At 68.2% G+C, this 54010-nt stretch carries 64 protein-coding genes and 3 tRNA genes (1 of these 67 cut by a window edge); 47 read left to right on the top strand and 20 right to left on the bottom strand.

What is annotated here, in order from left to right; translation table 11 throughout:
• From C458_RS08520 to C458_RS08510, 3 genes are all read left to right on the top strand, one after another.
• Positions 1-272, top strand: partial view of an ATP-binding protein gene (locus C458_RS08520; protein WP_008574865.1) — the final stretch only. The gene continues 1153 nt to the left of window position 1, outside the view; 272 of the gene's 1425 nt are visible here — the last part of the coding sequence; its start codon lies off the left edge, out of view; its stop codon occupies positions 270-272.
• 66 nt (positions 273-338) lie between these two features.
• Positions 339-1163, top strand: coding sequence for an MBL fold metallo-hydrolase (locus C458_RS08515; protein ID WP_008574864.1), 825 nt, complete (start codon positions 339-341; stop codon positions 1161-1163).
• On the top strand, positions 1160-1372 hold the full coding sequence (locus tag C458_RS08510) for a hypothetical protein (protein ID WP_008574863.1): 213 nt from the start codon (positions 1160-1162) through the stop codon (positions 1370-1372). Before C458_RS08515 ends, C458_RS08510 begins: the two co-directional genes overlap by 4 nt.
• Positions 1373-1376: 4 nt before the next feature.
• Here the strand turns inward: C458_RS08510 and C458_RS08505 are convergent, their stop codons facing one another.
• Positions 1377-2360, bottom strand: a complete 984-nt coding sequence (locus C458_RS08505; protein ID WP_008574862.1) for a DUF5787 family protein — start codon at positions 2358-2360, stop codon at positions 1377-1379.
• Positions 2361-2585: 225 nt separating this feature from the next.
• On the opposite strand from C458_RS08505, the gene C458_RS08500 reads away from it, so the two are divergent.
• The 12 genes from C458_RS08500 (at position 2586) to C458_RS18430 (ending at position 10570) form a co-directional block, all read left to right on the top strand.
• A complete protein-coding gene (locus C458_RS08500) occupies positions 2586-3293 on the top strand; it encodes a hypothetical protein (RefSeq protein WP_008574860.1) in 708 nt (235 codons plus the stop codon).
• A gap of 237 nt (positions 3294-3530) precedes the next feature.
• Complete coding sequence (locus C458_RS08495; RefSeq protein ID WP_008574858.1) at positions 3531-4766, top strand: translation initiation factor IF-2 subunit gamma; 1236 nt, start codon at positions 3531-3533, stop codon at positions 4764-4766.
• Between the two features lie 22 nt (positions 4767-4788).
• Positions 4789-5157: a hypothetical protein gene (locus tag C458_RS08490; RefSeq protein ID WP_004062994.1), complete on the top strand. Its 369-nt coding sequence runs from the start codon at positions 4789-4791 to the stop codon at positions 5155-5157.
• 7 nt (positions 5158-5164) lie between these two features.
• On the top strand, positions 5165-5737 hold the full coding sequence (locus C458_RS08485) for a DNA-directed RNA polymerase (RefSeq protein ID WP_004041780.1): 573 nt from the start codon (positions 5165-5167) through the stop codon (positions 5735-5737).
• Positions 5737-5934 (top strand): transcription elongation factor subunit Spt4, encoded by a 198-nt coding sequence (gene spt4, locus C458_RS08480; protein ID WP_004041779.1) that lies wholly within the window; start codon positions 5737-5739, stop codon positions 5932-5934. Before C458_RS08485 ends, spt4 begins: the two co-directional genes overlap by 1 nt.
• 2 nt (positions 5935-5936) lie before the next feature.
• Positions 5937-6476, top strand: a complete 540-nt coding sequence (locus C458_RS08475) for a GTP-dependent dephospho-CoA kinase family protein (RefSeq protein WP_008574855.1) — start codon at positions 5937-5939, stop codon at positions 6474-6476.
• Positions 6477-6544: 68 nt separating this feature from the next.
• On the top strand, positions 6545-6850 hold the full coding sequence (locus C458_RS08470; protein ID WP_008574853.1) for a 30S ribosomal protein S24e: 306 nt from the start codon (positions 6545-6547) through the stop codon (positions 6848-6850).
• Positions 6851-6883: 33 nt separating this feature from the next.
• The gene (locus C458_RS08465) at positions 6884-8542 is read left to right on the top strand and encodes a bifunctional N(6)-L-threonylcarbamoyladenine synthase/serine/threonine protein kinase (RefSeq protein WP_008574852.1); all 1659 of its coding nucleotides are present in this window, start codon (positions 6884-6886) and stop codon (positions 8540-8542) included.
• Between the two features lie 62 nt (positions 8543-8604).
• Positions 8605-8883: a DUF5808 domain-containing protein gene (locus C458_RS08460; protein WP_004041775.1), complete on the top strand. Its 279-nt coding sequence runs from the start codon at positions 8605-8607 to the stop codon at positions 8881-8883.
• A gap of 54 nt (positions 8884-8937) precedes the next feature.
• A complete protein-coding gene (locus tag C458_RS08455; protein ID WP_008574849.1) occupies positions 8938-9576 on the top strand; it encodes a non-canonical purine NTP pyrophosphatase in 639 nt (212 codons plus the stop codon).
• A gap of 107 nt (positions 9577-9683) precedes the next feature.
• The gene (locus tag C458_RS08450; protein ID WP_008574848.1) at positions 9684-10091 is read left to right on the top strand and encodes an ACT domain-containing protein; all 408 of its coding nucleotides are present in this window, start codon (positions 9684-9686) and stop codon (positions 10089-10091) included.
• Between the two features lie 305 nt (positions 10092-10396).
• Positions 10397-10570: a hypothetical protein gene (locus C458_RS18430; RefSeq protein ID WP_008574845.1), complete on the top strand. Its 174-nt coding sequence runs from the start codon at positions 10397-10399 to the stop codon at positions 10568-10570.
• A gap of 59 nt (positions 10571-10629) precedes the next feature.
• Here the strand turns inward: C458_RS18430 and C458_RS08440 are convergent, their stop codons facing one another.
• Entirely contained in the window at positions 10630-11106 is a 477-nt protein-coding gene (locus C458_RS08440; RefSeq protein ID WP_008574842.1) for a PIN domain-containing protein, read from the bottom strand.
• Positions 11107-11337: 231 nt separating this feature from the next.
• Between C458_RS08440 and C458_RS08435 the strand changes: the two genes are divergently transcribed.
• The 3 genes from C458_RS08435 to C458_RS08425 are packed head-to-tail and all read left to right on the top strand — an operon-like array spanning position 11338 to position 13952.
• Positions 11338-12366: a substrate-binding domain-containing protein gene (locus tag C458_RS08435; RefSeq protein ID WP_008574839.1), complete on the top strand. Its 1029-nt coding sequence runs from the start codon at positions 11338-11340 to the stop codon at positions 12364-12366.
• Positions 12367-12390: 24 nt separating this feature from the next.
• Positions 12391-13089, top strand: coding sequence for an ABC transporter permease (locus tag C458_RS08430; RefSeq protein ID WP_008574837.1), 699 nt, complete (start codon positions 12391-12393; stop codon positions 13087-13089).
• Positions 13086-13952 carry a phosphate ABC transporter ATP-binding protein gene (locus C458_RS08425; RefSeq protein WP_008574835.1) on the top strand — a complete coding sequence of 289 codons (867 nt, stop codon included), beginning with the start codon at positions 13086-13088 and terminating at the stop codon, positions 13950-13952. The genes C458_RS08430 and C458_RS08425 overlap by 4 nt, the downstream gene beginning before the upstream one ends.
• A 309-nt stretch (positions 13953-14261) precedes the next feature.
• Here the strand turns inward: C458_RS08425 and C458_RS08420 are convergent, their stop codons facing one another.
• Positions 14262-14915 carry a TrkA family potassium uptake protein gene (locus tag C458_RS08420; protein ID WP_008574833.1) on the bottom strand — a complete coding sequence of 218 codons (654 nt, stop codon included), beginning with the start codon at positions 14913-14915 and terminating at the stop codon, positions 14262-14264.
• Between the two features lie 40 nt (positions 14916-14955).
• Entirely contained in the window at positions 14956-15573 is a 618-nt protein-coding gene (locus C458_RS08415; RefSeq protein ID WP_008574832.1) for a hypothetical protein, read from the bottom strand.
• 173 nt (positions 15574-15746) lie between these two features.
• On the opposite strand from C458_RS08415, the gene C458_RS08410 reads away from it, so the two are divergent.
• Positions 15747-16373 carry a hypothetical protein gene (locus tag C458_RS08410; RefSeq protein ID WP_049908237.1) on the top strand — a complete coding sequence of 209 codons (627 nt, stop codon included), beginning with the start codon at positions 15747-15749 and terminating at the stop codon, positions 16371-16373.
• A 244-nt stretch (positions 16374-16617) separates the two neighbouring features.
• A complete protein-coding gene (locus C458_RS08405; RefSeq protein ID WP_049896665.1) occupies positions 16618-17667 on the top strand; it encodes a pectinesterase family protein in 1050 nt (349 codons plus the stop codon).
• Between the two features lie 185 nt (positions 17668-17852).
• On the opposite strand, the gene C458_RS08400 is transcribed toward C458_RS08405, so the two are convergent.
• A tRNA-Thr gene (locus C458_RS08400) sits at positions 17853-17924 on the bottom strand.
• Between the two features lie 78 nt (positions 17925-18002).
• Positions 18003-18680 carry a hypothetical protein gene (locus C458_RS08395; protein ID WP_008574826.1) on the bottom strand — a complete coding sequence of 226 codons (678 nt, stop codon included), beginning with the start codon at positions 18678-18680 and terminating at the stop codon, positions 18003-18005.
• 60 nt (positions 18681-18740) lie between these two features.
• On the opposite strand from C458_RS08395, the gene C458_RS08390 reads away from it, so the two are divergent.
• Positions 18741-19436 (top strand): enoyl-CoA hydratase/isomerase family protein, encoded by a 696-nt coding sequence (locus C458_RS08390; RefSeq protein WP_008574824.1) that lies wholly within the window; start codon positions 18741-18743, stop codon positions 19434-19436.
• Between the two features lie 41 nt (positions 19437-19477).
• On the opposite strand, the gene C458_RS08385 is transcribed toward C458_RS08390, so the two are convergent.
• Positions 19478-20308: an NAD+ synthase gene (locus tag C458_RS08385; RefSeq protein WP_008574823.1), complete on the bottom strand. Its 831-nt coding sequence runs from the start codon at positions 20306-20308 to the stop codon at positions 19478-19480.
• A 324-nt stretch (positions 20309-20632) separates the two neighbouring features.
• Here C458_RS08385 and C458_RS08380 point away from each other — a divergent pair.
• A tRNA-Gly gene (locus C458_RS08380) sits at positions 20633-20703 on the top strand.
• Positions 20704-21056: 353 nt separating this feature from the next.
• On the opposite strand, the gene C458_RS08375 is transcribed toward C458_RS08380, so the two are convergent.
• From C458_RS08375 to C458_RS08365, 3 genes are all read right to left on the bottom strand, one after another.
• On the bottom strand, positions 21057-21236 hold the full coding sequence (locus C458_RS08375) for a hypothetical protein (RefSeq protein ID WP_004041759.1): 180 nt from the start codon (positions 21234-21236) through the stop codon (positions 21057-21059).
• A 50-nt stretch (positions 21237-21286) separates the two neighbouring features.
• A complete protein-coding gene (locus C458_RS08370; protein WP_008574820.1) occupies positions 21287-21583 on the bottom strand; it encodes a hypothetical protein in 297 nt (98 codons plus the stop codon).
• A gap of 115 nt (positions 21584-21698) precedes the next feature.
• Positions 21699-22616: an acyltransferase gene (locus C458_RS08365; RefSeq protein ID WP_008574818.1), complete on the bottom strand. Its 918-nt coding sequence runs from the start codon at positions 22614-22616 to the stop codon at positions 21699-21701.
• A gap of 189 nt (positions 22617-22805) precedes the next feature.
• On the opposite strand from C458_RS08365, the gene C458_RS08360 reads away from it, so the two are divergent.
• The 3 genes from C458_RS08360 (at position 22806) to C458_RS08355 (ending at position 24581) form a co-directional block, all read left to right on the top strand.
• Entirely contained in the window at positions 22806-23879 is a 1074-nt protein-coding gene (locus C458_RS08360; protein WP_008574815.1) for an aldo/keto reductase, read from the top strand.
• The gene (locus tag C458_RS18425; protein WP_008574813.1) at positions 23879-24049 is read left to right on the top strand and encodes a hypothetical protein; all 171 of its coding nucleotides are present in this window, start codon (positions 23879-23881) and stop codon (positions 24047-24049) included. Before C458_RS08360 ends, C458_RS18425 begins: the two co-directional genes overlap by 1 nt.
• Before the next feature lie 283 nt (positions 24050-24332).
• Entirely contained in the window at positions 24333-24581 is a 249-nt protein-coding gene (locus tag C458_RS08355) for a hypothetical protein (protein ID WP_008574811.1), read from the top strand.
• Positions 24582-24614: 33 nt separating this feature from the next.
• On the opposite strand, the gene C458_RS08350 is transcribed toward C458_RS08355, so the two are convergent.
• The 3 genes from C458_RS08350 to C458_RS08340 all read right to left on the bottom strand — a co-directional run bounded on the left by C458_RS08350 (position 24615) and on the right by C458_RS08340 (position 28717).
• Positions 24615-26165: a heme-binding protein gene (locus tag C458_RS08350; protein WP_008574810.1), complete on the bottom strand. Its 1551-nt coding sequence runs from the start codon at positions 26163-26165 to the stop codon at positions 24615-24617.
• Positions 26166-26292: 127 nt separating this feature from the next.
• Entirely contained in the window at positions 26293-28077 is a 1785-nt protein-coding gene (locus C458_RS08345) for a site-2 protease family protein (protein ID WP_008574809.1), read from the bottom strand.
• A 148-nt stretch (positions 28078-28225) separates the two neighbouring features.
• Positions 28226-28717 (bottom strand): hypothetical protein, encoded by a 492-nt coding sequence (locus C458_RS08340; protein ID WP_008574807.1) that lies wholly within the window; start codon positions 28715-28717, stop codon positions 28226-28228.
• A gap of 130 nt (positions 28718-28847) precedes the next feature.
• Here C458_RS08340 and C458_RS08335 point away from each other — a divergent pair, with 130 nt between their 5' ends.
• Positions 28848-29387: a hypothetical protein gene (locus tag C458_RS08335; protein WP_008574805.1), complete on the top strand. Its 540-nt coding sequence runs from the start codon at positions 28848-28850 to the stop codon at positions 29385-29387.
• A gap of 63 nt (positions 29388-29450) precedes the next feature.
• On the opposite strand, the gene lysS is transcribed toward C458_RS08335, so the two are convergent.
• Positions 29451-31130 carry a lysine--tRNA ligase gene (lysS, locus tag C458_RS08330; RefSeq protein ID WP_008574804.1) on the bottom strand — a complete coding sequence of 560 codons (1680 nt, stop codon included), beginning with the start codon at positions 31128-31130 and terminating at the stop codon, positions 29451-29453.
• A gap of 1 nt (position 31131) precedes the next feature.
• Positions 31132-31845 carry a UMP kinase gene (pyrH, locus tag C458_RS08325; RefSeq protein WP_004041748.1) on the bottom strand — a complete coding sequence of 238 codons (714 nt, stop codon included), beginning with the start codon at positions 31843-31845 and terminating at the stop codon, positions 31132-31134.
• Between the two features lie 93 nt (positions 31846-31938).
• Here pyrH and C458_RS08320 point away from each other — a divergent pair, with 93 nt between their 5' ends.
• The 5 genes from C458_RS08320 (at position 31939) to C458_RS08300 (ending at position 35585) form a co-directional block, all read left to right on the top strand.
• Entirely contained in the window at positions 31939-32283 is a 345-nt protein-coding gene (locus C458_RS08320) for a hypothetical protein (protein ID WP_008574801.1), read from the top strand.
• 24 nt (positions 32284-32307) lie between these two features.
• Positions 32308-33093 (top strand): molybdopterin synthase, encoded by a 786-nt coding sequence (locus tag C458_RS08315; RefSeq protein ID WP_008574799.1) that lies wholly within the window; start codon positions 32308-32310, stop codon positions 33091-33093.
• A 306-nt stretch (positions 33094-33399) separates the two neighbouring features.
• Complete coding sequence (locus tag C458_RS08310) at positions 33400-33645, top strand: hypothetical protein (protein ID WP_008574797.1); 246 nt, start codon at positions 33400-33402, stop codon at positions 33643-33645.
• Positions 33646-34144: 499 nt separating this feature from the next.
• Positions 34145-35284, top strand: coding sequence for a site-2 protease family protein (locus C458_RS08305; protein WP_008574795.1), 1140 nt, complete (start codon positions 34145-34147; stop codon positions 35282-35284).
• A gap of 106 nt (positions 35285-35390) precedes the next feature.
• Entirely contained in the window at positions 35391-35585 is a 195-nt protein-coding gene (locus tag C458_RS08300; protein WP_008574793.1) for a hypothetical protein, read from the top strand.
• Positions 35586-35640: 55 nt separating this feature from the next.
• Here the strand turns inward: C458_RS08300 and thiL are convergent, their stop codons facing one another.
• Positions 35641-36537: a thiamine-phosphate kinase gene (thiL, locus tag C458_RS08295; protein WP_008574785.1), complete on the bottom strand. Its 897-nt coding sequence runs from the start codon at positions 36535-36537 to the stop codon at positions 35641-35643.
• 151 nt (positions 36538-36688) lie between these two features.
• On the opposite strand from thiL, the gene C458_RS08290 reads away from it, so the two are divergent.
• From C458_RS08290 to C458_RS08245, 10 genes are all read left to right on the top strand, one after another.
• Positions 36689-37717 (top strand): lysylphosphatidylglycerol synthase transmembrane domain-containing protein, encoded by a 1029-nt coding sequence (locus tag C458_RS08290; RefSeq protein WP_008574783.1) that lies wholly within the window; start codon positions 36689-36691, stop codon positions 37715-37717.
• Between the two features lie 114 nt (positions 37718-37831).
• Complete coding sequence (locus C458_RS08285; protein ID WP_004041740.1) at positions 37832-38287, top strand: 30S ribosomal protein S19e; 456 nt, start codon at positions 37832-37834, stop codon at positions 38285-38287.
• A 105-nt stretch (positions 38288-38392) separates the two neighbouring features.
• Positions 38393-38755, top strand: a complete 363-nt coding sequence (locus tag C458_RS08280; protein WP_004041739.1) for a DNA-binding protein — start codon at positions 38393-38395, stop codon at positions 38753-38755.
• A gap of 3 nt (positions 38756-38758) precedes the next feature.
• Positions 38759-39349: a hypothetical protein gene (locus tag C458_RS08275; RefSeq protein ID WP_004063031.1), complete on the top strand. Its 591-nt coding sequence runs from the start codon at positions 38759-38761 to the stop codon at positions 39347-39349.
• Between the two features lie 102 nt (positions 39350-39451).
• Entirely contained in the window at positions 39452-40357 is a 906-nt protein-coding gene (locus C458_RS08270) for an EamA family transporter (RefSeq protein WP_008574778.1), read from the top strand.
• Between the two features lie 54 nt (positions 40358-40411).
• Entirely contained in the window at positions 40412-41707 is a 1296-nt protein-coding gene (hisS, locus tag C458_RS08265) for a histidine--tRNA ligase (protein WP_008574776.1), read from the top strand.
• Between the two features lie 108 nt (positions 41708-41815).
• Positions 41816-42262, top strand: coding sequence for a universal stress protein (locus C458_RS08260; protein WP_008574775.1), 447 nt, complete (start codon positions 41816-41818; stop codon positions 42260-42262).
• Positions 42263-42335: 73 nt separating this feature from the next.
• Complete coding sequence (gene truA / locus C458_RS08255; protein WP_008574772.1) at positions 42336-43187, top strand: tRNA pseudouridine(38-40) synthase TruA; 852 nt, start codon at positions 42336-42338, stop codon at positions 43185-43187.
• Between the two features lie 87 nt (positions 43188-43274).
• Positions 43275-43922 carry an HAD family hydrolase gene (locus C458_RS08250; protein WP_008574768.1) on the top strand — a complete coding sequence of 216 codons (648 nt, stop codon included), beginning with the start codon at positions 43275-43277 and terminating at the stop codon, positions 43920-43922.
• A 108-nt stretch (positions 43923-44030) separates the two neighbouring features.
• Positions 44031-44327 (top strand): hypothetical protein, encoded by a 297-nt coding sequence (locus tag C458_RS08245; protein ID WP_008574766.1) that lies wholly within the window; start codon positions 44031-44033, stop codon positions 44325-44327.
• Positions 44328-44333: 6 nt separating this feature from the next.
• On the opposite strand, the gene C458_RS08240 is transcribed toward C458_RS08245, so the two are convergent.
• Entirely contained in the window at positions 44334-45671 is a 1338-nt protein-coding gene (locus C458_RS08240) for a M28 family metallopeptidase (protein WP_008574765.1), read from the bottom strand.
• 392 nt (positions 45672-46063) lie between these two features.
• Between C458_RS08240 and pepF the strand changes: the two genes are divergently transcribed.
• Entirely contained in the window at positions 46064-47863 is a 1800-nt protein-coding gene (gene pepF / locus C458_RS08235) for an oligoendopeptidase F (protein WP_008574762.1), read from the top strand.
• Positions 47864-48137: 274 nt separating this feature from the next.
• On the opposite strand, the gene C458_RS08230 is transcribed toward pepF, so the two are convergent.
• A tRNA-Lys gene (locus tag C458_RS08230) sits at positions 48138-48211 on the bottom strand.
• Between the two features lie 86 nt (positions 48212-48297).
• Here C458_RS08230 and C458_RS08225 point away from each other — a divergent pair.
• Positions 48298-49542 (top strand): M20/M25/M40 family metallo-hydrolase, encoded by a 1245-nt coding sequence (locus C458_RS08225; RefSeq protein ID WP_008574761.1) that lies wholly within the window; start codon positions 48298-48300, stop codon positions 49540-49542.
• Here C458_RS08225 and C458_RS08220 read toward each other — a convergent pair.
• Both C458_RS08220 and C458_RS18420 read right to left on the bottom strand, forming a co-directional pair.
• Complete coding sequence (locus C458_RS08220) at positions 49530-50204, bottom strand: hypothetical protein (RefSeq protein WP_004063041.1); 675 nt, start codon at positions 50202-50204, stop codon at positions 49530-49532. The two genes, C458_RS08225 and C458_RS08220, sit on opposite strands and share 13 nt — an antisense overlap.
• Before the next feature lie 115 nt (positions 50205-50319).
• Positions 50320-50496, bottom strand: coding sequence for a hypothetical protein (locus C458_RS18420; protein ID WP_008574760.1), 177 nt, complete (start codon positions 50494-50496; stop codon positions 50320-50322).
• 305 nt (positions 50497-50801) lie between these two features.
• Here C458_RS18420 and C458_RS08215 point away from each other — a divergent pair, with 305 nt between their 5' ends.
• The 4 genes from C458_RS08215 to C458_RS08200 form a co-directional block, all read left to right on the top strand.
• Positions 50802-51125, top strand: coding sequence for a hypothetical protein (locus tag C458_RS08215; RefSeq protein ID WP_008574759.1), 324 nt, complete (start codon positions 50802-50804; stop codon positions 51123-51125).
• An 88-nt stretch (positions 51126-51213) separates the two neighbouring features.
• The gene (locus tag C458_RS08210) at positions 51214-52992 is read left to right on the top strand and encodes a nitrite/sulfite reductase (protein WP_008574758.1); all 1779 of its coding nucleotides are present in this window, start codon (positions 51214-51216) and stop codon (positions 52990-52992) included.
• Between the two features lie 66 nt (positions 52993-53058).
• On the top strand, positions 53059-53343 hold the full coding sequence (locus C458_RS08205) for a DUF6360 family protein (protein ID WP_008574757.1): 285 nt from the start codon (positions 53059-53061) through the stop codon (positions 53341-53343).
• A 317-nt stretch (positions 53344-53660) separates the two neighbouring features.
• Positions 53661-54010 (top strand): EamA family transporter (locus C458_RS08200; RefSeq protein WP_008574756.1); only part of this gene is annotated, 350 nt, incomplete at its 3' end.

The raw sequence follows: 54010 nt of genomic DNA, 5'->3' as shown, positions 1-54010 counted from the left end.
CCGGCTCCGACCTCCGACTCGTCCTCCGCGAGGCCGTCCTCGAAGCGCTCACCGAAGAGCGGATGGAACTCACGCAAGACGACCTGCTCGAGGCCGTCGCGGACTTCGAAGAGCGCGACAACCTGAAGAACCTCGACATGATGTCCGACTCGTCGGAACTCGTCGCGGGGTCGGCGTCCGGAGACGGTCACGACCACAGTCACGACCACGACCACGACCACGCGGACGAACACGAAGGCGAGACGCAGAAAGACGCCGGCGCGGCGCAGTAGGCGAGCGTCTGGAGAACTCGCCGCCGTCGGCCACGTTTATACCTCGCCGTCCCCGTGGTTGAATCAATGCGCGTGACCCTCCTCGGGACCGGCGACACGACCGGGACGCCCACCGTCGGCTGCGACTGCGAGACCTGCCTCGCGGCCCGCGAGCGAGGCATCGAGCGGACGCGTTTTTCGGTCCACGTCGAAAACGAGCGGACCGGCGAGTCGCTCCTCGTGGACTTCAGTCCCGACTTCCGCCACCAGTTTCTCACGCAGGACGTGCCGCTCCCCGACGAGGCCTTAGTAACTCACATCCACTTCGACCACCTCGACGGCCTCGGGAACGTCTACCGCCTGCTCGACGACCTCTCGGTCCACGCCGCCGACGAGGTCGACCCGGTCACGGGCGAGAGCGTCGCCGACGCGATTCGCTCGAAGTTCGACTACCTCGACCGCATCTCGGTCGAAGACCGGACGCCGTTCGAGTCGTTCCGCGCCTGCGGCCTCGACGTGACGTTCGTACCGGTCGTCCACCCGCCGCTGGTCTGTTACGGCGTCGCCATCGAGGACCCCGAGACGGGTGCGAAGCTCTCGCTTTCGGGAGATACGACCTACGCGATTCCCGAGGCGTCCCGCGACGTACTCCGGAATCCAGACCTGCTTCTCGCCGAGGCCATCGTCCCCGCGTCGGTCTGCGAGTACCACCCCATCGGCGGCGACGACTACGACGAAAACGGGGTCGCGCGGACCTTCGGCACGAAACACATGACCCGCGAGGGGGCCATCGCGCTCGGCGGAGAACTCGACGCCGACGAGACCCGCCTCGTCCACGTCGCCCACTACTATCCCGCCGACGAGGCGTTCGAGGAGCCGCTGGCGGTCGACGGCGAGGTGTACGAACTGTGAAGCTGCGAGCCGTCGTCGAGGACACGGCGTTCAGATATCTCATGGTCGCCGGCGTCGTCGCGGCCGCGGGAAACTTCGTCCTGACCTACGTCGACGCGGGTCGGCTGGACCTCGTCGGCGTCGTCGTCCAAGTCGTCTTCGTCGCCGTCATCGGCGTCGCGCTCGTCGCCTACTGGAACTACATGGAGCGGCGGGCGGACGCGGAGTGAGGCGTCAGCGATACCGGTCGAGTCCCGACTGTCTGCGGACCGCGCCGGGCGGGTCAGCGACCCAGTCCGTCCGCGACTCGCGGAGGCCGTCGCGGTCCAGTTCGGGCGGGTCGGCCGCCTCGAACGCCGGACAGTCCGTGCCGCACTCCGAACCGGGGTCGACGACGTGGTCGAAGTGGTCGCAGACCGGGCGGCCGTCGGCGTCGACGCGGGCGCGGGCACAGCCCGGCAGGTCGTAGGCGCGCCATCCCTTGCCGTAGGCGCGCTCGGCGAGCCGGAGGCGTGCGGTTCGCTTTTCTGCGGGCGAGACGAGCGCCACGTCGGTGTGCAGCGAGTGGTACTCGACGGGTTCGACGCCGGTCGAGTCGGGCGAAAGCGGGCGGGGCTCGCGGACCACCTCGCGGTCGCCGGTGTCGGGGTCGAAGCGCCAGACGCCGACTTCCTCTGGAATGCGGTTGAGGTGCGCGCCGGTAACATAGCTCTCAGTCGTGAGAATCACTTCGTCGAAGACCGCGAGGCTCACGTCGAGGCGAAGCTGTCTGAGCAGGTCGCCGGGGCTTCCGAGGTCGGGTTTGTTCTCGATGCCGACGAGCCGGGCGAACCAGTCGTCTGGATAGCGGGCGGCGCGGCGGACGTACTCCCTGCTCCGGCGGCGCTCGGACTCGAAGAAGCCAATCTCGACGGCGCGGTCGGTGGCGCGCCGGGCGCGGCCGGGGTGGCAGTCGAAGCCGTCACGCCAGAAGACGGCGCTGCCGGCTCCCACGTCGCTCTCGATGGCCGCCGCGGGAATCGCGCGGTCGGTGATGCGGGCGCGCTCGTCGAATCCCGGCCCGGGAACCACGGCGCACACGTCGATGATGCGGCTCCCCGGCGAGGCGACCGACGCGCCGAGTTGGCGCCCGGGGAGCCAGTCCGTCGTCTGTTCGAGGTGGGCGCAAAGCGCCAGTTCGAAGGCGAACTCCGAGGGCGACGACGCCGGAACGGGCACGTGACACGCTCGGTGGCGGAGCGGCAAAAAGGTCGCTCCCGCGGGCGTCGGGTCGCGTCGGTGTTCTCGTATCTGATTTTCGGGGGGGTATCTATTTGAGACAGAGCGCGGCAGTACTGACCGATGAAGGGGGAAAACAACGAAACCCACAGTATCAGGCGGAGAGCGTACCTCGGAATCGCGGCCAGCGCGGGACTCGCAGGTCTCGCCGGTTGTAGTTCCGGAATGACCGCGAGCGCCGCGCGGGCACCGCCGCAGGTTCCCGAGGCGGCGCTCGAAGCCGGCGGCTGGGAGTACATCGGGGGACACTCCTTAGACCCGGCCTTCGAGCAGTCGGTCGGCCCGGCGAGCGTCTCTGCCGCGTTCGAGACGCTCGTCTACGAGGACATGGACCTCTCGGAGACGCTGAAGGAGAAGACGCTCGGGCAGGCCGAGGGGCAGTTCTCGCTGTTCTTCGCGACGCGCGTGACGCTCGACCCGAGCCTGTCGAACCTCCCGAAAGCGGCCCGCGGGACGGTCGTCGACTTGGTCGAAGAACACGCGCGGGCGAACTACGAGGGGCAGTTAGCGGACGTGGATGTCACGGACATCGAACAGACGGGCACGCGGTCGACGACGGTCGACACCGGCGAGTCGGCGCGCGCGACCGAGTACGAAGCCACGATTGCCTTCGACGAGATTACGTTCCCGTTCACCGAGGAAAAGGAGTTCACCATCGAGGGACAGGAGTTCGACGTCAACGGGATGCTGGCCGTCTGGGAGCACGACGGGACGATTCTCGTCGCCGGCGGCGCACACCCCGGTGAGAACATCGAACTCAGCGTGACCAAGGAACCGACCGAGGCTATCGAGGTCGCCGTCGATATCGACCTCGGCCTCACGCCCGACGCCTACCGCGAGGAGCTTCAGTCGCTCGTCGCGGGCGTCGAATAACCGGCAACGCCCGGAGCCGACAGCGATTCGAGGGGTTACTCGAATCGGTTCGCGAACCGTCGTGCCGGGGGGCGCGACCACCCATTTTTCGAGCCGTCGCCGGGACCGGGAGACGCCGCTGAGTCGCCGCGCGCGGTGTGTGACCGCCCGACGCGGCCACAGCGTCGCCGCTCCGAGAACAGCACCTTTATCAGTCGTTCGGAGCCAAGTTCACGCAAGATTACTCTCAGGAGGTCAATGGTGACGAAAAACCCACAACAACCGGAGGTGAACATCGGACTCGTCGGTCACGTCGACCACGGAAAGACGACGCTCGTCCAAGCGTTGTCCGGCTCGTGGACGGACCAGCACTCGGAGGAGATGAAGCGCGGTATCTCCATCCGACTCGGGTACGCCGACGCGACGTTCCGTCAGATTCCCGGCGTCGACGCGCCGGAGTGTTACACGGTCGAAGAGGAGACGGAAGACGGCGAGGAGACGGACGTACTCCGCACCGTCTCGTTCGTCGACGCGCCCGGCCACGAGACGCTCATGGCGACCATGCTCTCTGGTGCCGCCATCATGGACGGCGCCATCCTGCTCGTGAGCGCGACCGAGGACGTGCCGCAGGCCCAGACGGCCGAGCATCTGATGGCGCTCGACATCATCGGCATCGAGAACATCGTCATCGCGCAGAACAAGGTCGACCTCGTCGACCGCGAGCGCGCCGTCGACAACTACGAACAGATCAAGGAGTTCGTGGAGGGTACGGTGGCCGAAGACGCGCCCATCGTCCCTATCAGCGCCCAGCAGGAGGTCAATCTCGACCTCCTCATCGAGGCCATCGAGGAGGAGATTCCGACGCCCGACCGCGACGAGACCGAAGACAGCCAGATGTACGTCGCACGCAGCTTCGACATCAACCGCCCGGGGACGACCTGGGACGGCCTCGCGGGCGGCGTCATCGGCGGCAGCGTCGTCGCCGGCAAGCTCGAAGCGGGCGACGAACTCGAACTCCGCCCCGGCCGCGAGGTCGACGAGGAGGGCCAGACCGAGTGGCGCTCCATCACGACCGAAATCCGCTCGCTCCAGGCGGGCGGCAACATGGTCGACGAGGTCCGCCCCGGCGGGCTCTGCGGCGTCGGGACCGGTCTCGACCCGAGCTTCACGAAGGGCGACGCGCTCGCGGGACAGGTCGCCGGCGAGCCCGGCACGCTCCCGCCGACGCGCGAGCAGTTCACCATGGACGTGGAGCTGCTCGACCGCGTCGTCGGCGCCGAAGAAGACGAGGGTATCGACGAGATATCCACCGGCGAGCCCCTGATGCTCACCGTCGGCACCGCGACCACGGTCGGCGCGGTGACGAGCGCGCGAAGCGGCGAGGCGGAAGTCTCGCTCAAGCGCCCCGTCTGCGCCGAGGAGGGCGCGAAGATAGCCATCAACCGCCGCGTGGGCGCTCGCTGGCGGCTCATCGGTATCGGGACGCTCAAGTGACGTGACCGCCACCGTAGTCGTCATGGACACGAACGCGCTCATGATGCCGGTCGAGCTCGATGTCCGCGTGTTCGACGAGCTCGACCGGCTGCTCGCGGCTGACGCGGACCTCGTGGTCCCCACGGCCGTCCTCGACGAGCTGGAGAAGCTCTCGTCGGGCGGCGGGACCGAAGGGGTCGCGGCGAGCGTGGGCGCGGACCTGGCGACCCGGTGCCGGGCGGTCGAAACCGAGGAATCGTACGCCGACGACGCGGTCGTCGAACTCGCTGAATCGGGCGAGGTCGACTACGTCGTCACGAACGACAAGCCCCTCCGTGACCGGGTGCTCGACTGCGGGATTCCCGTCGTCGGCATCCGGGGGCACGCCACGCTGGCAATCACGGAACCTTAACGAAACTATGTACAAACGGGTACGACTCAAAGATACAGTCGAAGTCCCACCCCGACACCTGGGCGACGTGACGCCCGAGCGGGTCAAGCGACTGTTGCAGGACAAGTTGGAAGGACGGATGGACGAGGACGTGGGGAGCGTCGTGAGCGTCGTGAACGTCAACGACATCGGCGAGGGCACCGTGCTGCCCAACCGCCCCGGCGTCTACTACGAGGCCGACTTCGACGCCATCACCTACGACCCAGACATGCAGGAGGTCGTCGACGGCATCGTGGTCGAAGTCGTCGAGTTCGGTGCCTTCGTCGGCATCGGACCGGTCGACGGGCTGCTACACGTCTCGCAGATATCCGACGAATACCTCGCCTACGACGGCGAGAACCAACAGCTCGCGTCGACCGAGTCCAACCAGACGCTCGCCGTCGACGACGAGGTTCGCGCCCGCATCGTCACCAAGAGCATCGACGAGCGCAACCCGCGCGACTCGAAGATCGGCCTCACGGCCAAACAGCCGGGGCTCGGCAAGCACGGCTGGCTCGAATCGAAGCGCCAGCAGAGCGAGGCCTCGGCGGAGGGTAACTGATGGCGAAGCCCCGTCTCGCCTGCCGCGAGTGTCACTTCGTCAACGACCCGGACAAACAGACCTGCGAGAACTGCGGGTCGAGCAGTCTCACCGAGGACTGGGCGGGCTACGTCGTCATCACCCACCCCGAAGACAGCGAAATCGCCACCGAGATGAACGTCACCGAACCCGGCGGCTACGCGCTGAAGGTCCGCTGAGGATGCTCACCCTGCCGACGGCGCTTCGGGCGGCGTTCAAGGAGCCGTTCGGCCCGGTGTACGCCGAGGCCGACGACCTGCTGGCAGACGCATCCAGCGAGGACGCGGGCGCGCCGCTCGTCGCCGTCGGCGACGTCGTCACCTTCCACCTCCGCCGCGCCGGTCGCCCGCCGGACGTGGCCGTCGTCGACGGCAAGACGAAACGCGAGGCCGTCGGCGAGGAGATTCGGCAGGCGGTCGAGACCGGCCGCCTCGTCGAGGTCGAAAACGAACCGGGCACCGTCTCCGTCGCCCTCGTCGAGGCGCTCGTGGCCGCGCTCGACGACCCCGAACCGACGACGCTCCTCGTCGAGGGCGAAGAGGACCTCGCCACGCTCCCGGCGGTGCTCGCCGCGCCCGTCGGTTCGACCGTCGTCTACGGCCAACCCGACGAGGGAATGGTCCGCGTCGCCGTCACCGACGCGGCCAAACGCGAGATGCGGGACCTCCTCGCGCGGTTCGACGGCGACTTCGACGCCGTCGTCGCGCCCATCGACGCCTGAGACGCGGGCGCGCTCGTCCCTTCGAAATCCTTTTACTTGCTTCGGGGGGAATTACTGGTAACTGAACCATGGATATCGAAATCATCTCCGAGGAGGAGAACCCCATGTTGCACCGGACGGACGTTCGATTCGAGATCGTCCACGAGGAAGCGACGCCGTCCCGCCTGTCGGTCCGCGACTCGCTGGCGGCCAAGCTGAACAAGGACTCCGACGAGGTCGTCGTCCACGAACTCGACACGAAGTTCGGCATGCGCAAGACCGCGGGCTACGCGAAGGTCTACGAGAGCCCCGAGTTCGCGCGCGACGTCGAGCAGGACCACATGCTCGACCGGAACAAGATTACCGACGCCGAAGTCGAAGCCGAAGAGGCGTAGTCCCGGCTTCGGACCGCCGTTTCTTCACACTCGATGCGCATTCTCGGAATCGAAGGTACAGCGTGGGCCGCGAGCGCCGCGGTTTTCGAAACCGACAACCCCGACGCGCTCCGCTCCGGTACCGGGCGGACGCCCGACCCCGCGGCCGACCACGTCTTCATCGAATCTGACCCGTACCAGCCCGACAGCGGCGGCATCCACCCGCGCGAGGCCGCAGAGCACATGGGGACCGCCATCCCCGAGGTCGTCGAGACCGCGCTCGAACACGCCGCGGCGCGACACGACGGCGACGGCCCCGTCGTCGACGGCGTCGCCTTCTCTCGCGGCCCCGGTCTGGGGCCGTGTCTCCGCATCGTCGGCACCGCGGCCCGCTCGGTCGCCCAGACGCTCGACGTGCCGTTGCTGGGCGTCAACCACATGGTCGCGCACCTCGAAATCGGCCGCTACCAATCGGGGTTCGACTCGCCGGTGTGTCTGAACGCCTCGGGCGCGAACGCCCACCTCTTGGGCTATCACAACGGCCGCTACCGCGTCCTCGGCGAGACGATGGACACCGGCGTCGGCAACGCCCTCGACAAGTTCACCCGCCACGTCGGCTGGACCCACCCCGGCGGCCCGAAGGTCGAGGCGGCCGCGGAGGACGGCGACTACGTCGAACTGCCGTACGTCGTCAAAGGGATGGACTTCTCGTTTTCCGGCATCATGAGCGCCGCGAAGGACGAGGCGGACGCGGGCACGCCCGTCCCCGACATCTGCGCCGGTCTCCAAGAGACCGTCTTCGCCATGCTCACCGAGGTTGCCGAGCGCGCGCTGTCGCTGACGGGGACGGACGAACTCGTCCTCGGCGGCGGCGTGGGCCAGAACGCCCGCCTACGCGAGATGCTCGCGGAGATGTGCGACCAGCGCGGCGCGAAGTTCCACGCGCCCGAACCGCGGTTCCTCCGCGACAACGCCGGCATGATAGCCGCCCTCGGCGCGCGGATGCTCGCCGCGGGCGACACGCTCGCGGTCGAAGACTCGACGGTCGACCCGAACTTCCGGCCCGACCAGGTCGACGTGACGTGGCGCGGCGCGGACGAGTCGGTCGCACGCGCCTACACCGACGACGGCGCGATTCGCGGGGCCGAGGCGACCGTCGACATCGGTACCGGGGAGGTCGTCAAGCGGCGCGTCCCGAAGACGTACCGCCACCCGGAACTGGACGACAGGCTCCGCCGCGAGCGAACCAAAGCCGAGGCGCGGCTGACGAGCGACGCCCGGCGCGCCGGCGTTCGGACGCCCGTCGTCCGCGACGTGGACCCCGTCGACGGCGTCATCGCGTTCCAGCGGGTCGGTGACGCCGACCTCGCGGAACGGCTCGACCCCGAGGCCGTCCGCGTCGTCGGCGAGTACCTCGCGCGACTCCACGAGGCCGGTATCGTCCACGGCGACCCGACGACGCGGAACGTCCGGGTCGGGACCGGACCGGACGGGGAACCGCGCGTGTCTCTCATCGACTTCGGTCTCGGCTTCCACACGGGTCACGTCGAGGACCACGCGATGGACCTCCACGTGTTCGCCCAGAGCGTCCAGGGGACCGCCGCCGACGCCGACCCTCTCATCGACGCGCTCGAAGCGGGCTACGAGGCCGTCGGTTCGGCCGAGGTCATCGCCCGGTTGCGCGAGGTCGAGTCCCGCGGTCGGTACCGGTAGGCCGCCGCCGAGCTCGTCGGAAGGCCAAAACGATTTATCCCGAGCCGGCGTATCCGTCACACATGGCAGACAAACCGCAGCGCGGAACGCTTTTCGGCATCCCGTACAACTTCGAGCGCCCGAGCGCCGGCCGACTGCTCTCGTCGTACTGGCAGCCCGGCAAGGGCATGCTGGTCGAAAAGCCGTTCGGCATCGGCTACACGCTGAACCTCGCGAGCTGGCGGTCGTGGGTCGTCCTCCTCGTCGCCGGCGGCCTCCTCTGGAACGAGCGCCAGAAGGCCGAAGAGACGGAAGACGAGGCCGAGGCCGACGACGGCCCCGTCGAAGTCATCGTCGACTGAGGCGAAGCGACCGACACCGACGACTTTTCCACGTCCGCCCGCGGAGGGTCGGACATGCTCCGATACGTCACCACGAACGCGGGGAAGGTCCGCGAGGCGCTCTCGTACCTCGACGACGACGTGACCCAACTCGACTTCGACTACACCGAGGTACAGGCGTCCGACCTCGGCCCCATCGCGGCCCACGGCGCGCGCGAGGCCTACCGCTACGCCGACGACCCGGTGCTCGTGGACGACGCCGGGCTCTTCATCGACGGCTTCGAGGGCTTCCCCGGCCCGTACTCCTCGTACGTCGAAGACACCCTCGGCGTCGAGGCGGTCCACCGGCTGGCCGCGGCCGAACTCGACGAGCCCCGCCGGGCCTCGTTCCGCTGCGTCCTCGCGTACTGCGACGGCGAGCCGTTCGAGGCGAGTCCGGACCCGATAGACCGCGACGACCGGACCGTGGCGGCCGCACGCGGCGCGGAACAGGACGCGGAGGAGACGGAAGCGCTCCCGGTGAAGCTCTTTACGGGGAGCGTCAACGGTCGCATCGTCCCGCCGCGCGGCGAGGGCGGCTTCGGCTACGACCCCATCTTCGAACACGACGGCGCGACGTTCGCGGAGATGAGCGCCGAAGAGAAAAACGGCATCTCCCACCGCGGGCGGGCGTTAGCGAAGTTCGCGACGTGGTTTGCTGAGCGAACGGAGTGAGCGAGGCGTCCATCGAAAGTCACTGATTGTCGGCCAGACGCTGAACGAGAGTCGTCGACCGCGTCGCCAGCCGCTACGCTTACCTCGCCGGAGCGACCCCGAGACGCATGGACTCCAGCGACTTCTTCGAGGGCGGGACCGTGACCGTCTCGGCGGCGACCTACGCGGTCGTCAAGACCGAACGGGGTGACCCGGACGCCTTCGCGACGATTCGAGACGGAAACGAGACGACGGTCGTCGTCGAGGAGGGACGCGTCGACGAGACGAGCGCCGTCGAGGTCGAGCGGGGCTGGAAGCGACTCACCTTCGAGATGGTCCTGCCGTTCGAACTCGTCGGCTTTCTGGCCGAGGTCGCGGCCGCGCTCGCCGAGGAGGATATCTCGATATTCGCGCTGTCGGCGTACTCGACGGACCACGTGCTCGTCCGGGCGGACGACGTGGCGGCGGCCGCGACGAAGCTCGAATCGCTCGGTTGTACCGTCGAGCGCGCCGGAGAGTCCGGCGACGGGAACTAACGCCGGCCCCGGCTCGCGAGCGAACAGTTTGATACGTTCGGCGGTGCCACATTAGCCGTGATGGTTCCCGACTGCGACGACTCCCTCCCACTCGGCACCGACCCCGGCGAGACCGACCACGCGCGCACCGCCCGAATGAGAGTCGACCCTCGCCCCGGCCCCGACTTCGACCCTCGCCCCGGCCCCGATTTCGACCCTCGCCCCGGCCCCGATTTCGACCCTCGCCCCGGCCCCGACTTCGACCCCGTCACGACCCACAATCGCGGGGGGTCACGCTCAGGCACCGCGGGCGCGTACGGAGACGCATGAACCGAGCGAACGTCGTCGCCGCCGGCGCGGCCAGCGGCTACGGCATCGCCGTCTTCGCCGCCATCGCGGTGTTCTTCGGTGACGCCTCGCAGGGCCTCGGTGTTGCCGTCGGCTTCGGTCTCGTGACCGTCTTCGCCATCTTCGCGGTGACCCGCGTCCTCAACGACTGACCCGACAGGCGGTCAGCGACAGAGCCGACACGGGTGGTCGATTGGGGCGGCGCGAGCGACTACGCTCGCGGGTCGCGGTCCGGCCCGGGGTACGGCCCGCCTTCGACCTCGGCGTAGAGACTCTCCGGCGCGAACAGCGACGCGAACGCCTTCGGATGGCGGACGCTGACCGGGAAGCGACCGCCGAGCGCCGCGCCCGCCCGCGCCGAGCTGAGTCGGTCGTCGAACGTGAGGAGATGCATCGCGCCGCCGCGGTAGGCCGACGCCAGCGCGGGGTTGTCGCCGTCCGGATGGGCGACGGGTTCGGCCCACGAGCCGGTTTTCTCGCGCCAGTCGGCCGCGAGGTCGGCGTCCGCGAGCGACGAGACGACCGCCTCGGCGTCGTCGAGGAGCGGGTCGCTGGCGACGAGCGTCGTCCACGAGTGTCGCCGCAGGTGGTCGAGCGCCGCTCTCGCGGGGCCATCGACGAGCAGGTCGGCCGCGAGCACGTCGGCGTCGGCGACGACCCGCGCGGGCGAGGGCTCCGTCTCAGGCATCGTCGCCTCGGCGGGCGCGAAGCGCCTCGCTGATGTCGGCTTCGGTGGTCTCGTAGGCGGCGGCGCGGGCGAAAAGCGACTCCCAGCTCATGGCCGTCTCCACGGGGCGAGTCGAAAAGAATCCGACGCAACCGGATTCGGGGTCGAACCGTTACGATGCACCGGTATTGAAATTATTTGTGATTACGTTGCGTGGGAAACAGTTAATTCGCGTTCGGCGAACCACAATGCATGGCGATAGAGCGACGGCGTTTCTTACAGGCTGCTGGCGTCGGTGCGGTTCTCGGACTGAGCGGATGCACGGGGAACACGAGTCCCCCGCAGGCGAACAACGAGACCGCCGAGGGCTCTGGCGGGAGCGAAACCGGTGACGGTTCGACCCAAGAGCTGACGCTGGCGACGACGACGAGCACGTACGACACGGGGCTGCTCGACGCCCTGAACCCGGTGTTCGAGGAGAAGTTCAACGCTCGGGTGAAAACCATCTCACAGGGGACCGGCGCGGCAATCGAGACGGCGCGAAACGGCGACGCGGACGTGATTCTCGTCCACGCCCGCGGCGCGGAAGACGAGTTCCTGCAAGATGGCTACGGCGTCAACCGCCGCGACGTGATGTTCAACGACTTCGTCGTCGTCGGGCCGGCGGACGACCCCGCGGGCATCTCGGGGATGGAGAGCGCGGCCGACGCCTTTGCGACCATCGCGGACGCCGGGGCGACGTTCGTCTCCCGCGGCGACGACTCCGGGACGAACAAGAAGGAACTGCTCATCTGGGAGGCCGCCGGCGTCGAGCCGTCGGGGACGTGGTACCGAGAAATCGGCAAGGGCATGGGCGACACGCTCGTGCAGGCCGACCAGTCGGGCGCGTACACGCTCTCCGACCGCGGGACGTTCCTCGCGACGCAGGACAACATCGACCTCGAAATTCAGGTGCAGGGCCCGCTCAAGGGCGGCCCGACCATCCTGAAGAACCCCTACGGCGTCATCCCGGTGAACCCCGCGAAGTACCCCGACGTGAACTACTCGCTGGCGATGGCCTACGCCGGCTTCCTCACGAGCCCCGAGGGACAGGAGATAATCAGCAACTACACGGCCAACGGGTCGCAGTTGTTCTTCCCCAACGCGCTCTCGGAGGACCCGCAGTTCGGCCAGTACGTCCCCGAGAGCTACGACGGCGGGGAGAACGCCTCGTCGTCCGCGTCGGTCTCCGACGCGCAGTTCGAGTCGTGGGTGGCACAGCACGTCCCCGAGGACTTTTAGTCCGACCGGACCCCACCACCGCCCGTGTTCGCCCTCGGCGACCTGAACCTCACCTACCTCGTCAGCATCACGGCCGTCTCGCTGTACGTGAGTACCGCGGCGGTCGCGCTGAGCGCCGCGCTCGGCCTCCCGATTTCGCTGGCAGTCGGGTTCCGCGACTTCTACGGGAAGTCGGTCGTTACCTCCGTCATCTCGACGGGGATGGGCTTTCCGAGCGTCGTCGTGGGGCTCGTCGTCCTCTTGGCGCTGTCCCGGTCCGGGCCGCTCGGGACGTTCGAACTGCTGTTCACGCCCGAGGCGATGATTCTCTCGCAGACCATCCTCGCGCTCCCCGTCCTCGTGAGCGTCTCGCTGTCGGCGGTCCAGTCGGTTCCGCAGGACCTCAGAGACGCCGCGTTCGCCGCCGGCGGTACCTCGACCGACGTCGCCCTGTTGGTCGTCCGCGAGGCGCGCTACGGCATCGTCACGGCGCTTCTGGCCGCCTACGGCCGCGCCATCAGCGAGGTCGGCTCGGTCCTCATCGTCGGCGGAAACATCGTCTTCTCGGACAGCACGTCGTTCACCCGGACGCTCACGACGGCCATCACCGTCGAGGCGCGGAAGGGGAACATCGAGACGGGCATCGCCCTCGGAGCCATCCTGCTCGCGCTCGTCCTCGGCGTGAACGCCCTCGGCGCGCGCTTCCGCGACCGGACCCCGGGACGGAACGGGAGGGGACGATGACGACCGAAAGACCGGGTGCCGGCGATTCGGGTTCCGAGAAGCCCGACGAGACCGCCGCGCCCGACCCGGCGGCGAACGGCGCGCGGCGGAGCAAGACCCGACTCGCGGCCCGCAGCCTCGGCCACGGCTTCGGGGACGGCGCAGTGCTGGAGGATATCTCGCTCGCCGTCGAACCGGGCGAGGTTCTCGCCGTCGTCGGCCCCTCGGGGACGGGGAAGACGACGCTCTTCCGACTGCTCGCCATGTTCGAGCGTCCCGACGAGGGAACGGTCAAGGTCGGCGGCGACGACGTGTGGGACCTCCCCGAGGCCCGCCGGCTGGCGGTCAGACGCCGGGTCGGGATGGCGTTCCAGACGCGGAGCCTCTTTTCGACGACGGTCGAGGAGAACGTCTCCTACGGGCTCCGAGTCCGTCGGTCGTGGTCGGCTCGCGTCCGCGACGCGGTCGAGGGACTGTTCGGCCGCGACGAGCCGTCCGAGACGGTCAGAAACGCGCTTCGGACCGTCGGCATGTTCGACAAAGTCGGCCGCGACGCCGGCTCGCTGTCGGCGGGCGAGGCCCAGCGCGTCGCCATCGCGCGAGCGCTCGCGCCCGACCCCGACGTGTTGCTGCTGGACGAGCCGACATCGAATCTCGACCCGCGGAACACCGCCGCCATCGAGTCAGCGATGCGGGCGGCGCGGGACCGCGGCATCGCCGTCGCACTCGCGACCCACGACATGCAACAGGCCCGGCGGGTGTCGGACCGGACGGCCGTCATCCTCGGCGGGACGTGCATCGAGTCCGGGCCGACCGACGCGGTGTTCGAGTCGCCGGACGACGACCGAGTCCGCCAGTTCGTCGAGGGGGAACTCGTCTACTGAACGCGGGCTGACCGCCGCGGTCTCGTCGGGGGTATAACAGCACATATTGCGGGTAGATGGCGTGTGACTCCCGTCTGACGCAGATTTAAGGTTCCCCATACGTACCCGAGTATGGGGCGCGTATTCGGCCTTCGTTCCCATCCTCCCACCGGCGCGCCCGGCACGAAAACCACCACCACCATCGTCGTTCTGGTTCCCCCGGTACGACGCGCGGCGCCGCCACCACGGCGCTGTTTTCCGAGGCAGATACCACCGCAGCGAAGCGTCTCGGTTGCGACGGGCCTCGACACGAAAAGCGTCGGTTCGGCGTCAGCCGAGCAGTTTCGACCGAACCCGGTCCAACGCGTTGCGCTCCGTTAAGAGCGCGAGCTGGTCGCCGGGCTCGACGACGGTTCCCGGAAGCGGAATCGTCATCGGCTCGCGCTCCCGGCCGTGGGCGTAGACGCGACCGTCCGCACCGAGGTCGATGTTGGCGACGTGTTCGCCGACGACGGGCGCGCCGTCGGGGACGCTGACCGTCGTCAGCCGAAGTTGGTCGGTCAGGTCGCCGATGGCGTTGAAGTCGCCGCCGAGAAGCGCCGTCTTCGCGCCGGCCGCGCCGAGGCGTTCGGGGTAGATAATCTCGTCCACGTCGTCGGCGTAGCGCTCGTAAATCTCCTGGCGGTAGTCCTCGCTGATTCGCATGACCGTCCGGCAGTCGTACTCTTTGCCGAGCATGCAGGCCGCGAAGTTGATGTTCGGGTCACCGGTCAGCCCGCCGACGGCGTCCGCGCCCTCGATGCCGGCCTCCCGCAGCACGGTTTCGGTGCCGCCGTCGCCGAGGACGGCCTCGAACCCCTCGTCGCGGGCGCGGTCGACCTTCTTGTCGTTGTTGTCGACGACCGTCACGTCGTGGCCCTCCTCGCGGAGCACTCGGGCGGTCCGCGAGCCCACGCGACCGTACCCAACGATAACGAAATTCATGGTAGTAGTATGCACACCGGGTGGCTAAAAGATGGCCCCGTCAGGACCGAGTCCGTTCGAGGCGTTCCCTGACCGAATCGATGGTGTCCGCGAGCGGCGGCGTCCCGAAGAGGGCGACGAGCACCGCCCCGACGGTGTCGAAGACGAGGTCGACGATGGTGTCGCTGAGTCCGTACTGGACGAGGACGGCCTCAGAGCCGATGGCTTCGGCGGCAAGGCGCGCGCCGAACTCCAACACCTCCCAGAACACGCCGGCCGCGAGCGTGAAAAGCAGGACGTAGACGAACATGAAGCGGTCGGGGAGGTGGACGGCCTCGGTGTACTCGTCGACGGCCCGCGCGGTGACGTAGCCGACGGCCGCGACCACGGTCGCCGAGAGCGTGTGGGTGACGTGGTCCCACCAGTCGATGTAGTTGTACGGGCCGAGCATGCCGACGGCGTGGAGCAACACCGCCAGCGCCAGCCAGAGGCCGAGAAGCGGGTGGAGCCGAATCTGCCAGTCGCGGCGGAGCACCGCGGGGAGGAACGTCGCGCCCAGCGCGAGCACCGCGTTGACGACGACGCTCAGATTCCGCGTGTGGATGCCGACGAGCAAGATACACAGGATGGCGGCCTGAATCACCCGCCCCGCGAGCCGTTCGAATCGACAGGAGACCATCGCGGTGTGCTACGGCCTGAGCGCCCTAAATTCGACCGTGGTACTAGCTAGCACGACCACCGACACCGTTTTTCCTCCAGATTGCATACGCCTCACCGATGATGGCCACCACTCACGCCCTCGCGGGTGTCGTCCTCGGCACCGCCGTGTGGGCGCTGGTCCCCGAGGCCGGGATGCTCCCGGTGCTCGCGGCCGCNACCACTCACGCCCTCGCGGGTGTCGTCCTCGGCACCGCCGTGTGGGCGCTGGTCCCCGAGGCCGGGATGCTCCCGGTGCTCGCGGCCGCACTCGGCGGCCTGTTCCCCGACTTCGACCTGTACGCGGGCCACCGGAAGACCCTCCACTTCCCCGTGTACTTCAGCGCGCTCGCCGTGCCCGCGGTCGCGGTCGCCGCGCTGAACCCGACGACCACGACGCTCGCCGTCGCGCTGTTCCTCGCGGCGGCCGCGCTCCACTCCGCGTCGGACGTGCTCGGCGGCGGCCTCGAACTCAAGCCGTGGCTCGGCACCTCCGAGCGCGCCGTCTACGACCACTGGAACGGCCGGTGGCTCGCTCCGAAGCGCCTGATTCGCTACGACGGCGCGCCCGAGGACCTCGCGCTGACGCTCGCGTTCGCCGTCCCGCCGGTGCTCGTCTTCGACGGCCTCGCGGAGACGCTCGTCATCGCCGCGGTCGCCGTCTCCGGCGTCTACGTCCTGCTCCGCAAGCCGATGGTTGCGATTGCCGAGACCGCCGTCGCGGCGATGCCCGACCACGTCGTCGACCTCATGCCCGAGCGGTTCGTCCGCGACTTCCGCTGAATCGCACCCACTTCTGCCCGAGTCCCACCCGCTTTTTCGAACGCGTACGACGGCCTCGCCGCCGTCAGCGCTGCCCCTGACACCGACCAGCGGAGCGACGACGCCCCCCGCAGTGCCCGACGACGAACTGGGGAGACGAACCCGTTCGCGTCGGCGCGGTACGGGGGATGAACCGCTCGCGTCCCCGCCGTGAGAACCACCGCTACCCCCGAAGCGTATAGCATCGGAGAGAGTGGTACGGCTCATGCTCTCACTAGTCATGGCTCTCGCGGTTGCTGTCGGTTGCCTCGCCGTCGCCGCCGGGACGGTCGGGACTCTCGGGAACGCTGACGGCGCCGACGACGGCGACGAGTCTGACGACCCCGGGGATGCTCTCAATTCCGACGACCCCGGCGCGTACGACTACGTCGTCGCCAAGGACGGCAGCGGCGACTACGAGACGATTCAGGCCGCCATCGACGGCGCGAAGTCGTTTCCGCCGGAGCGAATCCGCATCCTCGTCCGAGACGGCGTGTACGACGAGAAAGTCGAAGTCCACGCGTGGAACCCCGACATCACCCTCGTCGGCGAGAGCGCCGACGGAACGGTCCTCACCCACGGCGACCACTTCGAGCGAATCGGCCGCGGGCGCAACAGCACCTTCTTCACCTACACGCTGAAAGTCCGCGGCAACGACTTCCGCGCCCGCGACCTGACCGTCGAGAACAGCGCCGGCCCGGTCGGACAGGCCGTTTCGCTCCACGTCGACGCCGACCGGGCGAGCTTCGAGAACTGTCGCGTCCTCGGCCACCAAGACACCGTCTACGCCGCCGGCGAGGGGGCGCGCCAGTTCTTCTCGGACTGCTATCTCGAGGGGACGACCGACTTCATTTTCGGCGGTGCGACCGCCGTCTTCGAGGACTGTCGCGTCCACTCGAAAGCCGACTCGTACGTGACGGCGGCCTCTACGCCGGCGAGCGAGCCCTTCGGCTTCGTCTTTCTCGACTGCGAGCTGACCGCCGACGCCGACGTGTCCGAGGTGTATCTCGGCCGGCCGTGGCGGAATCACGCCCGAACCGCGTTTATCCGCACCCGGATGGACTCGCACGTGCTCCCCGACGGGTGGCACAACTGGTCGCGCCCGGACGCCGAGGCGACGGTCGAATACGCGGAGTACGACAGCCGAGGCCCGGGGGCGAGCGGTGAGCGAGTGTCGTGGGCGACGGCGCTGACCGAGGACGAGGCTGAGCGGTATTCGAAGGCGAACGTGCTGGGTTCTGTGAGTCGTGGGGAGTGGTGGGACCGGGAGGAATGAGCGTGCGAACGGAGCGGGTCAGTTTCGACCGGGATCCAGCAACTGCTTGGCAACCAGACGCCTCGCTCGACAGTCGGAGTTCGAGAAGAGCCTAGGCCGGGATTTGAACTCACTCGCAAATCGGAGACTTGCTCGCTGCTCAAACCCAGCTACGGCTTTTGCTCGTCACGTTGTTCCTCACAGAAAGCCTAGGCCGGGATTTGAACCCGGGGTCTCGTCCTTACCAAGGACGCGCTTTACCGCTAAGCTACCCAGGCAGGCATTCCTTGGTTGTCCGGGTTCCTCTTTAGGGGTTTCGATTCGAATCGCCCCGGAACCGTGGTAGCGTATGTCGATTAGCGGTCCGCCGCGGAGGTGACCGCGTCGTCGCCACCGCCGCCCTGATAGAGGGCCGCGATGCGCTCGACGGTCCCCTCGGAGACGGTCTCGTCGGCCGGGGGGAAGTCGCCGTCGTGGGTGTCGGCCAGCCCGGCGGCGTACTCCACGAGCGCGGTCGGGGGGGCCGAGCCGACGGCCGTGGTGCCGGCGACGACGGCGAGCGTGCAGATGTTCACTTCGAGTTCGCCGTCGAGGTCCGGTCGCTCCGACTCGGCGGCCGAGCGGCGGCGGGTCTGGTCGCGGCCGAAGGCGCGGACCGTCTCGACGGCGTGGTCGGCGGCCTCGGTCCGGGCGAGGAGGTAGAAGCCGCGCGAGACGAGCACGTCGGCCGCGAGGATGTCGAGGTCGGCGTCGGTGTCCGCCTCGGGGGAGTCGAGGTGCGACCACGGCTCGTCGTGGGCGAGCGACCGAGTGAGCCGAAGGCCCTCGTAGATGAGTTGCACTCCGGCCGCGCGGGAGGCCAGCCCGTTCAGGTCGACCTTCGGTTCGACGGCCCGCGCGCTCACGAACGTGAGCACTGCCGGCGTCAAGGAGGCGGCGTCGAGGCGTTCGTCCAGCGCCGCGCGGAGGGCCTCGGGCTCGATGTCGGAGAGGGCCTCTCGCGCGGCCTCGCGGGCTCGCACGGCGTCGTCCATCGGCCGAGACTTACGGTTGGGAGGGCAAAGACCTTTGGAAAACCACGGCACAACGGGCGTATGATACGGACGACGGACGACGGCGACCTCCGGGTCGTGACCATCGACCGCCCGGCGCGACGGAACGCACTCAGACCGACCGACCTCGATGCCCTCGAAGCCGCGGTCACGGGTGCCGACGCACCGGTCGTTCTCCTCCGGGGGAATGGCCCGGCGTTCTGCGCCGGCGCGGACCTCGACAGCGTCACCGACCTCGACGACCCCGAGGCGTTCGCAAAACACGGCCAACGCGTCGCCGACGCCATCGAAGCCGCCGACTCGGTCGTCGTCGCCGGAATCGACGGGGCGGCCCGCGGCGGCGGCGTCGAACTCGCGCTCGCCTGCGACGTTCGGGTGGCCACTCCGCGTGCGACCCTCGGTGAACCGGGCGTCCGACTCGGCCTGTTCGGCGCGTGGGGCGGGACAGTCCGTCTCCCGCGCGTCGTCGGCGAGGGCCACGCCCTCGAATTCTCGCTTTCGGGCCGCGTCGTCGACGCCGACGAAGCCCTCCGGATGGGTCTCGTCTCCCGAATCGTCGACGACCCGCGCGCGGTCGCGGCCTCGATGGCCGACAACGACCACCGGTCGCTTCGAATCGTCAAGGAACGACTGCGCGACCGCGGTAACCGGGACGGACGTCTGGAACGGGAGGCCGCCGGCTTCGCGGAGTTGCATCGGGCGAACGTCGACGACATCGCGGCGTCGCGCGAAAAGTGAATTCCGCGGGCGGGTCGGCGGGTCGGCGGAGCCGCGGTGACCTACACGTCGAGCGCCGACGGCGCGGGCGGCATCGACCGCTTGTGGGCGCTCCCCTCGACGAGTCCGACCACGCGGTCGACCTGTTCTTCGGTCACGTCCAGGTGGCGGGTCGTCGCGGACTTCGAGAGCGGGCCGTCCACGTGGAGCGCGAGAATCGCGTCCAGCGCGTCGTAGGTGAGGCCGAGTTCGCCCTCGTCGGTCTGGCCGGACCACATCTCGGCCGACGGCGTCTGTAACACGAGGTCTTCCGGCACGCCGACGTGGGCGGCCAGCTGGCGGACCTGCTGTTTGTAGAGGTTCCCGATGGGGTTGCAGTCGACCGCCTGGTCGCCGTACTTCGTGAAGTAGCCGGTCATCGCCTCGGCGCGGTTGCCCGTCCCGAGCACGATGCGGTTCTCGTGGTTGGCGACGAAGTAGTTGAGCACCGCCCGCGTGCGGACGTAGACGTTTCCGGCGGCCATGCGGTCGTCGGCCGCCTCGGGGAACGTGTCGAAGAACGTCTCGGCGATGGGCTGAATCTCGACCACGTCGTACTCGATTTCCAGCATCTCGGCGACGCCCTCGGCGTCGCTCATCATGTCCTCGGCGTTCGCCACGCTCGGCATGACGAGCCCGTGGAGGTTCTCCTTTCCGAGCGCTTCGACGGCGAGGAAGGCGGTGAGCGTCGAGTCGATACCACCGGACAGTCCGATGACGGCCCCGTCTGCGCCGGCGGCCTCGACGGTGTCTTCGATGAAAGTCGTGATGTGTTCGCGGTGCGCTTCGAGTTCCTCGTCGGACAGCAGGAGGTCGAAGGGAGCGTCCTCCGAGAGAACGTCGACGGATGTCATGGGCCTCGCTTGGAACCGGGAGCCCAAATAGCCATGTGTCACGCGAAAACAATGGACGGGTGTCCAGTTTTCTCGGGGCTACGATGGGGTGAAGCGCTACGTTCAAGTGCCCCCGAAGTCTACGAATTTTTGCTTCGGAAGGCGGTCCGAAGCGAAGCGCGCCGATGTGTTGTCGAACGGCTATAAGACAACGCGCGGGGCGAACGAATGTGAGCGCCGATGGTCGACCGAGCGGAGCGAGGTCGAGTCAGGGGCGCAAGCGAAGCGTAGCGCGCCGATGGGTGACTGAACGGAGTGAAGTCAGCCACGGGGCGAATGCAATGAGCGCCGATGGTCCAGTGGTAGGACACGAGCTTCCCAAGCTCGGAGCCCGGGTTCAATTCCCGGTCGGCGCAGTTCTGTCGAACGTAGCGGGACGAAATGCGCAGGGAATCTGAACCCTGCCAGTCGCAGCCGACGAGCAACGCGAGGAGGAGCGTCTGGCTCAGGTTCAATTCCCGGTCGGCGCAGTTCTGTCGAGACAACGAACGAGCAACCGCTCTGCGTGTTGCTCGTTCTCGTCGAGTGTGTATGCGGCCAAGAGGGAATTGAAGCAGCGAGTAACGCGGAGCGTTGCGAGTGAGGTTCAATTCCCGGTCGGCGCACTTCCGGTGAGACGGAGTCTCACCGACGTACCGCTCGCTCCACTCGCGGGACTCCCGGTCGACGCACAAACTCTCGTCTTCGAATCGTAACCCGCGCCGCCGACTCAGAAAAATAGGTTCTGCACGTCGTCGAATTCCGGCGATTCGGAGCGGAACACCGGCTCGCGGGCGGTCTGTCGAATCATCGCGTGGCGTTCGAGGGCCGAGTCGAATTCGAGAATCGCCCGCTCGATGTCGCGGGCGAGCGCGTCGATTTCGCCGTGGAGTTCGTCGTCGTCGGCCATGATACGCGTAGTTGGGCGAGGGCTGGTAAAACGGACTCGGCTACGAGTCGTCAGCGGAGCCGTCGGGTGCAGTTCCAGCAGAGGTCGAAGGTGGTGTCGGCCTCGTTTTCGGCCCCGCAGTTCGGGCAGATGCGCTCGCCCGTCGGCGTCGTCTGCACGCCGGTCTGCGAGCCGTCGTCGAGCGACGCCGCGATTTCGGGGTGGGTGTAGCGGTCCGTTCGGGCGGAGTCCCGGCCGGACCCCTCGCCTACCGTCGGCTCACCACCGTTGACGAGGTATCGATAGACCAGAAGCTGGAGCAGGGTCAACCCGAGGGCGTAGACGACGATCCAACCCCAGGAGTCCATCACACATTGACTTACGTTAGCATGCTATATCGGTTCTTCGGTCGAACCGGTCTGCTGACGCTCTCGGCGGTGGTCGCGGGCGATGTCGAGGGCGGCGGGTTCGCGTCGAAACGAGTTACTCGCGCCGGTGGGAGTCCACCGGGCCGTCGAGGTCGCGGTCGAACTCGTCGAATGCCTCGATGTCGTCTGGGAGTTCGTAGGGAATCTCGCGCTCGTCGGCGCGGCGCTCGCCCCCGGCGTCGAGCGGTTCAGCGACCCCTTCGAAGCCCGGCTTTACTTTCACGCTCTTGGCGGGCGAGCCGACCGCGATGTGGTGGGCGGGCACGTCGCCCTGGACGACCGACCGCGCGCCGACGATGGCGTTCTCACCGACCGAGACGCCGGCGTTCACCATCGCGTCGTAGGTGACGCGCGCGTCGTCGCCGATGGTCGTGTGGTAGTTTCTGACCTCGGTCTGGTCGACGGTGTCGTGCGAGTGGCTGTATATGTGGGCGCTGTCGGAGATGGAGACGCGGTCGCCGATAGTGAGTTTCCCGCGGTCGTCGAGGTGGACGTCGTCGTGGATGACCGTGTTGTCACCGACGGAGATGTTGTGACCGTAGGAGAACGTGACGCCCTTGAAGATGCGGAGGTTGTCGCCGGCCTCCGCGAACAGGTGGTCCGCGAGCATCTGTCGGAACCGGAGGGCGAAGGCGACGTTGTCGGCCATCGGCGTCGCGTCGAACTGCCGCCAGAGCCACTGGAGGTGCTTCGAGCGCTTGAACTTCGCCTCGTCTTTCTCGGCGTAGTACTCGGCTTCGAGCGTCGCGTTACAGGGGTCGTACCCTTGCAGTCGAACCCGCGTCGCGGGCGAGACTGGCTTGCCGTTCTGCCAGCGCTCCCACGCCTCGCGGTCGCCGAACAGGTCGATGAGGGTGTCTCGAACGACCGTACAGGTGTCTTCGTCCGAGGCGAGCCGACCGTCGACCTCGTCGATGAACGCCTGTAAGCCTTCTTCGGCGTCCTCCGGAAGCGAAACGTGGACCTTCGTCATTGCACCGTCGTAAGCCGTCGAGATTCAAATGGATTCGGTTGTGCGAACCCCGCGTCAGGCTTCCTCCGGGCAATACTGGCTGGTTTCGAGCGTTGGTGAACGGAAATCCGAGCGCCCGCCCGCGGTGGGATTCCCAACGTACGGGAACAAAACACACGGAATAAGTCGCCCCAATTCGTAGGGCCGGTCATGCATTACCGCGAACTCGGCACCTCCGGAATCGAAGTCAGCGAGGTCGGCTTCGGTGCGTGGGTCGTCGGGACCGACTGGTGGGGCGACCGCTCGGACGAAGACTCCATCGAGATGCTCCACCACGCCATCGAGCAGGGCATCGACTTCTTCGACACGGGCGACGTGTACGGCCACGGCCACTCCGAGGAGGTCGTCGGCGAGGCGCTTGCCGACTACCGCGACGAGGTCACCGTCGCCACCAAAATCGGCTACGATTTCTACAACAACCCGCAGGCCGGTCACGGCGAACTCCCCAAGGAAATCACCGGCGAGTGGGTCCGCGAGGCGACCGAAAGGAGCCTCGAACGCCTCGACATGGAGTACGTCGACCTCCTGCAACTCCACAACGCGAACGTCGACGAAGTCACGCCCGACGTGCTCGAAGCCCTCGACGAACTGAAAGAGGAAGGCCTCATCGAGGCCACCGGCTGGGCGCTCGGCCCCTCCATCGGTTGGCTGGCCGAAGGCGACATGGCCATCGAGGAGGAGTTCGACGCGCTCCAAATCGTCTGGAACGCCTTCGAGCAGGACGTGGGCAACCACTTCCTCGACACCATCCGCGAGACGGGCTCCCCGACGAGCCTCATCGCCCGCGTGCCGCACTCCTCGGGCCTCCTGAACGAGCAGGTCCGCCCCGAGACCGAACTCGGCTCCGGCGACCACCGCGGCTTCCGCCCCGACGAGTGGTACGAGACGGGCTGGGAGAAGCTCGAACAACTCCGCTTCCTCGAGCGCGACGGCGAGCGAACCATGGCGCAGGCGTCCATCGCCTACCTCCTCGGCTACGACGAGACCGCGGCCGTCACGCCGACGTTCCGCACGAAAGCCGACATCGACGAGTGGGCGAAGGCCTCCGACGTGCCGAAACTCACCGACGAGGAGCTGACCCGCGTCGAGGAGCTGTACGCGGACAACTTCGGCATCGACCGCTTCGACGGCATGGACGCGCTCCGCTCGTCGGTCGACGGCGAGGACATCCGCGCGGCCGGTCTCGACAAGCGCGTCGCGAAGGGCGCGCGCAACGAAGCCTGATGGGCCGCCTGAAAACCCTCCTCGGCGTCACCGCGGTCGCCCACGTCGCGCTCGCGTGGCTGGTCAGCCTCGACGCCAAGAAGCGCGGCGACGACGCCGACAACTGGGTCGCGCTGACGCTCCTCACCGGCGCGGTCGGTGCCGCGAAGTACGTCCGCGACGGGCGCTGAGGCGCGACCGCCGGAAAAACGGACCCGAAACGACGACGGCAGCGGCAACGAAGCCGTCTCGTTCCGACGCGGTTTTTGTGTTTCAAGGAACACGCTCGACCGATAGTCCTCGAACGAGTCGGTTCGGTTCGCTCCCGTGATGTCCGCGCCGTCACCCGAAATTCGCCCCTCTTGGAGCTATCACCGTGGTGTGGCGATAGACGAGTGGAGCCGACTTTCGGACGGACCTGAAGCCGATTCGAGACCAAAAAAGCAACAACGCTCGACCGAGTGCGGGACGACTATGCGTACCTCAGTCGTCGAACTCCTGCCGGACCTCCTCGAACTCCTCGTCTTCGGTCTCGGGAGCGCGGGGCTTTCGCTCGCCGGGGCGTACATCGAGCGCTTCGCGTTCCTCACCTTCGAACAGGGCAACGTCGAAATCGCCGCGTGGGCGGTCGTGATGGGCGCGGTGGCGCTGTACTTCGCGTACAACGTCGGCACCGACAAAGTGCGCCCGAAGCTCCGCGACGTTCGCGCCGCGCTCGCGTAGAAAAGCCGCAGTCCGATTTTCGGCGTTCCCGCGTCAGGCGAGGAAGACGTGTCGCGGCCGGTCCGCGAGCACGTCGCGGCCCCACTGAACCGTGTCGCGGAACGCGTCGGAGCGGAAGAACTCCATCGCGTCGTCCTGCGAGCGCCACTGGCTGGCGATGAACATGTCGTCTTCGTCCTCGACGTTGACCATCAGGTCCGTGTCGAAGTGGCCGTCCATCTCCTCGAGGAGGCCGCCGACGGTGCCGAACTTCTCGACGAAGTCGCCGCGGTGTTCGGACTTGACGGTGTAGAACATCCCCATCGTGCCGAAGCCGGACTCCTCGCCGGCGCGCTCGACGATGCCGGGAAGCTCCGAGAGGAAGCCCGCGGCGGTCTCGGCGGCCGACGCCGTCTCCCAGATGGAGACGACGGCGACCCGGCCGCGCTCGTTGGCCTCGTAGACGGCCGTCTTGACGTGCGTCGGGTAGTGGTCGAAGTTGCCGCGGAGCCCCTCGACCTCGTCGAACAGCTCGTCGGCGTCGGCCTCGGAGTAGAGCACCGTCGCGTACACGTCCTCGCCGTGGGGCTTGCCGGCGTAGATGTTCAGGTCTTCGAGCTGTCCCCGGATGTCCTCGTCTGCGGCCTCGTCGTCGCCGTCGCCGCCGTGGTGGCCGCCGTCGTCGCTCTCGCCACCGTGATGGTGACCGTCACCTCCTTCGCCGTGGTGGTGGCCACCTTCTCCGTGAGGATGACCGTCGCCGCCGTGGTGGCCGCCCTCACCGTGCGCGTGCGCGCCGTGGTGGGACTCGTCTTCGAACTCGCTCGTCGGGACGGCGTCGCCCGCGAGGAACGCGCCGAGGTCCGACGGCGGGAAGCGCCGGCCGACGTAGAACTGGCCGAACTCGCCGTACTTCGAGGACACCTCGTCGAAGCGCATCTCGTAGACGATGTCCTTGATGTCGGTCGGGTCGTCACCGAACAGGGTGACGCCCCACTCGTGGTCGTCGAAGCCGACCGAGGAGGCGATGACCTGCTTGATTTTCCCGGCGTACTGCCGGCCGGTGTCGCCGTGGGTCGACATCAGCTCGCGGCGCTCGTCGAACGAGAGGTCGTACCAGTTGTGCTCCTCGCCGCGGCGCTTCGACATCGGGTAGAAGGACATGTAGGTGTCCTCGGGGATGTCGGGCTTGAGTTTGCCCTCGATGTAGCGGAGCAGGCCGGCGTCGATGTCCTCCTCGTTGCCCTCGAAGTAGTCGTCCGAGACGTAGCCGGACACCTCGGTGACGGAGACGTAGGAGGTCGGCTGTTCGGTGAAGGCCGCGAGCGCGGTCCGCTCGAACTGCCGCTCGGCCCGGGAGATGTCGTCCAGCGTCGGCCGGAAGTGAACGACCACGAAGTCCGCCTTGTGGCCGAGGACGGAGAAGACGGCGGACGCGCCCGCCTCGGCGTCCTCGACCGCCTCGTGGGCGCCGAGGTACGCGACGCCCTCCTCGATTGCGCGGCGGCGCTCGTGGTCGGGCGCGTCACGCCACGCGTCCCAGTCGACGGTTCGGAAGTCGTGCAGCGCGAACCAGCCCTCGTCGGTCTGTGGGGCCTCTACCATACCGTGGCCTAGGGAGTCATCCGGTATTGAAGTTGCGAGTCGTTTTCGCGGTTCGAGAACCGTCGAAGCGCGACGGGACGCCCCGGAGAGCGTGGTCAGGAGGGCCGTAGCCTCTCGACCGAGACGCTCAGCCGAGGAGCGTCGGCCCGAATATCATGAGTACGAGCGACGCGAGCATCGTGAGGCCGATGGAGGTCGTGATGGTGCGGACGACGGTGTGGGGGTCGTCGACCGGGAGCCGCGAGACGACGGCCTCGGCCGAGGTCCGCAGGATGCGGCCGCCGTCGAGCGGGTAGCCGGGGATGCAGTTGAAAAGCCCCAGTTGGAGGTTAATCCACGCCGTCCAGAACAGGAGGTTGGCGACGATGAAGACGCCGCCGCCGAGGAAGCCGAGCGGACCGCCGACCTGATAGAAGTTGACGACCTGCCCGGTGAAGCCGGGGAAGTTCGGAATCCCGAGGACGACCGACGCGAGGGGCAACAGCAGCGACACGTAGACGAGTTGGAGGGGCGACCCGGCGAAGGCGGTCGCGAGGCCGCCGTCGCCGCCGTCACCGCCGAGAAGCGAGAGGTACGTCCCCGCGGGGTACTCCTGCGTGCCGAAGTCCGTCAGGAGCAGGCCGCTCGTCCCCCGGAAGATGTTGACGCCGAGGAAGCCGTTGCCGTCCTGCTCGTTCACGCCGAGCGTGACCTGCACCGTCTCGAAGCCGCCGTCTCGGTACAGTTCGACGGCGACGGTCTGGTCGGGGTCCGTCCGGTCGAGCGCCGCCTGCAACTCCGTCGATGAGGTGATACGCTCTCCGTCGAACGACGAGACGATGAGGGGTTGGGTCGTCCCCGTGGCGTTGTACAGCGGGCCGTTCTCGGCGACGTTCGTGATGTATGCGCCGACCGGGATGGTGCGCTCGCCGGCGGAGGTGTCGAGGCGGGCGAACCGCGAGTCGCCGACGGCCGACTCGAAGTCGGCGCGCGTCGAGACGGCGGTCCCGTTGACCGCGGTCACGCGAATCGGGTCGCTTCCGGACTCGACGGTCAGGTTCGCGGGGTTGCCGGCGACGGAGCCGGCGACGACGAGTTCGCGCGCGACCGAGACGGTCCGCTCGCCGTCGAGTTCGACCGACACCGTCCCCGCGTCGGTCGCGAGGAGCGCGGCGTCGAGTTCCTGCGTCGTGTTGACCGGCGTGCCCTCGACGGCGGTTACGCGGTCGCCGCCCGAGATGCCTGCCGCGTCGGCCGGTGAGCCGGCGTACGCGCCGGAGACGGCGACGCCCGGCGCGACCGAGATAGAGCCGATGACCGGGCCGAAAAGCAGGGCGAACGCGACGAGCGTGACGGCGAAGTTGTTCGTCACGCCGGCGGCGAACATCCGCGACTTGCCGCCGCGGTCGGCGCGGCGCTGGCTCTCCTCGGAGGGCTCGACGAACGCCCCCACGGGGAGTACCGTCAGGAGGACGACGCCCATCGACTCCACGTCGATGCCCTCGACGCGGCTGAGGACGCCGTGGCCGCCCTCGTGGACGACGAGACCGACGAGGAGGCCGAAGAGGATTTCGGGCGCGACCGAAAGCGGGAGGAAGTCGTTGACGCCGGGGATGACGAGGAAATTCTGCGGCTGGTTCACCTGCGTCGGGGCGGGCGGATTCTGGAGGATGACGACCGCCTGAAAGACGAGGAGGACGAACGTCCCGACCATGATGACGAGGGCGATACCGAGGCCGACGTTGCTCCACGCCCGCCAGAACCGCTTGGGGGCGGCGATTCTGTCGAGGAGTTCGCGGCCGCGACGGGTGTGGACCGTCGTGAGGGGACCCTGGACGCGGACGTACTCGGGGAGGATACCGCGAGCACGCAACACCGCCGCGAGGAGAGAGTAGGCGATGAAGCCGGCGAGAACCCAAAGCAGCGTGTTCATCGCCCGAAGGGAAGCGGCGCGCGCCAAAAGGCGTTCGGGTTACGGTCCCACCGTTCGGGTCACGGTCCCGCCTTCGAGACCGAGGGTGGGCGTTGGCGGCCGCGAATGACGACCGCAACCGAACCCGACCCGCAACGAGCGTGTCGCGTTACTCCTCGTCGTCGCCGTCGTCACCGGGCGACTCGATTTCGACTTCGACCGCGCCGTCGTCGTCCGCGTCCGCGTCGGTCTCCTCGTCGCTCGCGTCGCCCGTCTCGTCCGCCTCGGCCGCCTCGTCGTCGACCGCGGCGTCGTCCGTTTCCGCCTCGGGGTCGTGTTCGACGGTGACCGTGGCGTCCTCGTCGTCGGTCGCGTCGTCGTCCACGCCGGTCTCCTCGTCGGCCGCCGAGTCGCCCTCGGCGGGGTCGTCGGCGAGCGCGATGTCGGTAAAGGAGTCGCCGGACGACGAGCGAAGCCGTGAGACGGCGTAGGCGACGCCCACGAGGAGCAACGCGACGAGGAGCAGCCGACCCCACGAGCGGCCGCCCGAGGTGTCGTCGTCGACGGCTTCCTGTTCCGAGTCGGCGTCGAACTCCTCCAGTTCGACGTCGAATTCGTCTTGCGATTCCTCCACGGACCGGATGAAGTCGATGAGAGACATGTGAACTGTGATGCGGCGAGGCCGCGGTCGGCGTCGTTCGCGGGGAACGAGCCCGTCTCACCGTACGCGCGTCGGGGACATAAGTCGTCCCCCAGAAGGGTTTTAGCCACCCCGGCGACGAACGGAAACCGTGTTCGACAGTTCCCGCTACGAGGTCCGACAGAAGGTGTCCATCAGCAACAAGTACGTCGTCTACGAGGGCGACGACCCCGTCCTCTCGGCGAAGCAAAAGAAGTTCAAACTGAAAGAGGACTTCCGGCTGAACGACCACGACACCGGCGAGGAGCGCTTTCGCGTCAAGGCCGACAGCGTCCTCGACGTGTCGGCGGCCTACGACATCGTCGACAGCCGGACCGACGAGCGCGTCGGCGCGGTCAAACGCGGCGCGTTCTCGTTCGCCAAACACACCTACCAACTGCTCGGCCCCGACGGTTCGGTCGCGGGGCGAATCGTCGAGGACAGCGTCCCGATGGCGGTCGCCAGACGGCTCGTTACGACGCTCATTCCCTTCTCGTACCGCATCGAGGACGCGGCCGGCGAGGAAGTCGGCGCGGTAGACGGGCAGTTCTCGCTCCGGGACAAGTACACCGTCGACGTGGACCGCGAGCGAATCGACCCGCGACTCGCCGTCGTCGGCGCGGTCGTCATAGACGCTATCGAGGAGAACTGACAGCCTCCGAGCGAACGCGAGAGAAGCGAAATTGAGGGCGAGAGCGAACGCGAGAGCGAGGAGTCAGTCCTCGCGGCGGAGTCGCGCGACGACGAAGTCGCGCTCTAGCTCGCCGAGGAACTCGCCGAGTCGCGGCCCCTGTTCGGCGTCGAAGAACAGCCGGTAGCCGGCGGCGAAGAAGTCGCCCATCTCGATGTCGTGGCGGCGCGCAGTCTCGTAGATTTCGCCCTGAATCGCCTCGCCGTCGTGGCCCTCGGTGACGAACTCCGCGAGGTCGTCGAGGGCGGCCTCGACCGCGGGCGCGAAGTCGAACTCGGGGAGGTCGACCTGCAAGCGGTAGTTGTACTGGTTGTCCATCTTCTCGGCCCAGCGGCGGGCGCGTTCGACCCGGTCGAGCGCCTCCTCGACCGCCTCGTCGGGCGTGTCCCCGTCGAAGAAGCCCTCGTTGCGGGCCATCTTGACGCGCAGGTCTTCGTCGTCGGTCATGCCGAGAACGGCCGCGAACGTGTACGGGAGCCGAACCCGGTCCTCGCGGACCTCGTCGACGACGAACGGGTAGGCGCGCTCGGCGAAGCGGGTCAGGCTCTCGTCGTCGACCTCGCCGAAGTAGGCGCGCTCGAAGCGGTCGAAGTCGTCGACGAGCTGGTCGAGTCGCGTGAGGTCGAGGTCGCGGGCCTTCCGCGGGTTGAGCGCGAAGAAATACCGGAGCACCTCGGGTTCGAGCAGGTCGAGCATCTCCGCGACGGTGACGATGTTGCCGGCGGACGACGACAGCGCCTCGCCGTTGAGCGTGAACCACTCGTACACCATCGGCACCGGCGGCTCGATTCCGAGGACGTTCTCGGCGATGTCCTTACCGGAGGGCCACGAACCCTCGGCGTGGTCCTTGCCGAACGGCTCGAAGTCGACGCCGAGGACCTGCCACTGGCCGGGCCACTCGAAGCGCCACGGCAGTTTGCCCTCGCGGAACGTCGCGGTCCCCTCGTGGCCGCAGCCGTCGATGGTGTTGTCGCCGACGGTCATGTCGGTGCAGACGTAGTCGACGGTGCCGGCGTCGAGGTCGATGTCCGTGACCGTCTCCGTGATTTTACCGCACTCGGCGCAGACGGGGTTGAAGGGGACGTAGTCCTCGTCGACCTTCGACTGGTACTTGCCCAGCACCTCGCGGGCGGTGTCGGCGTGTTCGAGGACGTGTTCGACCACGGGGTCGAAGTCGCCGCTCTCGTACAGTTCGGTGTTGGAAATCATCTCCACCGGGACGCCGAGGCGGTCGGCGTCGGCCTTCAGGAGCGCCGCGAAGTGCGCCGCGTACGACTCGGCCTCACCGAACGGGTCTGGAATCGACGTGTACGGCTTGCCGAGGTTGCGGCCGAGCGCGCCGGCGTCGACCTCGCCGAGCCCGACGATGTTGCCGTCGGCGTCCGCGAGCTTTCGCGGGAGCTTCCGGAGGGGGTCCTTGTCGTCGCTGGTGAACACCTGTCGGACCTCGTGGCCGCGCTCGCGGAGCACCTCGGCGACGAAGTAGCCGCGCATAATCTCGTTGAAGTTGCCGAGGTGGGCCACGCCCGAGGGGGAGACGCCGCCCTTGATTACGACCGGATCGTCGGGGTTGCGGGCCTCGATTTCGTCCGCGACCTCGTCGGCCCAGAAGCCGTGGTGGGTGGCGTCGGCATCACCGTCGGCATCGGCGTCGGTCGCGTCCGCGGCGGGGGCGTCGCCGCGGGTGGGGTCGTCGGTCGTCATCTCAGGGAGCCCAGTAGGTGGGTTCGTCGCCGCCCTCGGGGATGATATCGGTGCCCGTGTGCTCGCCGCGGAGGACGGCGGGCGTGATGCGGTCGGGGTCCGTTCCGTCGAGGACGATAGTGCGCATCTTCGCGCGCTCGATAAGCTTCGCGGCGAGGAGGTCGACCGGGGCGGACGACCCGGCGTTCATCTCGATGTCGCCGATGACGTCGACGAGTTCCGCGGCGGTCATCTCCTCGAACTTCGTCGCGTCGGGGTCGCTGTTCGGGTCGGCGCTGAAGACGCCGTCGACGCTGGTCGCGTAGACGAGCAGGTCGGCGTCGACGTATTCTGCGAGCGCGGCCGCGACGGCGTCGGTGGTCTGGCCGGGCATGACGCCGCCCATCACCGAGATGTCGCCGCGCCGGATGGCGTCGCCGGCGTCCTCGTAGTCGTGGGCGACCTTGGGGTCGACCTGCGAGCCGAGCGCCGCGATGAGCAGGCGGGCGTTGATTCTGGTCACGTCGATGCCGATTTGGTCGAGTTGGACCTCGTTCGCGCCGAGGTCGCGGGCAGCGCCGATGTAGTCGCGGGCGACGCCGCCGCCGCCGACGACCGCACCGATTTCGCACCCGTCCCGCGCGAGCGTTTCGACGACGGAGGCGTGACCCTCCACGCGTCGAGCGTCGAGGTCCGGCGCGAGCACGCTTCCGCCGATGGAGATGACGACTCTCATTGCACACGGGTATCCGTGACCGCATCTTAAGGGTTATCAACTGCGAGACGCCCGTGTCGGGGGCTTTAAACCACTCTCGCGGCGACTACCGGTATGCGACTCGTCACCGTGGAGACGGTTACGCTCATCGTCGTCGGCTGGGTGCTCGCGCTCGGCGCGATGCTCGTCCGCCACCGCCGCGACGAGGTCGACCGCCGAACCGTCTTCAACTGGGCGCTGGCGGCCTGTTTTTCGGTCGGCTGGGCGCTCTGGCAGTTCGACACGCTGCCCGCGACCGCCGACACGCCCGTCGGCGCGGCGGCCCCGTGGCTGGCGACGCTCCTCGGACTCGTCGGCGCGGCCGTCGCCGTCCACCTCTACCGGACCCGCCCGCGCTCCGAGGCGCGGGAACCGGAGCCGACGCCCGAGCCCGACGAGGCCGGCACGGAGCAATCTTAAACCGGCGCGGGCCGTCCTTCGGGTATGCACGTCCTCGGAATCGTCGGCGCGGGCGCGACAACGCTCTGCGACCGACTCGCCGCGCAGTTGGACGGCCGCGTCGCCACCGTGGAATCGCTCCCCGAGAGCGCGACCGAACCGGAGTCGACAGACGGCGTCGCCGCAGCCTACGGGCTCTCGCCGGACGGTAACTGGGTCGGGGCCGGCGACGACCGCGACCTCGATGGACTCCTCGACGGCCTCTCGGCCGAGTACGACTACGCGCTCCTCTCGGGGTTCCCCGACGCGCGCGTCCCGACGGTCGCGCTCGCGGGTGCCGACGCGGCGAACGTCGTCGCGGAGGCCGAAACGGCCGACGCCGCGGACGTGGCGTCTCTCGCCGCCGAAATAGACTCCCACGAACCGCACGTCACGCTCGAAACGCTGGTCGAGCGCGCGAAGGCCGACCCGCTGGAAGTGTACGCCGGCGCGATTGCGACGTTCACCGGGCGGGTGCGCGCGAAGGAGTCGGAGGACGACGACCCGACGCTGAGCCTCGAATTCGAGAAGTACGACGGCGTCGCGGAGTCGACGATGGACGCGATTTCCGAGGAACTGGAGGCGCGCGACGGCGTCCTCCGCGTCCTCATGCACCACCGGGTGGGCGTCGTCGAAGACGGCGCGGACATCGTGTTCGTCGTCGTCCTCGCGGGGCACCGCCGAGAGGCGTTCCGGACGGTCGAAGACGGCATCGACCGCCTGAAAGAGGAGGTGCCGATTTTCAAGAAGGAGACGACCACCGACGGGGAGTTCTGGGTCCACGACCGCTGAGACGCCGCGGATAACTCAGGAGATGCGGATAGTCCCGACGGGGCGAAAATCGAGCGATATTTCGGATTTTATTGCCGCAAAATGCGGCGTCAGACGGACGAAAAACGGGGGTATTTACCCACATGAAATCAGTCGTTATTCTCAGAAAGAATCTCTCAAAATCGGTTCTGAAAAATCTAAGCCGATTTCAAAGATTCATAAAATGTACCGTTTGCAACGATTCAGGCTGAAAGCGGCCGAACTAATTCTAACGGACCTCCCTTTATAACAGGTAATGGGGCGATAGGTGGAAGTGAGGTGTACCAGATGAGCGCAACAGTACCCCCCTCCACCGACGATAGCTCCAAGGAAGACCGCCTCAAGCAGTACCTGCTCGACCGTGCGAAAGACGGCGAGATGTACTTCAAGAGCAAATTCATCGCCGACGACGTCGGCCTGTCTCCCAAGGAAATCGGCGCCCTGATGGTCAAGCTCCGCGACTCCGCGACGGACCTGACCATCGAGAAGTGGTCGTACACGAGCGCGACCACGTGGCGCGTCGAGACCGCCTGAGAGCACGCACTGCCCGCCCCGACCGACGCCAGCGCCAGGACGGCGCGCACCGCCCGGTCCCCGGACGAAAGAACCCGGCCCCGCGACAGCCCCCGATAGCCCCTAATGACCCCGTGACAACCCCGCCAAGCGCGCTCGGAACCCGAACCGAGACGCGACTCGACAGCCCTTCGCGATTCGTGACCCCGGCGAATTGACCCCCCTCCCCAGGGCGCAGCGACCCGAACTCACGACGCGACCCCGGAACGCCCTCCCCCGCACGCCCCCGCCGACGACCGCCCGACCCGCGAACCAACCCGACCCGCGAACCAACCCGACCCACGAACCAACCCGACCCACGAACCAACCCGACCCGCGAACCAACCACACTTTCTGCCTTCGCGTGCCGCTTCGACGCACCCCACACGGCCGGAGCGGCGGGTCTCTCGCGCCGTCGTCGCCCGGTCGGGTCAGGCCTCCGTCACGGGATTTATGCACGTCGCCCGCATACTGCACGCCGATGGAACAGTCCGAATCGGCGGACGGACCGCCGGTGGAGGCACTTCGCGCCGTCTTCGACGTTCACGAGGTGCGGTCAGACGGTCGCCGACGTATCTACTACGGCGAGTCGCTCGTCCCCGAGCAGATGCTCGTCCGCGAAATCTGGTCGGCGTTCCGGGGGGCCGGCTACGACGTGGAAGCGCAGGTGTCCGGGCTCGGAGAGACCGACGTGGTCATCGTCGAACCGACCTCGCAGGGCGTCGAGGAAATCCCGTGGAAGAACATCACGCTGTTCGCGCTGACGATTCTCTCGACGCTGTTCGTCGGCGCGCACGCGTGGTACTACATCCCTCTGTCGGACATCGTCGCGAACCCGCTCGTGATGCTTCGGGCGTGGCCCTTCACCGCCGCCGTCCTCGGCGTCCTGTCGGTCCACGAACTCGGCCACTACGCGGTCGGCCGATACCACGGCGTCAACGTCTCGCTTCCCTACCTCATCCCGTTTATCTTCCCGTTCGGCACGCTCGGTGCCATCATCCGTATGCGCGGACAGATGCCCGACCGGAAGACGCTGTTCGACATCGGCGTCGCCGGCCCGCTGGCCGGGCTCTGTGCGACTATCGTCGTCACCGTCATCGGCCTCTCGCTCGAGCCGATGACCGTCCCGGCCGAGGTCCTGACCCGGTCCGGAGACATGATCGTGTTCAACAATCCGCCGCTCCTCGACGCCATCGCGACCGTGCTCGGTCGCCCGACCGAGTACGCCGACCCCCGGACCGTCGTCCACCCCGTCGTCATCGGCGGCTGGGTCGGGATGTTCTTCACCGTCCTCAATCTGCTCCCGGTCGGCCAGCTCGACGGCGGCCACATGGTCCGGGCGATGCTCGGGGAGCGCCAGGAATCGCTCGCGGCGGCCGTCCCGCTCGTCCTGTTCAGCATCGCCGGCTACCTCCACTACGTCCGCGGTCTCGGGCTCAACCAGTCCGTCGGCCTGTGGTTCTTCTGGGGCCTGATGTCGACGTTCATCGCCTACAACGGCCCGGCGAAGCCGATAGACGAGACGCCGCTCGGACCGGCACGGATGGCCGTCGGCCTCGTTACGTTCGCCCTCGGCGCGGCGTGTTTCCTCCTCGTGCCGATTCAGGTCATTCCGGGATAGCCCGCGAGTCGCGGAGTAGAGCGGTTTCGACCCTGTGAAACCGCCCAACGAGACTGTGGCGTCCGTCGGACAGCATGATTTTCAGTAGACAGTTTCAACGGCACCTATGAATAGAATCGAACTCTATCACGTCGTCGGACTGTTCCTTTTGGCGATGATGACACTAACGACCGATTTCTCCGGGTTCACGTTCCCAGCGAGCATATTCAGCGGCCTCGCGCAGATTGTCTCATACGCGGTGATGGTCGTTGCTCCATCGTACGTTCTCGCAGACACCGTGGTTCACCTGACCGGCAGTTAGTTCGGTGTCCGCGGCTTCACCGACCAGCCGGCAACTAGACTGCCAATGCCGCCGGCTATTCGTCGCCGCCGTGGGTGTAACCGCGGTCCGGAACGGCCTCGCCGTCGGCGACGACGGCCTCGGCGGATTCCGATTCCTCGACGACGTTCCCGACCACCGTGAGCGGTACGTCGGTCGCCTCGCGGGCGGCGTCGAGCGCCGACTCGGGGAGCGTACAGACGAGTTCGAAGTCCTCGCCGAAGAACGCCGCGAGGTCGCGTCTGTCGTCGGAATCGGTCGCGACTTCGTCGACGGCGTCGTGGACCGGGAGCGCGTCGAAGTCGAGTTCGAACCCGCAGCCGCTCGCCTCCGCGAGCTGGTGGACCGACCGGGCGAGGCCGTCGCTCGAATCCATCATCGCCGTGGCCGACCCGCGGAGGGCGACGCCCGCGGCGACGCGGGGCGTGAACCGGAACAGGTCGTTCGCGCGGACGGTCTCGCCCGCTTCGAACAGGCGGACGGCGGCGGCAGACCTGCCGAGTTCGCCCGTGACGCAGAGCAGGTCGCCCGGGACCGCGCCCGAGCGGCGAACCGGGTCGTCGGTGCGGCCGATGGCCGTCGTCGCCGTGGTGAACTCCCGGTGGGTGTCGAGGTCGCCGCCGACGTACGCCGCGCCGACCGCCTCGCAGACGTCCCGCGCGCCCCGGACGAAATCCCCGAGTTCAGTCTCGTCGAGTTCGACGGCGGCGTAGGCGGCGACGGCGCAGGTGGCGCTCGCGCCCATCGCGGCCACGTCCGACAGCGACGCGCCGACGGCCCGCCAGCCGGCGGTGTAGCGGGTCGTCCCCGCGGGGAAGTCCGTCGTCTCGTGGAGCATATCGGTCGTGACGACGAGGTCGTCGACGACGGCGGCGTCGTCGCCGGCGTCCGGCAGGTCCGCGGCGAGCAGTCTGAGGGCGGCGCGCTCGTCCATAGCCGAACGTGTCGGGCGGAGCGGAAATGTCCATCTATCCGCCAGCGAGCGGCGGGGCGGGCCGCGAGTCGGTGACGGCGGCGACCCGGGACCTGTTTGTCCGCCGTCGAATCCGGTGACTTAATGCCCGTCGTAGACGCATCCCCAGCAAATGGCCCGCGAGAACCTCCGCGCGACGGTGCTCGGTTTCGCAGCGGCAATCGCCGTCTTCGCCGTCCTGTTCTACTTCGCGGGCGTGGACGAACTCGTCGACCGGGTGACGATGGCCGAGCCGACCTACCTGGCCGCCATCCTCGTCATCACGCTCGTGTGGCTCGTCTCGTGGGGGGCATCGCTGAAGACCGTCCTCGGCGTGCTCGGCGTGGACGTCTCGCTCGTCCGCTCGTTTCTCATCTTCACGGGCGCGACGTTCTCGAACAACATCACCCCGTTCGGGCAGGCGGGCGGCGAGCCCGTGACCGCGCTGCTCATCTCCCGGAGCGCCGACACCGAGTACGAGACCGGGCTGGCGGCCATCGCCAGCGTGGACACCATCAACTTCGTCCCCTCGATTACCATCGCGCTCATCGGCGCGGGCTACTACGCCACGGAGGTGACGCTCGGCCGCAACCTCGAAATCGCGCTCGTCGCCGTGGTCGGCCTCGCGGTCGGCGTGCCGGCGGCCGTCTACACCGCGTGGAAACGCCGCTACGACCTCGAACGCCGGCTCATCGGCGCGCTGACGCCGGTTATCCGAACCATCTCGCGGTACGTCCCGCGGGTATCGGTGCCGTCGAACGACGGCATCGAGCGCCGCATCAACGGCTTTTTCCGCTCCATCGAGCGCGTCGGCCGGAACCCGCGGGGGCTGGCGGTCGCACTCGGTCTGTCGGGAATCGGATGGTGCTGCCAGATGGTCGCGCTCTGGGTTGCGTTCCACGCTATCGGCGCGCCCATCGCCTTCTCCATCGCGCTGTTCGTCGTCCCCATCGGGGCGATAGCCGGCGTGACGCCGCTTCCCGGCGGCGCTGGCGGCATCGAGTGGACGCTCGCCATCCTCGTCGCGGCCGCGAGCTCCGCCGTCTCGTTCGACGTGGCGACCGCGGGCGTCGTCGTCTTCCGCGGGTTCATCTACTGGGTGCCCGTCGTCCTCGGCGGCCTCGTGATGAGCACGGAGAGCGCGCGCGGGTGGCGGTCCTGACGGCGCGATACGGGCTGTCACCCCGGCGCACGCCGGTCGGGGCGCAGGAGCCTCCAACCGCCCGTATCGGGCGAATACGATGCCTTTAAACGCCGCGATTATGAACCAATAGCCATGGTAACCATCTATGACGTCCCGGCGGACGCCCTCATCGAGGAGGTCGCCGGACGACTCGAGGACCGTATCGAGCAACCCGACTGGATGGCCTTCGCGAAGAGCGGCCAGACCCGCGAGCTCCCGCCCCAGCAGGACGACTTCTGGTACGTCCGCGGCGCGAGCCTGCTCCGCAAGGTCGCCATGAACGGCCCCGTCGGCGTCGACCGTCTCTCGACCGAGTACGGCGGCCTCAAGCGCGGCTCCAACCGATACAGCGTCTCCGGTGCGCACAGCGACGCCGGCAGCAAGAACATCATCCGCACGCTCCTCCAGCAGCTCGAAGAAGAGGGCCTCGTCGAGACCGCCAAGGGCGAGGGTCGCCGCATCACCGCCGAGGGGACGAGCTTCCTCGACAACGCCGCGTCCGACGTGCTGTCCGACCTCGACCGTCCGGAACTCGAACGCTACGCGTAGAGCCGCCGACACACACCGAGAGTTCTTCTTCGACCGCCGAGTCCCCCAGAGCCGTCGGTATGCGGGTCCGTAATGGTTTTCAGACATCGGACCGTGCGCTAGGGTATGAGTGGCAGTCCCGACGATGAGCGACTGGAGGAGCTTCGAAAGAAGAAGATGCAGGAACTCCAAGAACAGCGGGGCGGCGGCGGACAGGGCTCCGCGGAGCAACAGCAGGCCGAGGAGGCCCAACAGCGCGCCGAACAGCAGAAACAGGCGCTTCTCAAACAGCATCTGACCGACGAGGCCCGCCAGCGCCTCAACGCCGTGCAGATGTCCAAGCCGGACTTCGCGGAGCAGGTCGAACGCCAAATCGTCGCCCTCGCCCAGAGCGGGCGCATTCAGGGCCGCATCGACGACGACAAGATGAAGGCGCTCCTGAAGGAGCTGCAGCCCGAGTCGAAGAGCTTCAACATCCGCCGCCGGTAAGACGTGGAACTCGCGCTCCTCTACAGCGGCGGCAAGGACTCCTCGCTCGCCGCGCTGCTTCTCGACACCTTCTACGACGTGACGCTCGTGACCGCCCACTTCGGAGTCACGGAAGACTGGACGCACGCCCGCGACGCGGCGGCCGAACTCGGCTACGCCTTCGAGACGCTGGAGCTCGACCGCGAGGTCGCGGCGGCGGCGACCGCCCGGATGGTCGAAGACGGCTACCCCCGCGGCGGCATCCAACACGTCCACGAACACGCGCTCGAAGCGGTCTGCGGCCTCGACTTCGACGCCGTCGCTGACGGCACCCGCCGCGACGACCGCGTCCCTTCGATTTCGCGGGCGCAGGCCCAGAGCCTCGAAGACCGCCACGGCGTCGATTACCTCTCGCCGCTTTCGGGGTTCGGCCGCGGCGCGGTCGACCGCCTCGTCGAGTCGCATCTCGACGTGGAGACCGGCCCGTCCGAGGAGATTCCGAAGGCCGACTACGAGGGCGAACTCCGCCACCTCATCGCCGCCGAACACGGGCAGGCGGCGGTCGACGAGGTGTTCCCGGACCACGTCCAGAGCTACGTCCACGGCCGGCGCTGAGGGCGGCCCCCGCGTTCTGACGCCGTCCCGGCCACCCGCTCCCCCGGCGCGCCCCCGGTTCGTACCGCGTCGTTTTTCACGCCGCCGCGCGCCGGGTGAGTCATGGACCCCGGCATCGCCTACTCCGTTCTCGCCGCGTTCGTCTGGGGCGTCTACATCTTCGCCCTGAAGCGGTACTTCCCGGGCTACTCCGGGGCGGTTCTCACGGTCGTCGTCAACGCCTTCGCCGTCCTCCTGTACCTCCCGGTCACGGCGGTGACGTACGACCCCGCGGCAGTCCCCTCGCTGGCCGAACTCGGCGCGACGGGCGTCGGAATCGTCGCCGGTACGGCCGCTCTCGTCGGCGTCGCGCTCATCCTGTTCGTCGACGCCCTCGAAGCCGGCGACGTGTCCTACGTCGCGCCCATCAACAAGCTCGTCCCGGTGTTCGTCCTCCCCATCGAAATCCTGTTTCTGAACCAGTTTCTGACCGGGCTGCAGGTGCTCGGCGTCGCGGTCGCCACCGTCGCCGTCTACGTCGCGAACTACGAGGGCGGGGCGTTCCTCGACCCGCTTCGGCGCGCCGTCCGGTCGCGGCCCGCCCAACTCGCGCTCGCCAGCGCGGCCTGTTACGCCGTCAGCGACGTGGGCAAACGCGTCGCCCTGCAGGAACTCGGCATTCCGACGAGCGTGTTCGTCCCGGTGCTGTTCGTCGGCGCGGCGCTCGCCGTCCTGCCCGTCGCGGTCCGCGACTGGCCGGGCGTCCGCGGCGACCTCCCGAAGTTCGCCGCGGCGGGCGCGCTCGTCGCCGTCGGCGAACACGTCACCTCGACGGCCTTCGGGCTGGTGCCGGCGAGCGTCGCCTCGCCCATCGTCAACACGCAGGCCATCGTCGCCGTCGTCCTCGGCGGGGTCGTCCTCCGGGAGGCGCGGTTCGGCACGCGCCTCGTCGCCGCCGTCCTCGCGGTCGCCGGCGTCTCGCTCATCGCCCTCGGCGACGCGGCGGCGCTCCGCGCCCTCGTCGGGTAGTCGCCGTCGCCCCGAACAACAGGTTTCAAGCGCGACCTGCGCCAACCAACGCCCATGTACGACCGACTCAAGGGATTTCGTGACTTCTACCCCGGCGAGATGTCGGCCCGGCGCGAGGTCGTCGACACCGTCGAGACCGCCGCCGCTCGCTACGGCTTCCGCGAAATCGGGACGCCCCACCTCGAACGGACCCAGATGTACGTCGACAAGTCCGGCGAGGAAATCGTCGAGGAGCTGTACGCCTTCGAGGACAAAGGCGGCCGCGAGGTCGCGCTCACGCCCGAACTGACGCCGACGGTCGCCCGGATGGTCGTCGCCAAACAGCAGGCGCTGTCGAAGCCAATCAAGTGGGTCTCGACCCGACCCTTCTGGCGCTACGAGCAGGTCCAGCAGGGTCGCTTCCGCGAGTTCTACCAGACCAACGCCGACATCTTCGGCTCCTCGGAGCCGGAGGCCGACGCCGAGATTCTGGCCTTCTGCGCCGACGCGCTGACCGACCTCGGCCTCACGGCCGACGACTTCGAGTTCCGCGTCTCCCACCGCGACATCCTCGGCGGCCTGCTCCGGTCGTTCGACGCCGACGTGGACGTCGCCGGCGCGGTCCGCGCCGTCGACAAGTCCGAGAAGGTCGAGCGCGCGGAGTACCTCGGCCTCCTCTCCGACGCCGGCCTCTCGTACGACCAAGCCGGCGAGTTCGCAGACCTCATCGAGCGCGGCGACCTCGACGAAATCGCGGCGTTCGGCGGCGACGACGTCGAAGCCGCGGTCGAGAACCTCCGGAACGTCCTCGCCGCCGCCGACGACTTCGGCGCGGGCGAGTTCTGCGAGGTGTCGCTTTCGACCGCCCGCGGGCTGGACTACTACACCGGCGTCGTCTTCGAGTGCTTCGACTCCACGGGCGACGTGTCGCGGGCGACGTTCGGCGGCGGCCGCTACGACGACCTCATCGAGTCGTTCGGCGGCCAGCCCACCCCCGCCGTCGGCGTCGGTATCGGCGGCGCGACGCTCCAACTGCTCTGCCAGCGCGCCGGCGTCTGGCCCGACGAGGAGCTGGCGACCGACTACTACCTCCTCACCGTCGGTGACACCCGCGGCGTCGCCTCCGACATCGCCCGCGACCTCCGCGCGGCGGGCAACGTCGTCGAGGTCGACGTGTCCGACCGGAGCTTCGGCGCGCAGATGTCCTACGCCGACTCCGTCAACGCCGACACGGTCGTCATCGTCGGCGAGCGCGACCTCGAAAACGGCGAGGTGACCGTCAAGGACATGGCGAGCGGCGACCAGACCACCGTCGCCGTCGACGACTTCCCCGGCGACCGCGACGCACCGACCTACGAGGATTACGAGTAGGCCGACGCAAGCCGTTCCGTTCCCGAACGCCCCCATCGCCGCCGCGATTCCCGCGCCCCGATACCGGCGCGCGCCCTTTTGTTTCCGCCCGTCGTACGGGCGAGCGACATGTACGACAGGATTCTCGTCCCGCTGGATGGTAGCGGCCCCGCCGACGAGGCGCTCGACCGCGCCATCGACCTCGCGGCGGCGACGGACGCGACGCTGTACGCGCTGTACGTCGTCGACGAGCGCGCCCTCCACGCGACCCAACTCGACGCCGGCGGCCTCGTCCGCGCCTACGAGGAGGAAGGCGAGCGCATCGTCTCCGAGGTCGTCGAGGCGGCCGACCCGGTCGGCGTCGAGGTCGTCACGGCCGTCGAACACGGCTCGCCGCACCGGGCGATTCTCCGGTACGCCGAGGAGGTCGACGCCGACCTCATCGTGATGGGCACCCACGGCCGCCGCGGCATCGAACGCTACCTGCTCGGGAGCGTCACCGAGCGCGTGCTTCGACTGGCCGACGTGCCGGTGCTCTCCGTCCGCAGCGAGGACTCGCCGGTCGAAGACGAGTGAGCGAGATGGAGTGAACCGCGCCGCGACGGCGCGGGTGGCGTCGGTTAAGTAGTCCGCCGGGCAAGCACCCGGCATGCGCGCCTTCCGCGTCGCCTACGACGGACGCCCGTACCACGGGTTCCAGCGACAGCCGGACGTGCCGACCGTCGAGGACGCCCTCTTCGACGCCTGCCGCGCGCTCGGCGTCTGCGACGACGACGAGGAACCGACCGGCTACGCCGCCGCCGGACGGACCGACGCGGGCGTCTCCGCGCTCGCCCAGACCGTCGCCTTCGACTGTCCCGACTGGTGTACGCCGCGGGCGCTGAACTCGGAGCTCCCGGGGACGGTCCGGGCGTGGGCCGCCGCCGACGCCCCCGACGACTTCCACGCCCGGCACCGGCCGGCCCGCCGCGAGTACGTCTACGACCTCCACGCCCCGAGCGACGGCTTCGACGACGACCGGGCGAAAGCCGCCTTCGACGCCTGCCGCGGCGACCACGATTTCCACAACCTCACGCCCGACGACCACGGAACGGTTCGGACCATCGACGGCGACCTGACCCGCGACGGCGACTTCCTCCTCGTGCGCGTCGAGGCCGGCGGCTTCGCCCGCGAACTCGTCCGCCGACTCATCTCGCTCGTCCGCGCCGTCGGGTCGGGCGCGGCCCCGCTTTCGAAGGTGGACGACGCGCTCGGTCCCGACCACCTCGACGGCCCCGAGGGCATCGCACCCGCGCCGCCGACGCCCCTCCTTCTCACGGCGGTCGACTACCCGGAAGTCGAGTTCGACGTGGACGCGATGGCCGCCGAGAGCGCCGCGGCGGCGTTCGAAGAGCGGGCGCTGGCGGACCGCATCGGCTGGCGTGTCGGCTCGCGCATCCGCGAGGGAGTCGAGCGGGCGGGCGATGCTAGACGCGTCGGCGACGGCGAAGACCGCGGTTGACCGACGCGTGAGGGGTCAATAGCTCTCCGGAGCGGTTGGGGTCGCACATAGCAACGTTATCGTCGGTCGAGGCCGAACGGTTCGACCATGTGCTACGACGCTGTCATCTTCGACAACGACGGCGTGCTGACGAAGCCGACGCTGCTCGAAGTCCAGCGGGAGGCGGTCAGGCGGGCGTTCGACGAGTTCGACGTGGAGCCGACGACCGAGACGGTCGACGGCGTCATCAACGGCGGCCTCACGCACCTGCGCCGCATCTGCGCGGTCCACGACGTGCCGGTCGACGACTTTTGGTCGCGCCACGAGACCCACGCCGCGGCGACCCAGCGGGCGTGTCTGGAAAACGGGACGAAGCCGCTGTACGACGACGTTGTCGCCCTCGACGACATCGACCACCCGCTGGCGGTCGTGAGCAACAACCAACACGCGACCATCGAGCACATTCTGGACGTGTTCGACATCGGCGACCGCTTCGAGGTGGCCTACGGCCGCGACCCGACCGTCGAGGGCGCGCGGGTGAAGAAGCCGGACCCGCACTACATCGAGCGCGCCATGGGCGAACTCGGCGTCGATTCGGCGCTCTACGTCGGTGACAGCAACGTCGACGTGGTCGCGGCCGACCGCGCCGGCATCGACTCGGCGTTCATCCGCCGACCGCACCGCGACGGCTACCAGTTGGCCGCCGAGCCGACCTACGAACTCGACTCGCTTGACGAACTGCTCGCGGTGTGCTGACGCCCGGAGGACCGACTTCTCCCCCCGGCCCCGTTCCGCGTTCCCACGGCTGCCCCGTCCCACGTATCGACCAATAGACACATCACGCGGCTCGCAGTCGGCTCATACATGGACCGACCCACCGCGTGGGACGCCACCCTCCGCATCGTCTTCGGCCTGTTTATCATCGGCGTCGGCAACGCAGTCGGCGGCTTTCTCGCCGGCATGACGGGTATCGCCGGCCTCGCGCTCTACCTCCTCGTGGCCGTGCCGACGTTCGTCTACGGGATGTTCCACGTCGTCATCGGGGCCGGGATGGTCGTCGAGGCCGCGACCGAAAGCGCGCTCGAAGCGGCGGACCTGACGGTCGAAGTCAGCGACGCCGACGACGGCGGCGAGAGGTCCGAGCCGGCCGAAGACGACTGAGCGGCGCTACTCCCAGCCGTCGGGCCAGATGCCCGCGGCCTTCATTCCCGTCTCGAAGTCGGCGTCGCGGAACGCCGCGGCGAGTTCGTCGTCGTCGAGGCGTGGAACCTCCCCGTCGGCGGCGGTCGCGGCGAGTTCGCGGACGATGAGCGCGGTCAACATCCCGTGTTCGCGGACGTTTCTGTCGTCGACCTTGTCGCGGGTGTCGGCGTGGGTGTGGCCCCAGCCGCGGCCGCGCTCGCCGCTTTCGCTCCTGAGTTGGAGCGCCGGGACGCCGGCGCGGACGAACGGCCACTGGTCGCTGAACGGGTGCGGTTCGGGTTCGATGTCGACCGGGTGGCGCGTCTCGTTGCCGACGCGGGTCGCCACCGCGGCGGTCGCCTCCGAGGTGTGGCTGTGGGCGACGAGGTCGCGGAACCGACCCGCGCCGTCGACGTTGACGACGGCGGCGACGCGGTCGAGGTCGAGGCGGTCCGCGAGGTGTTCGGAGCCGGTTAGCCCCAGTTCCTCCGCGCCGACGCCGACGACGCGCACGCCGAGAGCGAGGTCCATCTCGGCGAGGAGTCGCGCCGCGGTGACGACGACCGCGATGCCGCAGCCGTTGTCGAGCGCGCCTTCAGCGATATCGTGGGCGTCGAAGTGGGCGCACAGGAGGAGTTCGCGGTCGGTGTCGGGGCCGACGCGACCCTCGACGTTCCGGCTCTCGCCGGGCGTCGTCTCGGCGTCGACCGCGAGGGTCGCTTCGCCGCCGCGGGCCGCGTAGTCGGTCAGCCACGACCCGGTTTCGGCGCTCACGCCGACCGCGGGGGCGGCGGCTTCCTCGTCGTAGCGGAGCGCCCCGGTCGGCGGGAGTTGGCCGGGGACGTGGTTGACGAAGACGAAGCCGACCGCGCCGGCGTCGATTGCGTAGTTGAACTTCTCCATCCGGTGGACGAACCGGCCGCCTGCGGGGGTGGTCGTGCTGGCGACGGCGAGCGCGCCGTCCACGTCGGCGGCGTCGATTTCGCTCGGCGTGCCGTAGCCGACATCGACCAGCGGGCCGGAGACGGTCGCCGGGGGAGCGTACGGAAGCGCGACGGCCTCGAAGCGCCGTTCGTCGGGTGCGGTGAGGTCGAGCGTCGTGTCACCGCGGGTCCAGCGCGCCATCTCGAAGGGGTCGAACTCGACGCGCCGGACGCCCGCGTCGGTGAGGGCGTCGGCGACGAGCGTGCTCGCGCGGCGGTCGCCCGGTCCGCCGGCCATCCGGTCGCCGATGGCGGTCAAATCGGTGAGGAACGCCCACGGGCGGTCGTCGACCCACGTCCGGGCGAACGCCTCGCGGACCGCGGGAGAGAGGTCGTCCATGGCAGTTCCACACGCCCGCCGGTCAAAGTGGTTTGCGCCGCCGGGGGCCGCGTCGACTCGGGCGACCCGCCGCGGTCGGAGTCGGGGTCGGTGTCGGATGCCGAAAATCGCCCACAACATCTAACTCAGTTGACGTGGTACGCACGACCGCCATGCCTACGTGTCAGAACTGCGATTCTTTCGTTACGGAAGGTTACGTCAGGGTGTTCGCCCCGGAGGGCATGGACGCCCCCCGCGTCTGTCCGCACTGTGAGGACTTAGTCCGGGACGGCTCGCAGGTCCGAGAAGCGAGAGCGACCCGACACTAACCGCGGCGCGACCGCCCTCCTCGACCCCGCGTTTCCCGTCGATTGATAAGGCTTACCAGCCGCGCGCGCGTCAAATTACCCGACATGAGTTCGGTTCCCGAGCGGAGCGACATCGACGAGGAGTACAAGTGGGACCTCGACAGCATCTACGCCTCCGACGAGGAGTGGGAGGAAGCGTACGAGGACGTCGCAGAGCGCGTTCCCGAACTGGCGGGCTACGAGGGCCGCGCCACCGAGGACCCCGAGACGCTCCTCGAACTCCTCGAGACGATGGAGGAGGTGCTCCGCGAGGTGTCGATGGTCGTCTCCTACGCGAACCTCCGCAGTAGCCAGGACACCCGGAACCAGGAGTACCAGGCGCAGGCCGGCCGCGCGGAGGCGCTCGCGTCGAGAGCCCGGAGCGCGGTCAGCTACCTCGACCCCGAACTGCAGGCACTCGGCCGCGACGGCGTCGACGAGTTCGTCGAGGCAGAGCCCGAGCTGGCGGCCTACGAGCACTACTTCGACGACGTGCTCCGGACGAAGGAACACACCCGCTCCGCGGAGGTCGAGGAAGTCCTCGCCGACCTCTCGGACGTGACCGGCGCGTCGAGCGACATCTACTCGATGCTCGCCAACGCCGACCTGGAGTTCCCGACCGTCGAACAGCCCGACGGCACGTCGGTCGAAATCACGCAGGGTAACTTCACGAAACTCCAGAAACACCCCGACCGCGAGTTCCGCCGGACCGTCCACGAGGAGTTCTACGACCGCTGGGCCGACGTTCGCAACGCCGTCGGCACCTCGCTGAAAAACAGCGTCAAGAAGGACGTGAAGACCGCGCGCATCCGCGACTACGAGACCGCTCGCGAATCCGCCCTCGACGGCCCCAACGTCCCCGTCGAGGTGTACGACAACTTACTCGACACCGTCCGCGACAACCTCGACCACCTCCACCGCCACGCCGAGTTGAAACGGGAGGCCATCGGCGCGGACGAACTCAAGATGTGGGACCTGTACGTCTCTCTCACCGGCGACCACGGCCCCGAGATTCCGTACGAGCAGGCGAAGGAGTACATCGTCGAGGCCGTCGAACCGCTCGGCGAGGCGTATCAACGGCGGATGGCCGAGGGCCTCGAGGACCGCTGGGTCGACGTGTACGAGAACCGCGGCAAGCGCTCCGGGGCGTACTCCGCGGGCACCTACGACACCCAGCCGTTCATCATGATGAACTACCAGGACGACGCGGCGTCGATGTTCACGCTCGCCCACGAACTGGGCCACTCGATGCACTCCGAGCTCGCCAACGACGCCCAGCCGTGGCACGACGCGAGCTACGACATCTTCACCGCCGAGGTCGCCTCCACGGTCAACGAGACGCTCCTCACCGAGTACCTCTTGGAGAACGTCGACGACGACGAACTCCGGACGCACGTCCTCGACGAGTACCTCGAACGGTTCCGCTCGACGCTGTTCCGCCAGACGATGTTCGCGGATTTCGAACTCCAGATTCACGAGATAATCGAGAACGACGGCGCGCTCACGCCCGACCGCTTCGACGAGCTGTACGGCGACCTGAAGGCGACGTACTACGAGCCCGCGGCGACCGACGACCGCATCGCCCGCGAGTGGGAGCGGATTCCGCACTTCTACTACAACTACTACGTCTACCAGTACGCGACGGGTATCTCCGCGGCGGCGGCCATCGTCGAGCGCATCCGCGAGGAGGGCGAGTCGGCCGCGGCGGACTACCGCGAGGCACTCGCGCTCGGCGGCAGCGAGTACCCCCTCGACGTGCTCCGAACCGCCGGCGTCGACATGACCGAGCCCGAACCCATCGAAGACGCGATGTCGGTGTACGCCGAGTTCCTCGACGAGGCCGCGACGCTCCTCGACCTCGAATAGGCGAAAAATCGCAGGCCGGGCTCAGCCGACCTGTCGTTGAATATCCCGCCTGCAATCGACGGTGATTGCGTGGGAAGCGTCGGATTCACTCCCGCCCTAAGGGGCGGGGTGCTCTCCTGATAGAAAGATACCCTCACAAAGTGTCAGTTTGACAAGAACGACGGCCACGGAGTGGAAGTAGCCAACGCAATTGCAACACGGCTTGGTGAAGCTATCACTCGGAGACGTAGGAATCAGAGAGCCGCGTCACTCCGCACGAACCTCGTCGCAGAAACGGGCTGGGAGGGACTTGAACCCCCGACCGTCTGGTTAAAAGCCAGACGCTCTGCCTAACTGAGCTACCAGCCCTCGGAGTTTCTTTAAATGGGGATACTGATAAGCGTTTATTTTCGTTGCCCCCACCTGCTTTGTACCCCGTTCCCGTCCCCCACAATATGGACCTGCGCGACTTCGTGGACACGCTACTCCGGTTCGAGAGCGTCGCCCGCGCCGAAGCACCGGCCCAGCAGTGGGTCAAAAACCGCCTGCACGACTTCGGGTTCGAGACCTCCGAGTGGACCGCCGACCCGGCGCGTCTGTCCGAACACCCGTCGTTCCCGGACGACCCCGACGACATCGACACCGCGAACCGCCCGAGCGTCGCCGGCGTGGTCGAGTTCGGCGACCCCGACGCGGGTCGGACCATCGTCCTCAACGGCCACGTCGACGTGGTACCAGCCGACAGAGAACTGTGGTCCCACGACCCGTATTTGCCCGACTGGGACGACGACGCCGGCACCGTCAGCGCCCGGGGCGCGGCCGACATGAAAGCGGGGTTCGCGGCGTGCGTCTTCGCCGCGCTCGACCTCCGGGACGCCGCGGCGGCGGGCGATGTTGCCCTCGACGGGCGGGTCGTGGTCGAGAGCGTCGCCGGCGAGGAAGACGGCGGTATCGGGGCCGCGGCGGCCGCGCTCGACAACCCCTATTCCTTCGAGCGGGACGCCGCGGTCGTCTCCGAACCGACGCGGCTCAAGCCGGTCGTCGCCACCGAGGGGTCGGTGATGAAGCGCCTCCACCTGACCGGGCGGACGGCGCACGCGGCCTCGCGGTGGCGCGGAGTGGACGTCATCGAGAAGTTCGAGGCGATTCGGGCGGCGTTTTTCGACCTCGAAGCGGAGCGGACCGACGCGGTCGAGCACCCGCGTTTCGACTACCCGATTCCGTGGCCCGTCTGCGTCGGCCGCGTCGAGGCGGGAACGTGGGCGTCGAGCGTCGCGGGGACGCTCACCGCGGAGTGGCGACTCGGCGTCGCGCCGGGCGAGACGGTCGAAGAGGTCGAAGCCGCGTTCGAGGAACGGCTGGCGCGCGTCGCCGCCGACGACGAGTGGCTCTCGGCGCACCCGCCGGCGTTCGAGCGGTTTTCGGTGCAGTTCGAGCCGGCGGAAATCGACGCCGACGAGCCGGTCGTGGAGTCGTTGCGCGCGGCGCTCCGGGCCGACGGCCGCGACGACGAGCCGGTCGGCGCGACCTACGGGGCGGACTCGCGGCACTACGTCGAGGCGGGGATTCCGACGGTACTGTTCGGCCCGGGCGACATCGACCAGGCGCACTTTCCGGACGAGACCGTCGAATGGGCGGAAGTCGAGGTGGCGCGCGAGGTGATTCGGGAGACGGCGACGCGGTTCCTTCAGTCGAGGTAGTCGTCGAGCGCGTCGGCGACAACGTCGCCGGGCGGCGTGTCTTCGAGCGAGGCGCGGCGGCGGAGTTCGAGGTACACGTCGGCCGGCAGCGTCACGTCGAGCCGGCCGATGTCGACGCCGTGGTCGGCGAGGGCGTCCACGGCCGGCGTGCCGTCGTTGACCTCGCTGGCGAGGCGGCGGACCTCGCGGACGGTCAAGCCGGCGTCGAGCGTCGCCCACGCGAGGTGGAGTCGGGCGTCGCCGGAGACGCGGGCGATGTGCTTTGCGGCCGTGGGCGCGATGCGGCCGCGAGCGACGTGCCGGCGGACCGACTGCGGGAGGTCGTGGACGCGGGCCCACTTGCGGATGAAGGAGACGGACACGTCGCCGCCGGCGCGCTCGGCCGCGCGCTTGTAGGAGCCGACGCCGCGGACGAGCGCGGCGCAGGCGGCAGCCCCGCGGAGCATGAACACGTGGTCGTCGTCGCCGGCGGTGGACTCCGAAAACGAGCGAACCGTTCTGGCGGCCTCGGCGAGGCTGTCGGGGTCGGTGGGGTCGAACCCGACGGCCTCGCGGGCGCGGTCGCCCGTGACGGCGGGGTCGCCGCGGACGACGGGTTCACCGACCGGTTCGCGCCGGTCGGCCGGAACCTCGGTCGTTCGTCGGCGTTCGTCGTTCGTCATCTACGAATCGGTAACGCGTTCGGGCTTAAAAACGTCTCCCCGAGAGGCGAGATTCGCGCGCGAGCGGTCGGGAGGCGGAGTTCGGACGGGCGAGTTCCGGCGGTCGGCGGGCGGGTTACTCCTCGCGAGACTCAGAGAGGTGCGACCAGATTTCGGTGCAGCCCGCGCCGTCTTCGAGGTCTTTGAGGTGGGCCGCGGGGTCTTCGTCGTCCGCCTCGGCGGACGGGTCGGCCTCGGCGTCGGCCTCGCGGTCGAGTTCGGATTCGGGTTCGAGCTCTGCCTCGCCGGTCATGCGTTTCCCTCCCGTGTCGGTTCGAACAGCTCTGGGGCGACGTCGGCGGAGGCGTGTTGTCGGACGGCGGTGCGGTGGTCACTCATCACCACCACGTACCGGTCGAACCCGCATAAGGGAATCCGCACCTGTAATGTGTACCCCCACTCCCGGCTACCGGAACGGGTTGCCCCTACCTCTGACGGCGGATTTCGGCCACAATCGCACGACTACGGTGGAACGACCGCCGAAGCGACCGTCGCGCTCCCCCCGCGGGGATTGCGGGCGCCGTCCCGCATAGGTAGCCGGAGCACGGAGGGTGGGGTATGAGCGTCTCCCTGCGCGTCCTCGACGACGGGGCGTGGGTCTCCGTGAACGACGCCAGAGAAGTGAGCGTGAGCGAGCTCTGGCGGCTCGACGACCCGTCATTCTGTGGGTGCGAGCTTCCCGACTTCGTCGTCGAGAACGTCCTCGATGTCGGCGCGGACGGCAGAACCGTCGCCGCGAAAGTGTACGGCCAGTGCATCGCCTGCGGCCAGACGGGCGTTCCCGGCTGGGTCCCGGTCGGCAGACTCCGCGAGGGAGAATTCGTCGATATCGACCGCGAGCGGGTCGTGCTCCCGGTTCGACGCGGCGACGACGACGAGTAGGCAACATTGTCCTCTTTTGGGCAGCACCGGGAAGGGTTGACGGTACGCTCGGGGCCTTACGTGGGCACGTATATGGATAGTCATACGAATGCCCACGGACGTCGAACGCTGGAAGTCGGAGGTCTACGGTAACGAGATACGAGAGCACCTGCTGGAGTTCGCCGAGCAGGGCTGGGACTCCATCCCGGAAGACGAGCGAGACGCCTGGTTCGAGCGCTTCAAATGGTGGGGGCTGTACCACCAGCGCAACGGCCAGGAGTCGTACTTCATGATGCGCATCGGGACGCCGAACGGCGTGCTGACGCCCGGCCAGACCGAAGTCGTCGCGGAGGTCGCAGACGAGTACGCTCGCGGCCCCGCCGAGAACCCCATCTTCGGCAACGGCTACGTCGACTGGACGACCCGCCAGTCGATTCAGCTCCACTGGATTAAGCTGGAGGACATCCCGGAAATCTTCGACAAGCTCGAATCGGTCGGGCTGTCGACCCAGCAGGCCTGCGGTGACTCGTGGCGCAACATCGTCGGCTGTCCCGTCGCCGGCAAGGACAAACACGAGCACGTCGACGCGCTCCCCGTCGCGATGGAGCTCAACGAGACGTTCAAGGGCAACGACGACCACTCGAACCTCCCGCGCAAGTGGAAGGTCTCCGTCACCGGCTGCCGCGAGGGCTGCGGTCAGGGCGACATCAACGACCTCGCGCTCGAACCCGCGACCAAGGAGATAGACGGCGAGGAGACGAAGGGCTTCAACATCCGCATCGGCGGCGGCCTCTCGCGGAACGAGCCGCGGCTCGCCCGCGACATCGACGTGTTCGTGACGCCCGAGCAGGCGGCCGAGGTCTCTGGAGCCATCTCCGCGCTGTTCCGCGAGAACGGCGACCGCGACAACCGCTACAACGCTCGCATCAAGTTCCTGATGGACGAGTGGGGCGCCGAGAAGTTCCGCGACGTCCTCCAGGAGGAGTACGTCGACTTCGAGCTGGAGACCGCCGGCGAGGACCTGCGCTCGGAGTACTCCTACAACTCCGGCTACGCCGACGGCGGCCACTCCGACCACGTCGGCATCCACGAGCAGGCCGACGGTAACTACTACGTCGGCCTCGACGTGCTCGTCGGCCGCATGGGCGTCGACGACACGAAGGAACTCGCCCGCGTCGCCGACGAGTACGGCTCCGGCGAGATTCGCATCACGCAGCGCCAGAACGTCATCATCACCGACGTGCCCGAAGAAAAGCTCGACGCGCTGCAGGACGAGGACCTCCTCGACCACTACTCGCCCGACCCCCACCCGTTCATGCGCGGCTCCATCGCCTGTACGGGCACCGAGTTCTGTTCGCTCTCCATCGTGGAGACGAAAAACCGGCAGGTCCGCTACGCCCGCTGGCTCAAGGAGAACGTCGACCTCCCCGCGGGCGTCGAGGACTTCCACATCCACCTCTCGGGCTGTACGGCCTCCTGCGCCCAGCCGCAGATTGCGGACATCAGCCTCCGCGGCATGAAGACCCGCAAGGACGGCGAACCGGTCGAGGCGCTCGACATCGGCCTCGGCGGCGGCCTCGGCGAGAACCCCAACTTCGCCGAGTGGGTCACCCAGCGCGTCCCCGTCGACGAGGTGCCGGGTGCCATCAAGAACCTCCTCGCGAACTTCGAGGAGCGCCGCGAGGGCGACGAGACGTTCCGAGAGTTCGTCGCCCGGACGGACGAAGAGGAGCTGGCCGAACTAGTCGAACCCGAAGAGACCAGCTACGAGGACCCGATGATGCACAACACGAAGCGCACATGGTACCCCTACGCCGACGACGACGGCCTCGACGCGAGCCCCGCGCCGACCCGCGCCGACGGCACGCCCATCGCGAGCGACGACTGAGCGGGTCGCCTCGGTGACGACGCCGCCGCGCTACCTATTTAGGACGACACCAAACAGTACTCACAGATGCCAGACCGAATCCTGAAGGTCAACGCCTACACGACGCTGGACCTCGTCGACGCGTCGGCGACGGGCCACGATTTCGAGGAGTCGGCGTTCGCCGTGTGCAACGTCACCTCGCCGCGGAAGCACCCCGACGAAATCACCCTCGAACTCGAACTCGACTGGACGCAGCTCGACGCGCTCGCGCCGCACGCGGACAAACTGACACTGTCGCCCGAGGAGGCCCGGACGCTCGCAGCCGACCTCGAAAAGCACGCTGACCGCGTCGAAGCCGAACAGCGCGACTGACCGCAGTCTCCCGATTTTCGACGACAGTTCGACGCCCCGAGCGGCGCGACCGTCCGCTCGACCCGGCGGTTCGTGACAACACAACCCATGAGATTTTCTCTCCCGGTTTGGTCAACGAATCGTGTGAAACCGTGTCTCGAATATTCGAATCGTGTTGCAACGAGGCTAATCGTTAGACATATGACTTCGGAAGTCGCAGAACGTGTTGTGATACAGACGACGCCCTTACGCCGTCCACGCACCGAGCGTCGACCGCACTCCACCTCCCGCGCCCGTCCGGCGAATCGAACGCCGGCCACAGCGCGGGGGGTGGTGGCGTGAGCCGTCACCGGACCCTCGTCCTCTTCGTCGCGGCCGCGGCGCTGTTCGGCACCTCGTTCGTCGGAATCAAGGCGGCCATCGGCTCGGTCCCGCCGGTGCTCTTTGCGGCGTTCCGCGTCGACGTCGCCGCCGTCGTCCTCCTGACGCTCGTCGCCGTCCGCGGCGGCTACTGGCTCCCGCGGACCCGCGCCGACGCGCTCGGCATCCTCGCCAGCGCCGCGTTCGTCCTCGGGGCGAACAACGTGTTCCTCTTCCTCGGCCAGCAGCACGCGACGACCGGCGCGGCGGCCGTGATGTACAGCATCATGCCCGTCGCCCTGTCTCTTATACACATCTCTGATGGCGC

It is taken from the genome of Haloferax sp. ATCC BAA-644, from assembly GCF_000336975.1.
GTDB classification, from domain to species: Archaea; Halobacteriota; Halobacteria; order Halobacteriales; family Haloferacaceae; genus Haloferax; species Haloferax volcanii.
The sequence above is the reverse complement of the archived record's forward strand: the minus strand, read 5'-3'. Positions and strand labels throughout refer to the sequence as shown.

Coding starts and splice junctions, on each gene's coding strand:
- C458_RS08515 (WP_008574864.1), top strand. CDS start 339: ATGCGCGTGACCCTCCTCGGGACCGGCGACACGACCGGGACGCCCACC.
- C458_RS08500 (WP_008574860.1), top strand. CDS start 2,586: ATGACCGCGAGCGCCGCGCGGGCACCGCCGCAGGTTCCCGAGGCGGCG.
- C458_RS08495 (WP_008574858.1), top strand. CDS start 3,531: ATGGTGACGAAAAACCCACAACAACCGGAGGTGAACATCGGACTCGTC.
- C458_RS08490 (WP_004062994.1), top strand. CDS start 4,789: ATGGACACGAACGCGCTCATGATGCCGGTCGAGCTCGATGTCCGCGTG.
- C458_RS08485 (WP_004041780.1), top strand. CDS start 5,165: ATGTACAAACGGGTACGACTCAAAGATACAGTCGAAGTCCCACCCCGA.
- spt4 (WP_004041779.1), top strand. CDS start 5,737: ATGGCGAAGCCCCGTCTCGCCTGCCGCGAGTGTCACTTCGTCAACGAC.
- C458_RS08475 (WP_008574855.1), top strand. CDS start 5,937: ATGCTCACCCTGCCGACGGCGCTTCGGGCGGCGTTCAAGGAGCCGTTC.
- C458_RS08470 (WP_008574853.1), top strand. CDS start 6,545: ATGGATATCGAAATCATCTCCGAGGAGGAGAACCCCATGTTGCACCGG.
- C458_RS08465 (WP_008574852.1), top strand. CDS start 6,884: ATGCGCATTCTCGGAATCGAAGGTACAGCGTGGGCCGCGAGCGCCGCG.
- C458_RS08460 (WP_004041775.1), top strand. CDS start 8,605: ATGGCAGACAAACCGCAGCGCGGAACGCTTTTCGGCATCCCGTACAAC.
- C458_RS08455 (WP_008574849.1), top strand. CDS start 8,938: ATGCTCCGATACGTCACCACGAACGCGGGGAAGGTCCGCGAGGCGCTC.
- C458_RS08450 (WP_008574848.1), top strand. CDS start 9,684: ATGGACTCCAGCGACTTCTTCGAGGGCGGGACCGTGACCGTCTCGGCG.
- C458_RS18430 (WP_008574845.1), top strand. CDS start 10,397: ATGAACCGAGCGAACGTCGTCGCCGCCGGCGCGGCCAGCGGCTACGGC.
- C458_RS08440 (WP_008574842.1), bottom strand. CDS start 11,106: ATGCCTGAGACGGAGCCCTCGCCCGCGCGGGTCGTCGCCGACGCCGAC.
- C458_RS08435 (WP_008574839.1), top strand. CDS start 11,338: ATGGCGATAGAGCGACGGCGTTTCTTACAGGCTGCTGGCGTCGGTGCG.
- C458_RS08425 (WP_008574835.1), top strand. CDS start 13,086: ATGACGACCGAAAGACCGGGTGCCGGCGATTCGGGTTCCGAGAAGCCC.
- C458_RS08420 (WP_008574833.1), bottom strand. CDS start 14,915: ATGAATTTCGTTATCGTTGGGTACGGTCGCGTGGGCTCGCGGACCGCC.
- C458_RS08415 (WP_008574832.1), bottom strand. CDS start 15,573: ATGGTCTCCTGTCGATTCGAACGGCTCGCGGGGCGGGTGATTCAGGCC.
- C458_RS08405 (WP_049896665.1), top strand. CDS start 16,618: ATGCTCTCACTAGTCATGGCTCTCGCGGTTGCTGTCGGTTGCCTCGCC.
- C458_RS08395 (WP_008574826.1), bottom strand. CDS start 18,680: ATGGACGACGCCGTGCGAGCCCGCGAGGCCGCGCGAGAGGCCCTCTCC.
- C458_RS08390 (WP_008574824.1), top strand. CDS start 18,741: ATGATACGGACGACGGACGACGGCGACCTCCGGGTCGTGACCATCGAC.
- C458_RS08385 (WP_008574823.1), bottom strand. CDS start 20,308: ATGACATCCGTCGACGTTCTCTCGGAGGACGCTCCCTTCGACCTCCTG.
- C458_RS08375 (WP_004041759.1), bottom strand. CDS start 21,236: ATGGCCGACGACGACGAACTCCACGGCGAAATCGACGCGCTCGCCCGC.
- C458_RS08370 (WP_008574820.1), bottom strand. CDS start 21,583: ATGGACTCCTGGGGTTGGATCGTCGTCTACGCCCTCGGGTTGACCCTG.
- C458_RS08365 (WP_008574818.1), bottom strand. CDS start 22,616: ATGACGAAGGTCCACGTTTCGCTTCCGGAGGACGCCGAAGAAGGCTTA.
- C458_RS08360 (WP_008574815.1), top strand. CDS start 22,806: ATGCATTACCGCGAACTCGGCACCTCCGGAATCGAAGTCAGCGAGGTC.
- C458_RS18425 (WP_008574813.1), top strand. CDS start 23,879: ATGGGCCGCCTGAAAACCCTCCTCGGCGTCACCGCGGTCGCCCACGTC.
- C458_RS08355 (WP_008574811.1), top strand. CDS start 24,333: ATGCGTACCTCAGTCGTCGAACTCCTGCCGGACCTCCTCGAACTCCTC.
- C458_RS08350 (WP_008574810.1), bottom strand. CDS start 26,165: ATGGTAGAGGCCCCACAGACCGACGAGGGCTGGTTCGCGCTGCACGAC.
- C458_RS08345 (WP_008574809.1), bottom strand. CDS start 28,077: ATGAACACGCTGCTTTGGGTTCTCGCCGGCTTCATCGCCTACTCTCTC.
- C458_RS08340 (WP_008574807.1), bottom strand. CDS start 28,717: ATGTCTCTCATCGACTTCATCCGGTCCGTGGAGGAATCGCAAGACGAA.
- lysS (WP_008574804.1), bottom strand. CDS start 31,130: ATGACGACCGACGACCCCACCCGCGGCGACGCCCCCGCCGCGGACGCG.
- pyrH (WP_004041748.1), bottom strand. CDS start 31,845: ATGAGAGTCGTCATCTCCATCGGCGGAAGCGTGCTCGCGCCGGACCTC.
- C458_RS08320 (WP_008574801.1), top strand. CDS start 31,939: ATGCGACTCGTCACCGTGGAGACGGTTACGCTCATCGTCGTCGGCTGG.
- C458_RS08315 (WP_008574799.1), top strand. CDS start 32,308: ATGCACGTCCTCGGAATCGTCGGCGCGGGCGCGACAACGCTCTGCGAC.
- C458_RS08310 (WP_008574797.1), top strand. CDS start 33,400: ATGAGCGCAACAGTACCCCCCTCCACCGACGATAGCTCCAAGGAAGAC.
- C458_RS08305 (WP_008574795.1), top strand. CDS start 34,145: ATGGAACAGTCCGAATCGGCGGACGGACCGCCGGTGGAGGCACTTCGC.
- C458_RS08300 (WP_008574793.1), top strand. CDS start 35,391: ATGAATAGAATCGAACTCTATCACGTCGTCGGACTGTTCCTTTTGGCG.
- thiL (WP_008574785.1), bottom strand. CDS start 36,537: ATGGACGAGCGCGCCGCCCTCAGACTGCTCGCCGCGGACCTGCCGGAC.
- C458_RS08290 (WP_008574783.1), top strand. CDS start 36,689: ATGGCCCGCGAGAACCTCCGCGCGACGGTGCTCGGTTTCGCAGCGGCA.
- C458_RS08285 (WP_004041740.1), top strand. CDS start 37,832: ATGGTAACCATCTATGACGTCCCGGCGGACGCCCTCATCGAGGAGGTC.
- C458_RS08280 (WP_004041739.1), top strand. CDS start 38,393: ATGAGTGGCAGTCCCGACGATGAGCGACTGGAGGAGCTTCGAAAGAAG.
- C458_RS08270 (WP_008574778.1), top strand. CDS start 39,452: ATGGACCCCGGCATCGCCTACTCCGTTCTCGCCGCGTTCGTCTGGGGC.
- hisS (WP_008574776.1), top strand. CDS start 40,412: ATGTACGACCGACTCAAGGGATTTCGTGACTTCTACCCCGGCGAGATG.
- C458_RS08260 (WP_008574775.1), top strand. CDS start 41,816: ATGTACGACAGGATTCTCGTCCCGCTGGATGGTAGCGGCCCCGCCGAC.
- truA (WP_008574772.1), top strand. CDS start 42,336: ATGCGCGCCTTCCGCGTCGCCTACGACGGACGCCCGTACCACGGGTTC.
- C458_RS08250 (WP_008574768.1), top strand. CDS start 43,275: ATGTGCTACGACGCTGTCATCTTCGACAACGACGGCGTGCTGACGAAG.
- C458_RS08245 (WP_008574766.1), top strand. CDS start 44,031: ATGGACCGACCCACCGCGTGGGACGCCACCCTCCGCATCGTCTTCGGC.
- C458_RS08240 (WP_008574765.1), bottom strand. CDS start 45,671: ATGGACGACCTCTCTCCCGCGGTCCGCGAGGCGTTCGCCCGGACGTGG.
- pepF (WP_008574762.1), top strand. CDS start 46,064: ATGAGTTCGGTTCCCGAGCGGAGCGACATCGACGAGGAGTACAAGTGG.
- C458_RS08225 (WP_008574761.1), top strand. CDS start 48,298: ATGGACCTGCGCGACTTCGTGGACACGCTACTCCGGTTCGAGAGCGTC.
- C458_RS08220 (WP_004063041.1), bottom strand. CDS start 50,204: ATGACGAACGACGAACGCCGACGAACGACCGAGGTTCCGGCCGACCGG.
- C458_RS18420 (WP_008574760.1), bottom strand. CDS start 50,496: ATGACCGGCGAGGCAGAGCTCGAACCCGAATCCGAACTCGACCGCGAG.
- C458_RS08215 (WP_008574759.1), top strand. CDS start 50,802: ATGAGCGTCTCCCTGCGCGTCCTCGACGACGGGGCGTGGGTCTCCGTG.
- C458_RS08210 (WP_008574758.1), top strand. CDS start 51,214: ATGCCCACGGACGTCGAACGCTGGAAGTCGGAGGTCTACGGTAACGAG.
- C458_RS08205 (WP_008574757.1), top strand. CDS start 53,059: ATGCCAGACCGAATCCTGAAGGTCAACGCCTACACGACGCTGGACCTC.